Source organism: Oceanobacter sp. 3_MG-2023 (genome assembly GCF_030688925.1).
Classification (GTDB): Bacteria; Pseudomonadota; Gammaproteobacteria; order Pseudomonadales; family Oceanobacteraceae; genus Oceanobacter.
In genome coordinates, this window is the sequence record NZ_JAUYVX010000013.1 from 57,672 (window position 1) to 113,070 (window position 55,399).

Below are 55,399 nucleotides of genomic sequence, written 5' to 3' on the forward strand. Positions count from 1 at the left end.
TCGTGACCCAGACACCACCGGCAGAGGCATCCAGATAGTGATTGCCATCGATATCCCACAAATCCAGACCATCGCCCTTGACGAACACAGGCAGCCCTTTCGCGGCCGCGGCTCCGGGGGTTATATGATGCCAGACGTAAGATTGATCGAAGTGTTTGATCTCTTCGTCGGTGTATTGATCGAGTGGTGGCATAACGTATCTCCGTTGGATTCCGGTGTCAGATATCGCGTTTGATGGCAAAAGGAGACCAGCTCTGTCTTACCGGCATAATCTCAAGCGTATTGATATTCAGGTGGCTCGGCTGGTTGGCCAGCCACAGCAGAGTCGACGCAATATCGTCTGGCTGGATAGCATGGGCACCGTTATACAGATTATCGTAAGCCTGTTGGTCGCCACCGGTTCTGACCAGAGTGAACTCACTTTCAGACAGCCCGGGAGCCAGGCAACTGACCCGCACGCCAGTACCAGCCAGATCACAACGCAAGGCCAGCGAAAACTGCTCAACAAACGCCTTGGTGCCGCAATAAACATTGCCGCCCGGATAAGGCCAGCTACCCGCAATGGAACCAATATTAATGATGCTGCTGCCTTCGCCGGATTCGATCAGCCGTGGCAATAACGCATGAGTTACCGTTGTCAGCCCCTTGATATTGGTATCGATCATGGTATGCCAATCCGCCAGATCACACTCCTGTGCGCCCTGGGTACCCAGCGCCAGACCGGCGTTATTGATCAGCAGGTCAATCTTGTCGAAAGGGGCCGCGAGTTCATCAAATGCCTTGAGCACAGCAGCAGAGTCACAGACATCCATGACCAGTGTGGCAACCTGGGTTTTATCCGCCAGCTCTTTGCCTATCTCGTCGAGTCGTTGCTGGCGGCGTCCGGTGAGTACCAGATTCCAGCCCGCAGCAGCAAATTCACGGGCTGTTGCCAGACCAAACCCGGAGGTAGCACCAGTAATAACGGCGGTTTTATTCATAAGACAGACCCTTTAAACACATGTAAACAATGTTTTAACCCATACACTGAAAATAATATCGGTATGGCTGTTATTGACAGACCGATCCCGGTCGGCTGATTCAATAGCAACAAGATAGCGTTGCTATTGTTAAATAAACGGTCGGGGTGTAACCGCATGAAACAGTTTTTTAGCCTCAGGGCAATGGCTAGACATTGCATCCTGATAAACATACCGGCCATGTCTGGCTGCACCACAACGGTTTTTCAACATACTGATTAAGATGACTAAGGTATAGGGGAATCCGCTGGTAGCTGTAGATCCAGCTTGATTACGAATGTAGAGCCAGAAGTCAAACCGCGTGCCCCAGGCGTGTCAGGTTCTGGTGAGCGCTTGGGTATGAACATACGCGATAATCCCATGTGTGCGAGCACGGTCTCGGGCCGCTACTGGTATCTGTACCTGATCATGGGCCTGTTCCGCCGTAAAATGCTGGCGTCGCAGGGTTTGCAGAGACGACCATGCCGGCCATGATCAGCAGAGGTCTGTTTTTTCTGCTCGAAGGCTGTATCCAGTCAGCCTGATGAAACGAGAGATCTGGCTCAAAACGGACGTTTACCCATGGTTCTACTTTTTCTGAAACAGCTGTATTTATAAACAGTATAATAAGGTCGAATAGAAAATCCATGCTCGTATTTCCAGAGAGGTTGCGCATTTTTTCGGTTGCTGTTAGCGTAACCCCATAAAGATCAATGGTTTTGCGCTTTTGGTGTAGAAATAATACGCCCGTTAAAACAGAAAAATGCACATGCGTGCTTTTCCAGGGAGGAGAGTTCAGTGAAAACGGAAATCATCAGCCAATTCAAATGCCAGCCTTCTTCTCGCAATAAATCGTGCCACCAGAAAAACGCGCATGCGTATGAATAAGCTGTTATGTGATATGGAGCTCCAATGTCATATACGAGTAAAAAATACGAAGATCGAACGGGTATTGAAAAAATACAATCGAATTGGAAAAAGCTTTCCGGACTGTACTCACGTAGGGAATGGTCTGGTTCTGTTGTAAGGGCTGCTACCGCAGCTGAAATTGCGTCAAATTTGGTAGTTCGTGAAGAACTAGGGATGTACTGAAAAACGCCTCACTTGCTTTGAAAATCCAAGTACGGGCTACTGCTCAACAGGCTATCAATGCTGCGATTAATATTTTAAATACCGCGCTTAATGCAGCAATTAAAGCTCTCCAGGTAGCCATATAGAAGTTATATAAATGGGTGTGGGAAATATAAGCTTTTTAGAGATATTAAAAGAGGCTTCGAAACCTCCATTAGGCATTATTATATTTAGTAATTTTGGCAATGAAAGTTGTTAGGTTGATCCTCTGGAGATAGGTATAAATTTTAAGTGTTTTCTATTCTCCTCATAGGAATAGTGAATTTTTCGTATGCATTTATTTACCTGATTTCTACTGCTTTTCACCTTGGAATGCCCTGATTTATTATCCTGATGTATTGCCCTGCTGTATTGCCGCTTCTAAGGTTGAAAATAATAATGGCAAAACCCTGATTAAAATCAGCGTTAATCGACGTTACTTTACATAGACTTCGATATTTCTGCGGATCGGTTTTATATCATACGGTCGGTTTTCTGAATTTACAGGACATGGCAGAGCTAATTATGGAAATATCGCAACATTACATCATCACCAGTGCGGTACTGCTGAGTCTGGCGGGATCATTGGCTGGCTGTGCCACCAAACACGAGGGTACCAGCGGGCGCTCGGAGGCTGCCGCCAATTCCCAGAGTCGGGCTTTTGCCATTGTCGATACCGCCCAGGGCACCTGTTACAACAACAGTGTCGAGATCGAATGCCCAGCGCCCGGGGCGGCTTTTTATGGTCAGGATGCCCAATACACCGGCAATGTGCCCAGCTATCAGGACAATGGCAACAGCACCGTCACCGATCAGGTAACAGGGCTGGTGTGGGCGCAGTCATTATCTGCAGCATCCATGGCCTGGCCCGATGCCGCCGGTTATTGCGCGGCGCTGGAGCTTGGCGGTATCGACGACTGGCGTTTGCCGAATATCAAGGAACTCTGGTCTATCCGGGACTTTTCTGCCGGTTGGCCCTGGATGGATACCGACTACTTTTATCTGGTCGGGAATGGCAAGGAAGGTGCGCAACAGCACTCCTGGTCGAGCAATTATTATCAGGTTGATACCGAGCTGGCCCAGCGTGACGTTGCCTTTGTTGTGAATGACTGGACTGGCCATATCAAGGCGCTGAATGGTCGGCGGTTTGTACGTTGTGTGAGTGGCAGTCCATACGGCAGCAACGATTTTCAGGATAACGGCGATAACACCATCAGCGATCACGCCACCGGTTTGATGTGGAGTAAAAACGACAGCGGCAAAAGCCTGAACTGGCAAGAAGCATTGGCCTACGCCGAAAACGCCACCGACGCCGGTTACGATGACTGGCGCTTGCCGAATATCAAAGAGCTGCAAAGTCTGGTGGATTATTCCGGGGTTTTCCCGGCCATAGATCGCAGCGTATTTAATATCTCTACCATTACCAATGAAGCGGACAACGTCGATTATCCCTTCTTCTGGAGCAGCACCACCAACCCTTATATCGACCCCCACGATGCCCACGGTTACTGGTTTGCCTGGTACGTTGCCTTTGGTTACGCGGTGGATCATGAGGGCCATGATATGCACGGTGCCGGTGCTGTCCGTTTTGATACCAAGGCCGAAGGGGGAGCCGATGGCCCGGATGGTGAACGGTATTACAACTATGTGCGTCTGGTGCGGGGTGGCGACGTGAGCAACACGCCGGCAGGTGATCCTGCCACGGTCAAAGCCAATCGGGTGGTCTCATTTGCCGATGGCGACACTGGCAGCATCGGTCATCGCCCAGAAGGCGGCGGCCCTGGCCCGCGACCGGATGTTGCAGCAGCAGCGGCGACGCTGAATATCAGCGAAACCGCGTTGATCAAGGCATTGGGGAAACCGAATCAGGGGCCACCGGATTTTGCGGCGGCGGCAATTGCGCTGGGGGTTACAACCGATGAACTGATCAACGCCTTGGGAGTGCCGGGTCGGCCGCCACAGCGGTGATGGCAGTAAGCTAACGACTGATAGTCAAGCACTTCAGCACGGTTTAACAGCAGTGAGTGGCCTGCATGGGTATACTGAAGCCAAGGTTCAAACCGGCAGTATTCAATAGTTATCCAACCGCTGAATACCCGGTTTGACCGGCACAGAATGCAGACGACAACAGGAGCATCACCCATGTGGGATCAACGTTATAACGAAGAAGGTTTTGCCTACGGCACGGTAGCCAATGATTTTTTGCAAGCCCAGTACGGCCAAATACCGGCGGGCGGCAAGGTCTTGTGCCTGGCAGAAGGCGAAGGACGGAATGCCGTTTTTTTGGCCAAACAGGGTTATGTTGTTACCGCGGTCGACCAGTCGTCGGTTGGCCTCAACAAGGCACAGCAACTGGCCGCGGATAACGGCGTGGTTATCTCGACGGTCGTCGCCAATCTGGCGGATTACGACCTCGGCACCGAGGCGTGGGATGGCATTGTCTCGATTGCAGCCCATGTGCCATCGGCATTACGTAAACAGCTGCACGGCAATGTGCAACCGGCCCTGAAACCCGGGGGCGTGTTTATTCTGGAAGCCTATACCGAACGGCATCTGGAGATGGAAGGCGCAGGCGGGCCACCACCGTCACAAAAAGATATGTTTATGTCGCTGGAGGCGCTGGAGGCGGAACTTCAGGGGCTGGATTTTGCGGTCGCGGCAGAAGTGGAACGCCATATGGTTGAAGGCAAATACCATCGGGGCGACAGCGCCGTGGTGCAGATCGTCGCCTGCAAAACCGCCAAGGATTAAACAAGGGCTGGCCGGGTACTCCAGTAAATCAGTAACCGGCAGTTCAGAAACAGGAAACGCCGTCACCTCGGGGCAAGCCCGGCGTGACGGCGTTTTTACGCCAGTCAGGTGGTCGCAGGGCAGTAGAGCAGAGGGCAACCCGGATACAAACCTGGTCCTTTCTTTGATTATCTCAGAGGGCAAGGTAAAGCGTGGGACGACATAATTGCGAGTGCAACTAGAACTGGTGGTAAAGATCTGGGGCTGAAGCAAAAGCCAAGGCAATCGAGTCTTTCAAAGAGATGATTTGATTGGTCCAGATGGTGAGTCCATTAATCTACATCATCTAATTCAAAGGCCGGGCGGTGCTATCGCTGAAGCGACTGGAGCCATGCATTTTGATTATTATTCAACCTTTCCTATAAATCCGAATCCGATACCATCAGGTCTTGGAAGAACAGAGTTTGACGATTGGAAAATAGCATATTGAATGAGCGGGGCTAATTATTTTGATGGCTATTTTCAGGTAGGGTTATTAATAATTCGGCTATTAACGAATCGATTTCTATTCTTCAGAATAATGATGTTATGGATATTTAATATTTCTTCGGTGATTGGAATAATATGATATTAAAATCCCCTCGGATTATCGCCTTTTTTAGGGAGGTTTGGTGCAGGTAATGTCGGAAGTTAGGGAATATATGGTTCGACGAACTCCGATTTTTAAACAGTAGGTATTCCTAATATGGTGTGGTGTATATCACAAGATAGGAATATAGGTTTGGCGAGTAATTTAATACGTATTGGAGATGGATAGTTGGGTAGTCCCTATATCATGTTGTCCGATGAATTTTTTACGTTAGACCCCAACAGTGGGTGACCAGGAAAAGAACACTGCTGTTTTTATACGCAACGGGCCAAGTGTGGGTGCCCTGGCATGCTGATTGTCCAGAATTGGCATTTTAATTGGCTGCTACGATTGAGACAGATCAATTGTGGCGGTTAATTTTTGACGTCGATTTGCAGCCCGTGTGCTGTCCCGGTGCACGCTTCTGTGGTGATGCCGGGTACGGTTGGTACCGGTTGCACCAGTCTGATTTCCGCTTTTCCAAATCTGTCACTGATTTTCTTATCAATAGTCGATGGTGCACCTTATAAGCACATTAGCGGCGTATTTAATGATGACTGAAACCATTTTTATGGAATACAAGTACCACCGTCCACTTTGGCATGTAACAGATGCACTCTGTCGGTGCGCGGGCAAGATGGCATATGGATTGCCCATTAATCCGGTGATCTGTCACACAGCACTTTGTGAGCTTGGTCATGGCTGTGTCTGGGGAGATAGCCATGGCTGTCACAAGGTTGCTTTTTATCGTTATATAACAACGAGGATAAGATATGCGCAGATTGGCCGTAGTATTCACCGGTTGCCTGATCGGGTTGCCAGCCCAAGCGGAGGAATCCGTCGTTTCTACTCTGGCAGCCGATACCATTTGGGTCGTGACTGCCGCTGCATTGGTATTTTTTATGCAAGCAGGCTTCGCCTTACTCGAAGCCGGCATGTCGCGGGCAAAAAACTCCGTCAATGTGATGATGAAAAACTACATGGATGTGTGTCTGGGAACCCTGATGTTCTGGCTGGTCGGGTATGGTCTGATGTTTGGCAATAACGTCACCGGATATTTTGGCTCCAGCCATTTCATGATGTCGGATGTGGAACCCTGGGATTACACCGTTTTGCTGTTCCAGACCATGTTTGCCGCAACCGCCGTCACGATTTGTAGTGGCTCGATGGCTGAACGTACCCGCTACGATGCTTATCTGGTGGCGTCGGCTGTGATTGCGGCCTTTATTTACCCCGTGTTTGGCAGCTGGGTCTGGGGTGGCCTGTACGGTGGCGCTGGCTGGTTGGCCAATATGGGCTTTATTGATTTTGCCGGTTCGACCGTCGTGCATTCAGTCGGTGCCTGGTGCGCTCTGGCGGGCATTATTGTGTTAGGACCCCGTACCGGTCGTTTCTCCCGCGAGACTGGCGAAGTCCGCAATATTCCGGGGCATAACCTGTCGCTGGTAGCTCTGGGCGGTTTTATTCTCTGGCTCGGCTGGTTTGGCTTTAATGGCGGCAGCACTCTGGCTGCGACGGCGGATATCGGTTTGATCGCGCTGAATACCCAGCTTGCCGCCGGTGCCGGTGCGCTCGGTGCCTTGCTGTTCAGCCGCGTATTCCGGGTTCCCATTTTGCTGACGGCAACCGTCAATGGCAGTATTGCCGGGTTGGTGGGCATTACCGCTGGATGTGCCAGCATGGAACCTCAGTGGGCCATTCTGACAGGGTTGATTGCGGGTATGATCGCCGTCGCCGGATCATTGATAATGGAACGGATGAAACTGGATGACGTTGTGGGTGCGGTACCTGTGCATGGTTTTGCTGGCGTCTGGGGGACGTTGGCCGCCGGTATGTTTGTGACCGGGGATCTGTTTAACACTCATCAGGTGATGGTGCAGTTGATTGGCATTGTGGCTGCGTTCGTATGGGCTTTCCCGCTGTCACTGCTGACGTTTGGACTGATCCGGATGACGATGGGATTACGGGTTACCACCGCTGAAGAGCAGCAGGGCCTTGATGTGTCTGAACACTATGAGGTGGCCTATCCCGAGTTCCACAAAGACATGACGTACTTTCGTCAGTAAGTATGGAGCGTATGGATGAATATCGATACCAAACGTCGTGTGGTGTATACCGTACTGAGTGAAGTACTGGATGGCGACGAACTCTGGGATGTGATGTGGCGCTGGGAAGAGGGCTACGCCCAGAAATCCCAGTATGAGTTGAACGGCTTCTTTAACGACTGTCGGGATTTGCATGCCATCGCCTCCAATCGATCACAGCTTTACCGTGATCTGATTGGCTTGCTGATGAAAGGAACATCTGGTCTGAAGGCTGACCCGATCTCGCAAATGGAAGCCTATCGGCAACGTAATGGCATACTGGACAACCCGGTTACGCTCAATACGCATGAATGGATGCCCTGTTTCAGCGTGGTGGTACAAGAATTAATGCTCCAGGTGCCAGCCGCGCAAGTGCAGCAGGTACGGATGCAAACTGAAGAACAGGCGCAACACCGCGGGGTGACACCAGATCTGGTGTATGCGTTTTCCATGCTGGCCTTAGGCAAGTCGTCCACTAATTTGCTATCGCCCGATTTTGGTGAACTAAAAACACTATTGAATCTGGTTTATGTCGCCATGTGTGAGCAACTCGGGCCAGTGGCCACCGATCGCATGCTGTCACAAGCGATTGAACGTGCCAGAAAAAAGTTCAAAGGAGTGGACGCCCGTCTGCTATTGCAGCATCACACACGTTGAGCACACAGGTTATACGGCAGGGGACATCCATTTAATCCTGCACGGCTCTGCGCGAGTGTTGCCATTGTTCAGGGCAAGGCGACGAATGCAGCGAAATGACGAGTCCTTTTCAAATTCGTCAACACCGCACTGGACGGCGGCAACCCGCGCCCTTCGGGGGCTGCCGGATGATCTCGACTCGGTGTCGCCGACTTTTGACTTGACCCGTCAGGCCTGCAAGTCGGCTTCGTGATTCGAAACCATCCGGTAGCCCAGAGTGAGCACCGGATTAAATAGATGCCCCCGGCAGTTCGTGCCGTCGATTCAGGATGGGTCTACGGTGTCGCGAAACCGTTGCATATTGGGCAAAAGACAGATACTTGTGAAAGGCATATTCGAAATGCAAGTGAAAGGCTGGTCTGTGTTTCTCGTGTAACGATTGCCGTGTTTGAGACTCCGCCACAGTATAAGCCTCAGGATAACAATATGGCTTAAATGCAGCCTTATTATATTGTCGAAAAACATCACCCAGGTGGCGATGGCGTACGGCTTCGTTAATATGGGGCGTTTTGCCCGGCAGTACCGTGATTACCTTGGGGAATTACCCTCTGAAACCGTGCGTCAGAGCCGATAAATCATCCCGTTCTGAATGTATTCCGCTGCTGCTGGATCCGTCGCCCTGTGTGACGGTATTTGGGGGCTGTAGGTAATGGGCCGGTGCTGGGGTGTTAATGACGTTGCTGTAACTGCGGATTCTGGATCGAGTGGCGCTGGATATACACCGTCACGGCCTGACTGCGCAAAATTTCCTGACCACTGGCGTTATTGATAACGGCTTCCAGTGTGTGCTGGCCGCGCACCAGCTGGTTGATCGGCAAGCTGTTGTCGCGTCCGGATGTCACCGGTTTGCCATCGACCAGCACCACAAAGGTATCTGAGGCCCGTAATGCTGGCAGGGCGTCGATCACGATGTTCAGGCTGGCGGCGAGTCCGGTGGGGATATTGTCCTGATTACCAGGGCTGAGAATTTTCAGGTGAGTGTAAAACTGTCCGGCTTGGGCAGTGGTTTGGGTCTGGCTGGTGGAGGTGACCGACGGCGCAACAAAGGCGGGGACGGTGGGCAACTCTTCCACTTCGTGGGGTTCTGAGCCTTCACTGACGCGGTCACTGAACACCAGGTTGCCTTCCGCATCCCGGGATACATGCACCTGGGTGGCGGCAAAGGCATGGCTGGTGGTCAGACAGAACAGGCATAACAGCCGGGTCATCACAGAACGTCGAAGGAATATCGGGCGCATGAGGGAGTCTGTACTCTGTCATTGTGTAGGTTTGGTGACAGCTTACCCGAGTTTTTGCGGCAAGGGTGAATGATGTGCAGCGCTGGAATTCATCGTTATGCTGCAGGCGTTGAAATTGTGAACTGGTTAAACAGGAAGACAGATGATCGGATTGATTCAGCGGGTTGCTCACGCCAGTGTGGCGGTGGATGGTGAAGTGGTTGGCGAGATCGGTGCAGGGTTGTTATTGCTGCTGGGAGTGCAGCCAGACGATACCACGGCGACAGCAGACAAGTTGTTGCACAAGGTGCTGAATTATCGGGTGTTCAGTGATGATCAGGGGCGCATGAATCGCAGCCTGTTGGCAGCAGAGGGGCAATTGCTGGTGGTGTCGCAGTTTACTCTGGCAGCGGATACCGGACGCGGCTTGCGCCCGGGCTTTTCAACCGCCGCGCCTCCGGCATTGGCGGAATCCCTGTACGATTATTTTGTCGCAGAGGCGGGGCAGTGTGTTCATACTGCCAGCGGCCGGTTTGGTGCTGATATGCAAGTGGCGTTGACCAACGATGGCCCGGTCACTTTTTGGCTGAATGTTTAACCCTGTCATTTTTTGAGGACCTTATGGATTACTCTGCAATAAAACACGCTCACGCCGGTCTGGCTTATTTGTCGGCCTTGTTGTTTCTGGTTCGTTTCGGTCTGGCGTATGCCCAGTCCGGGGTGATGAAAAACAAACTGGTTAAAATCCTGCCGCATGTGATCGATACCATCTTGCTGGTGTTTGCTATCTGGCTGTGTGTGCTGATTGGCCAATACCCGATTGTGGATGGCTGGTTGACGGGCAAGGTGATCGGGCTGGTGGTGCTGATTGGTGCCGGTGTGGTGGCGATTCGCCAGCGCAATATTCCGGCGGCTGTGCTGACCCTGGCAATGTATGGCTATCTGATCGGGGTGGCAAAGAGTCATAACCTGTTGTCGTGGCTGGCCTGATATTGCTGGCTTGATATTGCCTGATTGCAAAAGACTTTTACGGCTGGGGATATGGCTTGGATTCTGACGGCGCAGGCGCTTTACTGACTCATTGATCTCACATTGTACCGTCACTGTCATCTGATCGGACACGGGCGGTTGCACGGAGCTGTCCATGAGTAAATCCGATTCTGTCTTATCTACCGCCCGTACGGCGAGCGCCCCTTCCATTGTGGGTGGCGGCCCCAAAAAAGTTTTGTATACCTTGCAGACCGTGGGTCGTATTGGCTTGCTCAATTCTGCCAAGGCACTCAAAAGCCACAATGCCTGCAAGGCTTGTGGTCTGGGGATGGGAGGGCAGCATGGCGGCATGACCAACGAAATGGATGAATTTCCGTCGGTCTGCAACAAGAGTATTCAGGCCCAGTCAACGGATATCCAGCCGCCAATACCAGAGGCTGTTTTTCAGCATACGCTGGAGGATTTCCAGCAACTGAGCCGTTATGAGCTGGAACATCTTGGCCGTTTGAATACGCCGTTGTTCAAACCCGCCGACAGTGACCAGTATCAGGTGCTGAGCTGGGAGTCGGCATTTGAGCGTATTGCCGAGCGTATGCAGGCAACCCCTGCGGAGCGCAGTTTTTTCTATTCCTCCGGGCGTTCGTCCAACGAGGCCGGTTTTGTGTTGCAGTTGCTGGCACGATTATCGGGTACCAATAATGTTTCCAACTGTTCGTATTACTGCCATCAGGCGACCGGTGTTGGTCTGCAATCCACGGTGGGTTCGTACACTGCCACCGTGGAGCTGGAGGATCTGGTGGAGTGTGATCTGGTGGTGCTGGTGGGAGCCAATCCGGCATCCAATCACCCGCGTTTGATGCATAAGCTGATGGCCCTGCGTGAACGTGGCGGTCATGTGGTGGTGATGAATCCGGCCAAGGAATCCGGGCTGGTGAAGTTTGCTGTACCCAAGAGCCCCCGTTCCATGCTGAAAGGCGGCAGTGAAATTGCCTCCGAGTATTTGCAGCCCAAAGTGGGGTCGGATATCTGGTTGTTGTACGGCATTGCCAAATCCCTGCTGCAACAGGGGCTGATGGACGATGCCTTTATTCAGGCGCATACCGAAGGCAGTGACGCCTTTCTGACGCTGGTCGCGGCTTTGGGCTGGGCTGAAATTGAAGAGACAACTGGTGTTCCCCAGGCTGATATCGACCGGATTGCGGCTTTGTACGGGCGTTCGGAAAAAGCAATTTTTGCCTGGGGCATGGGGGTAACGCACCACACCCATGGTGCCGATACGGTGGAAGCCATCGCCAATCTGGCCTTGTGCCGGGGTATGGTTGGCAAGCCGGGGGCCGGACTGTTGCCGCTCAGGGGCCACAGCAATGTCCAGGGGATCGGCACCATCGGGGTAAAACCGGTGTTGCCCGAACAGGTGTTTCAGGCACTGGAGGAAGAGTTGAACGTGCGGCTGCCAACCGAGCCGGGTCTGGATACGCTGGCCAGCCTGGAGCAAGCCCATGCCGGAGAGATGGATCTGGCGGTTATGCTGGGTGGCAATCTGCTGGATGCGACGCCAGATACACGCTGGGCCAGAGAGGCACTCGACCGGGTCAAGACCAAGGTATTCCTGACCACCACGTTAAACCGGGGGCATGTCTCCGGGATGGAAAACAGCGAAGCCTTTGTATTGCCTGTCGCGGCCCGGGATGAAGAATTTGAACCCACCACACAAGAGTCGATGTTTAACTTTGTGCGCTTGAGTGATGGCGGCATTATCCGGTTGGATAACGTTAAGTCCGAAAGCAGCATTTTGCTGGAAATGCTCAAGCGCGGTGTGCGTCAACCGGGCCTTAATCTGACCTCGATCGAGTCTCATCAAGGGGTGCGGGAATGTATTGCGCGGGTGATTCCGGGTATGGCTGGTCTGGCGGATATCAGTGACAGTCAGCGGGAGTTCCATATTCCCAACCGGCTGATCAAAACGCCGGAGTTTGCGACCAGCAGCGGCAAGGCTCACTTCCAGACCCATTCATTGCCGGATCTGGCAAGGGCGGCTGAGTTTCCGTTTGCTCTGATGAGTGTGCGCAGCGAGGGGCAATTTAACTCCATTATCTATGAAGAAGCGGACAGCTATCGTGGTACGCCTAACCGCTGGTCGGTATTGATGTCGCCACAGGATATGCTGGAAAAGGGCATCAAACCGCAGCAGAAGGTGACGTTACGTTCCCCTAATGGCTGTATGGAAGCGGTTGAGGTTTACCCGTATGGACTGAGCCGGGGGGCGGTAATGGCCTATTACCCGGAAGCCAATGTGCTGACAGGGATTGAGCGTGACCCCAGAAGTCATACCCCGGCCTTCAAGTCGGTGGCGGTGGCGATAGAGGTGTGACCCGACGACGGTTGATGCAGCAGGGCTGACTCTGCTGCTGATCCAAACCGGGTGCCGATCGGTTGACAGGGTTGAATGGATAACTGTATTCCATTAATGGAATAATCATATCCAGTCGATTGGGCGCAACCCACCTTTGGGTTGTTGCTGCTGATTATGGGTTGTCAATCGTGTAATTGAGGCGTTTTTCTCACAAAAAAGGCACTTTGGTTGCTTCTGGTTCCTTGTCTTTTTCTTTTAAGTTAAAAACCATTATTGTCATAAATAATTAACAAACTGTTGTTATAAGCAGGACTAATTCCATGGCTTTCCGGGTTGGTTTAATAACGTTTATACGTTACTGGCTGCCGGAACCGGCCGATGGAATTAAGCTTATGATGATCACTTATGTAAAACTGCCCTGGCTGGATGTCTCTCAGGCATTTGTCTGTTTCCGGTCATCACGTCGATTGCCCGAAAATGGCATCAGAACCGCAGATCAAGTGATTATCGATCATACCCCGTCCACCGTGGCCATGACGGATAATGGCTTGTCGGTGCTCAAGCTGATCAAGGCCCGTAGCTGGCATGAGTACGTCAAGACCCTTTGGGCGCACAGCCGCCTGTTCAAAGAGGTGCAGGGGAATCGTTTATTGACCCGGCTTGGGGTGCACGTCGCCGCCATTCATGAAGTCGGGATCGGGCTGTTACCTGGCAGCCGCTACCGCTATCTCGGTTATTACATTATGGAAGATCTGGCGTCTGTCGGGGCGCAGGAAGTCTTTGAGATGTTCTTGTCCGGCGGACTGACCCCGGAAGAGCGTATCCATTGGCTGGATCTGATTCTGGATGATCTGCGCACCATGCGGGATGCTGGCGTGGTGTTCTCGGATTGTCATCTGAACAACGTTTTTGCTCATCCGCTGAAACAGCATGTGATCTGGATCGATACCGGCGTCACGCGTTATTTTTGCCCCCGAAGCCGAAAATTTGCCCGCAAGTTCAACTATTCCATCCGCCGTTTGGCCGATTACCATGACCAGCACTTGATGCTGACGCTGGAAGAGAAACGCCGCATCCTCGCTCTGCTGTTGCCAGAATAGTACGACCATCGACTACTGCCATTCGGGCCATCCGGCCCTTCACCCGGTTCTATAGTAGCGCTGACCTGCGGCGCTGCTTCACGCAAGATAAGAAGTCACCGAATACAACACATCCATCGCAGGTGGCGGTATGTCTTCTTCCAGCCCTAATCCGGCCTCTTACCAAATGCTGTTGCACTGGCTCCTGTTGCTGGGGCTGATGATATTTGTCACCTGGCTGTTACTGGATCTCGGGGTGCTGAATACCTTGCTGGCCGAAGATGTCACCCGTATCAGCAGCGTGATTTTACTGATGTTTGTGGTTGGCTGTGGTCATTGCGGCTATCGTAGCTGGATTCTGACTGCAGAAGCCCTGGCATTGACGCGTCTGCAGCGTGCCTGGCAAGCAGCTCCTTCGCTGGCGTTGGCATCCGAGCCATCCTTGGGCGGTCAGTATTTACAAGGGCTTGGCCCGCTTCAGCAAGACAATGCCCTTGCCGCAGAAATCCTGGCGGAGCGTGTCCGTGGCAGTCATCAGGTCGGCTGGTTTATGACCGGTGTCCTGGTCAAGCTGGGGCTGCTGGGAACCGTGGTCGGCTTTATGCTGATGTTGGGGTCGGTGTCAGGGTTGGAGAATCTGGATACGTCTGACCTGAAAGTCCTGATGCAGCAAATGACCGCCGGTATGGGTGTGGCGATGAATACCACACTGGTCGGGCTGGTTTGCAGCATTTTATTGGGGCTGCAATACCTGCTGCTGGATCGCTCTGCCGACCGTCTGGTGGCCGATGCCGTGACGCTGGGCCAGACCGTGTTATCCAACGACCGTATGAGTGCGAGCTGATGGCGTTGTTTCGTCATAACACACATGCGGACATCGACCCCTTTACCGACTTGCTGTTTAACGCGCTGCTGACCTTTACCTTTCTGTTTCTGGTTGCATTGATCTTGCTGAACCCACCGGCCAGGACCGGCATTGTTGATCCCAAGGCGGAGTTCCTGATTACGGTCAGCTGGCCGGATGGCAATCCCAACGATGTCGATATCTGGGTCTCTGGCCCGGATGGGAAGCAGGTGAGCTACAAACAACCCCAGGCTGGATTGATGCACCTGGACCGGGATGATCGCGGCATGATTAACGATGTTCAGGTGGTGAATGGCGTAGAGGTTCGTAATCCGCTCAATCAGGAAGTGCTGACCATCCGGGGGCGTCCGGCGGGAGAGTACATCGTCAACCTGCATTATTTCAAAACCCAGCAGGGAGTGGACCCGCTGCACTCGTCAGACAGTATCGAAGTGCCTGCGACCGTGTATCTGGCCGAAGTGAATCCAAAAATGAACGTGCTGTTTTACCACACCGAAGTGCTGAGCAAGGAAGGTGATGAAGTGACCGCCTTTCGTTTCACGATTACGCCGGAAGGCAAAGTCACCAATATCAACCAGCTGCAAAAAAGCCTGGTTCGGGGAGAGGATAAATGACGGAAACCCTGTTGCTTTTGGTTTTGGCCTATACCGCGATGGTGGCCTTGCTGGTGCTGGCGTTGATCAGCAGTCACTGGTCGGTGATAGCCAAACTGATGTTGCTGGTACTGGCCTCTGGCTTGTACTGGGGCAGTTACCTGGGCTGGAAAGACAGCCAGGGCTGGCCCGCGAGTGTTGAGGTGCCAGACAAGTTTTTACTGCATTTTGCCGTTATTGAAGAACCGGATGACAGCGATGGTACTGAGGGAGCGATTTACCTCTGGTTGACTGATTTGTACAAGGATCAGCTGGCGCCCGAACCACGGGCTTATCAGCTGCCGTATGACCAGGAGCTGCACGCCCGGGTTGAAAGTGCCATGCGTCGGGCCAAGGCGGGGAATCTGCAGTTGGGGATAAAAGCGGGTGGTGACGACTTGCCCGAGGTCAAACGCTTCCGCCAGCAGCTGGGAGAGCATCCTCTGGATCTTGAGTTTGTGGCTGTACCTGACCCGTCACTACCGGAAAAATAGGAGTCACAATGCGTAGCCTGCGGTTGTTTCGGTATCTGTGTTTTTATGGATCGGCTCCTGATGTTGGGTCCGGGCGATTGCCGGTCTTGTTGCCCGGGTTGATAACTGCGCTGCTGGCGGGGTGCGGCCAGGCTCCGGCCAGTGATGACTATTTCCCGTTGCAGCCCGGCTGGCACTGGCACTATCAAGTGACCGAAGCGCGCCAGCAGCAACGCAGTGTCCATCGCTTTGAGGTGACAACCCGGCGTATCGATACCCCGGTTGAGCTGGCAGAGGTGATGGCTACTCCACAGATGGTGGTTCGTCATACCAGTGACGGTACGGATTATTATCTGTTGCGGGATCTCAGCGGAACCTATCGTGTGGGCAAGCGTACCCTGGTTGAAAAAAAACCTCGTCTTGATGCCGAGCCGGTGCTGGTGATGCCACCTCCGGATGAACTGGAGCAGGGCATCAGCTGGAATCAGACCACCCGACCGTATGTGCTGCACAGTACCCAAAGCCATGTGGCCTGGAATCAAGGCAATAATGAATTTGTTATGACTTACGAAGTGGCCGAAACCGGCCTGGTACTGAGCACTCCGGCAGGGGAGTTCCAGCATTGTATCCGGATTGAGGGGCGTGGCCGGATTGGGTTGTACGCTGACCCGCGGCTGGGTTATCAGGAGGTTGAGGTGGTGCAGTCTGAATGGTATGCCCCCGGTGTTGGCCTGATACGTCTGCAGCGTGAAGAACCAATGGACCTTGAGATGTTTCAGGGTGGCAGTCTGACGTTTGAGCTGATTGAGTTACAGAGGCCCTGACATTCCGGGGTCTTGGGTCCGGGAAGCTGGAGTTTGGGAAGCTGGAGTTTGGGAAGCTGGAGTTTGAGGTCTGGATGTTTATTTCAGCTGGGGTCTTGCCATTAATAAGACGATCGGTCTAATATTGGGCATGAACATTATCAAGACACCCGATTCCTCACCCGCTCCAGCTTCTCGCCGTCGTGGTCGACCACCCAAAGATGGCCGCAGCGTCAGCGAGACCCGCGCCTTATTGGTGCGCAGCGGCGTAGACGTACTGACCGAGCAGGGCTTTACGGCCACCGGTATCGATCAGGTATTAAAACGGGTCGGAGTGCCAAAAGGTTCTTTCTACCATTTTTTTGCCAGTAAAGAAGCCTATGTGGCGGCGGTAGTTGAGAGTTACGGGCAGTATTTTGACCGGGTGCTGGCACGCAGTTTTAACAACGATGCCCTGACGCCATTACAGCAACTGGAAGACTTTACCGATGGTGCCATGAGCTGGATGGAGCGGCATCAGTATCGTAATGGCTGTCTGGTTGGCAACTTGGGGCAGGAAGTAGGTCAGCTGCCCGACAGTCTGCGCCAACCGCTGCAGAATATTCTGGCGGGTTGGGAGCAGCAGTTACAGCAATGTCTGCAACGGGCGCAGCAAGCCCAGCTGATTGCGGCCGACGCGGATTGTGTGATGCTGGCCCATGTTTTCTGGGTTGGTTGGGAAGGTGCGGTAATGCGTGCCCGGCTGGAAGGCAGCACCCGGCCGCTGCGTTTTTTTCGAGACTGGTTTCTGTGGTCGATTCGCAGGCCAGCGGTGGATGCCTGAGGCAAACCACCACGATAACGATCGTCGCTTGCCGGTTGGCGAGGGCGATATCAACCATCCTTGCGCAGGGAGTTGCTGGGCAAGCGCTGGTATTTTTTATCACTATTAAAAGACGATCGGTCTAAATTAACCAAACACACCGGCAGCGCCGGACGGAGACTCTGATGTTCAAGGCAATCCAGATCAATAAGGACGACCAAGGCTATCGTGCCGAGCTGACACAGCTGGACGACAGTGCATTACCCGAAGGGGATGTAACGGTCAAAGTGCATTATTCCACGCTTAACTACAAAGATGGCCTGGCGCTTACGGGCAAGGCTCCGGTCGTGCGCCGTTTTCCTTTGACTCCCGGTATCGACCTGGTCGGCACGGTGGAATCCTGCAGCAGCGAGGCTTTTGCTGTTGGTGATACGGTGCTGTTAAACGGCTTTGGGGTCGGGGAAGTGCACAGTGGTGGTCTGGCGCAGCGAGCACGACTGAACAGCGACTGGCTGATTCCTCTGCCAGAGGGCTTGTCGGGTCAGCAGGCAATGTCGATTGGTACTGCGGGTTACACCGCCATGTTGTGTGTGCAGGCTTTGCAACGTAACGGCGTGACACCGGATCAAGGGGATATTCTGGTTACCGGTGCCAATGGCGGTGTAGGCAGTTTTGCCATTGGTTTGTTGTCGCGTCTGGGGTATCGGGTGATTGCTTCGACCGGCCGTCCAGAGGAAGCGGATTATCTGAAACAGTTGGGCGCTGCCGATATTATTGAGCGGCAGTTGCTCTCAGAGCCGGGCAAACCGTTGCAGAAAGAACAATGGGCCGGGGCGGTGGATTCGGTAGGCAGTCATACTCTGGCGAATGTACTGGCCGGCACTCGTTATGGCGGTACCGTGGCGGCGTGTGGCCTGGCTCAGGGTGCAGACCTGCCTGCGACGGTGATGCCCTTTATTTTGCGGGGGATCACTCTGGCTGGTGTCGACAGTGTGATGCGGCCAAAAGCCGATCGTTTGGCGGCCTGGAAGCAACTGGCGGAGCTGGTGGATGCTGAGATGCTGGCGGGTATTACACGGGAAATTGGCCTGGAACAGGTGATCGAGACAGCCTCCGATTTGCTGGCGGGTAAAGTGCGAGGCCGGATTGTGGTTGCACTGGACTGATGGTGACTGGCCCGGGTATCTCCCCGGTGCCGTTTTCTGTGCTGTCTTGAGTGTTGTATCGAGTGCTGTATCGAGTGTTGTTCCGGCGTTGGCTGGCCATTGCGCTTAGCGCGGCGGGTCGACCCGGTGACTGACACTGCTGTTTAAACGAAACCAACCGGCAATACTGTAACGGTGCCGGTTGGCTGCCAGTACTTCGTGCGGAAATTCTTCGCTTAAAAAGGTCACCAGAGTGCCAAACTGCGGCAACAGCCGAGAGCGCACGGTGTCATTTTCCTCATCGCCATAAATCAGTAATTCCCCACCTTCGTCTGCCTGCCAGTCCGGATTGAGATACAACACGGTACTGAGCACCCGGTTGGACTGGCCAATAAAGGCGTCCTTGTGCTTCTGATAAAAATCCCCGGGGCGGTAATGGGAAAAATGGCATTCATAACTGAACAGCCCTAACAGCAAGGTACGGTTGAGGTGTTGCTGCAGCTGCGCCATAAAGTCGAGCCAGGCTTTTTCTGCCGGGTTTTCCTGGGTCAGCCAACGAATCCGGTCACGGCGAATCTGGCGATTCAGCTGGTGGGCCTGTTCGCGCCCGGTGCCGGCCAATTGCAGCTTTTGTTCGTCCAGGTTCATTACCCGGGTGCGCAGTTGCTGTGACAGTTCGGCCAGCGGTGTGAGTGGCAGTTGCAAGTCAAAGGGTTGGCAGACCGCCAGGCCATTGCTCAACAGTTGCTCTTCAATATATTGGAACAAAGGGGTATTCAAAATGGAGGAGGGGACTCAGTGGTTGCTGCGGAGGAGGAATAGGTCGGGGCACCGATAGTGGCCTTGTGCCCAGGCAAACACCAGCAAATTATTCTTCTCGAGAAGATGGCAAAAATTCGCTTTTCATTGTTCGCATCTCTGGATAAACCACGCAATTGATACGGTGTCTCGCGTTATTAACCCAAGGAGGTCCCCATGCGCCCGTCTACCCATGAATCTGATATTGATCGCGATAATGATGAGGATATGCCTCCGCGGCGCTTGCGTCATCGTAGTGAAGATTACGAACGTAAAAAGCGTCGGGCTGAGGCGATTCTGGAGCACAAGATGCTGGAAGAACTGCTCGGTTTTGATATCGATTTTGCGGATTAGTCCGGGATGCCGTTCGATTCTGGACGGCATTGTTGATGATGCTTTCTGATTGATTGATTGTTTTTGCCAGGATATCCCATGATCTCACCTGCTTCCCTGACCGGCCTGTCGTCTGTCGCAGCGTCCTCAGCGTCAGTATCTCTGCCAGCGCCCCTGCTGGATATTATCAAAAGCCTGATTCGCAGCCCGTCGGTCGTGGGGGCTGAGCACTCGTTTTTCCGGGTGTTACAACGGGAGCTGGAGGACCGCGGCGCTCGTGTGACCTGGTATGAGGGCTTGTTGGTCGCCCAGGGCAATAAACCGGACTCGCTGATGTTCTCGGCTCATATTGATCGTCACGGCCTGATATGCACTGGCCCGAATGAGTTCCAGTACGCGGCTTTTGTCTGTGGCGGGCGTTCGGACCTGTTGGGCAATTCGGTATCGGAAGAACTGATGTTGCAGATAGTTGACCGCTTTGTGAACGAAGGCGTGTTCGCTTATGACCCATGGTCGGGAGCGTATCGGGGGCAGGGCACTATTCGTAATGCCTATATTTGCCCTTATCGTAATAACCTGATTTTTGAGCTGGATGGTATGTCGCATCTGGTGGCCGGGACGCCGGTTGCGTTCCAGGATAGATTACGGATAGCACAGGGCCGTTTGTATGGTCAGCTGGATAATGTGCTGACGGCGGCGATGCTGGTGTATTTGTTTGAGCTGGGATTCCGTGGCACGGCATTTTTTACTGCCCAGGAAGAAGCCGGCCGCAGCTGGCGGTATTTGCTCGAATGGTTTCGGCGCTTTGGTGGTACAACCAATCAGCTGGTGGTGGTGGATACCAGCCCTTACCCGGATATTGCTGCCGCCAGCCAGCAGCAACTGGTGTTGCGCCACAAGGATGCCAACGCCGGGTTTAATCATGAACTGACCCAGGCGCTGGTCTCGGGTTGTGAGCAGCTGGGGCTGAGCTACCGCTTCAAGGATGACTATATTGAACAGCAAAATCGCCAGCTGGCTGCGGCCGGGTTAGCAGCCAAATCGTTGGGCAGTACGGAGATGGGACGTATTGTGGCGGCGTCTGGAGGCTTGGTGGATGGCACCACTCTGCAGATTCCAACGACGGGGTATCACACCATGAATGAAAGCGCTGAGCTGGGTAGTGGCCTGGCGTTTGTGCGGTTGTTGTGCAAGCTGGCGGGTTTGTCGTTGCCTTGAGTGGCAAGGTGAATGGTGGAACGAGTGGTGGCAGACCGGCTTTCCATGACAACAAAGGAAAACCGGGTAGGCCCGTTTCAGCGTAAGCCCAGGCTAGCGGTCCGGCAGAGTGACATTAAGTTCAAGAATGGATGTCTGGCCATGGTTTTCCAGGTGCACGTTGACGTCTTTGTCGCCGATCTCGACGTATTTCCGAATCACCGCCAGTATTTCCCGTTCCAGCTGGGGCAGGTAGTCGGGGCCATTGTTACGTAAGCGGTCGTGGGCAACCAGCACCCGCAACCGTTCTTTGGCAACGGATGCGGAGCTGGTGTCGTCTTTTCGGAATCGTTTTAACAAACTCATATCAACCTCCAAAAACCCGTTTCAGGAAGCCTTTTTTCTGCTTTTCAAGAAAACGGTGTGGGCGATCTTCGCCGAGGTAGCGGGCAACGGAGTCGGCATAGGCCTGACCGGCATCGCTGTCGCTGTCGTGCACAACCGGCACGCCCTGGTTGGAAGCTTTGAGCACGGCTTCAGACTCTGGGATCACTCCCAGTAACGGGATGGCGAGGATGTCTTCGACATCGGTGACGGAGAGCATTTCTCCACGCTCAACCCGCTCCGGGTTGTAACGGGTCAGCAACAAGTGTTCCTTGACTGAGCCGCCTTGTGCGGCGACACGGGACTTGCTTTGCAGAATACCAATAATGCGATCCGAATCCCGTACCGAAGAGACTTCCGGGTTGGTGACAATAATGGCTTCTTCCGCAAAATAGAGCGCCATCTGGGCTCCGTGCTCGATTCCGGCAGGTGAGTCACAGATAATAAATTCAAAGGTTTCTGCCAGCTCATTGAGCACTCGTTCGACGCCTTCCAGGCTCAGTGCATCCTTGTCTCTGGTTTGTGAGGCGGGCAGCACGTAAAGATTGTCGAGTCGCTTGTCTTTGATCAGGGTTTGGGACAAGGTGGATTCACCCTGGATCAGGTTAACAAAGTCGTACACAACCCGGCGCTCACAGCCCATGACCAGATCGAGATTACGCAGGCCCACATCAAAATCGATCACAACGGTTTTGTGGTTCTGCATGGCCAATGCTGCTGCAAACGCAGCGCTGGTGGTTGTCTTTCCTACTCCGCCTTTTCCGGAGGTCACCACGATTATTTTTGCCACGGTATTCATCCTGCCAATTTGGTTATTTATCCGAGCCGGTGAGGGTTAAGTGGTCATCAACCAGCCGGACCAGCACGCTGCTGTTTTTTAAGGGGTGATCGTCTTCAAATAATTGGTACTGGCCAGCAATAGCGACCAGCTGGGCATCAAATTGTAAACAGCTGATCATTGCGTCCGGATTACCCTTGACGCCTGCCAGTGCCTTGCCGCGCAACCTGCCCATAATCTGTATATCACCGGTTGCCAGTACTTCTGCACCGGGGCTGATGGTACCCATTACGATCAGGTCGCCATCAAAATAAAGCTGCTGACCGGAGCGGACATTGCTGTTGTGCACTTTAATCGCTCGGGCGGGGATCGTCTGTGCTTCCAGTCCCAGGCCGCGGGTTTTCTGCTCACTGACGGCCTGTTCCGCCTCTGCTGGCACTGCCGCTGGTTTTTGCCGCACGGTTTTGACCGATGAGTGGCCAAAATCTGCCAGGCACAAGGCTTTGCAGGCCGCTTGCCAGGCTTCCGAGCTGTAGCGCACACCTACAGGAACAAGTCCATGTTGGCGCAGTAATGTGGTAAGACTGGCCAGACTGGTGTGTTCCGGGTCCAGCTCCTGTAAGGAGATCAGACAAGGAAGCCCCTGGAACAAGGCCGGAGCTTCTGATCGCCGGCGTTGCAAGTCGGCACTGATGACGTCTGGCTCGGTGCTGTGAAATGTCAGCGTGGTCAGTGGCGTCATCCCGGTTTTCATATCCAGAACAGGCGCAGTCATACTATTTTGTTCTCAACGGGAAGTGTTCAAAACGAACGGCTTCCATACCATGATGTTGTAACTGGCGGATGTTCTGGTGGCTGTCGCCGTCCGGGCTGGCCAGAACATCACGATAATGCTCACCAAAACAGCGTAATGTCTGTTCGGTGGTCAGCTTCAGCAGGCTGGCCAATGCCAGTACCCGGCATGATCCCTGGTTTTGGTCGCTGCTGTTGTCCAGCGCTCCGTTGGTAAAGGCGGAGGCGGAAAAAACATAGTGCTTGTCAATATAGTCCAGAGTTTCAGAGAACGGATGGTCATTATTCTCTATCCGGGTTAAAAATATTTCTGTTGCCTGGTTATCGTTGTTCACTTTAGGTTCCTTTTTTTAACCCTGTCAGGCTAACACCGGTTGACGCTGTTCGCCACGCTGCTGACTGGCTCGTCCCCTGATTTATGGCCTGGTTAGCGCTACGATTGAAGTATTCCCCTGATGACCTGTATTTGATACTGTATGTATGTACAGTTTAGGGGTTGTGCTATGGAAATGTCTCCACGTCAGATACTGCATATCGATTGTGATTGTTTTTTTGCCGCTATCGAAATGCGCGATCAGCCCCATCTGCGCGACCGGCCGTTGGCGGTAGGGGGCGACCCTGCCAGACGCGGTGTGATTTCAACCTGTAATTATAATGCAAGGCGCTATGGGGTTCGATCGGCCATGGCGTCTGCCCATGCGTTTCGTTTGTGTCCGGAGCTGGTGCTGTTACCGACGGATATGCCGCGTTATCGGCAGGCATCGCAGCAGATTATGGCCATTATGCGACCGTATGCGCGAGTGTTTGAGCAGGTCTCTATCGATGAGGCTTATCTTGAATTGACGGCGGCTGACGATGCGCGTGGAGTTGCTGAGGCGATCCGTTACGAAGTGGCGTGTCAGGTGGGTGTGACGGTGTCGGCAGGTATTGCGCCTAACAAGTATCTGGCCAAAATTGCCAGTGATTATAATAAGCCAGACGGTATCTGGCAGATTGCCAACACTGAGGTGGCGGCGTTTGTCGAGTCATTACCTGTGCGGAAAATTCCCGGTGTGGGGCCGAAACTGAGCGAGCGACTGGCGGCGGATGGTTTGTCTGTCTGTGCCGATTTGCAGGGGCTGTCGATGGCGCATCTGATTCATCGTTATGGTCGTATGGGGGCGGTGCTGTACGAACGTTGTCGCGGTATTGATCACCGGCCTTTGCGGGAAGTGCGAGAACGCAAGACGGTCAGTGTGGAGCAGACGTTCCATTACGATTTGACCAGTGAGGCAGAATGTTTACAGCAGTTGCCGGATTTGTGGCAGCGCTGGCAGCAACGAGTGGCAAATGCCGGTTGGCAGGCCGACGAGCTGGCACCGTTTGTGAAGGTCAAGTTTGCTGATTTTACCCAGACCACCATGGCTGATAACGATATGGCAGCCGATCTGAAAGGGTTTGCTGCGCTGATTGCCAGCGCCATGCGTCGACAGGACAAGCGGGTGCGCCTGTTGGGTATTGGTGCCCGGCATTGTGGGGGGGATCCGGCCCAGGGGCGTTTGTTCTAGGGCTGGCTGTTGCCGGTTCAGGCAGCCTGTCTGATCGGTTTTCAGTAAATAATAAAAGCAAACATTCCGGCAGGCCAAATGGCGAGCGAGCCATAACTGATCGACATGCCGAGAGAAGCACCCACCAATACGTCGGTCGGGTAGTGCATCCCCAGAATCACCCGGGACAGTGCCACCAACAAGGCAAACGGCGCGACCATCCAGAACAGTACCGGGAAGAAAAAGCAGAGTAATACCGCGAAGTTTACGGCATTCATGGTGTGACCTGAGGGAAAGCTGTACAGGTCCAGCGGGGCGGTATGGGCCTGAATGGCATCAAACGAAATAAATGGCCGCTGGCGTACCAGGCGGTTTTTCAGCTGACTGTAGACGCCAACACACAACAAGCCGGTGATGGCTATATGGCCCAGGACGGCCAGTCCTTCGATACCGAACAGCAGAGGCAATAACAGTCCGAGTGAATACCAGAATACACCGTCACCGGCGCGACTGATGCCTTTGAAAAACAGCCGTACGCTGCGGTTGTATCCCATTCTGTTCATAAGCTGACACAGGCTCAGCTCTAGATGATCGGCTTTACTGAACAGTAGCGCTGTCTTTGGCTGTAACTGTTTTGCGATTGCCATTAGGGGTTACCTTGGTATTGGCGCTGTTAAGGCGCTGGATAAACTCGTCCACAATGCTGTTCCATGAAATTGTTTCTGCACGTGAGCGAGCTTGCTGACGAATTTTTTGCAGTAAATTCGGACTGTCGGAAAGAATCTCGACTTGCTGGATATAGGTTTCATCTTCACCAAATGGCGCGAGCATGCCGGTCAGGCTGGAGGTGATATGTTCATGTCCGGCGGCATAATCAAAGCTGACCACGGCCAGACCACTGGCCATGGCTTCGGTAACAACGTTGCCAAACGTATCGGTTTTGCTCGGGAACAGAAAAATATCGCCACTGGCATAGTGTGTTGCCAGGTCATCGCCGCGACGCATGCCACAGCAGATAATTTCCGGGTACTGGGCGCGGATGCTCTGTAATTCAGGGCCATCGCCAACCAGTACCATACGTACCTGCTCATCGCTGTTGAGCAGGCGACGATAGGCCGCCAGTGCCAGGTCCATGTTTTTTTCACCGGCGATGCGGCCGACGTAAAGTAGCACCAGATCCTGTTCACCCACTCCCCAGGAGCGTCGCAGGGCAGCGCTGCGATGGCAAGGATTAAACTTCTGGCTGTCGACGCCACGAGATAATACCCGCACGTTGTGGAAGCCATGGGCGTCCAGTTCATCCCGTTGGCTACGGGTAGGAACCAGCGTGGTCGCGGTCAGATTATGAAAGTAACGCAGATAACGATAGGCCAGTTTTTCCAGTCCAGCCAGGCGGTAGTGCTCGATGTACTGATGAAAATTGGTGTGGAAGCCGCTAATGACAGCCACTCCGGTTTTATGGGCTGCTCGCACGGCGGCCCAGCCCATCGGGCCTTCGGTGGCCACATAAATCACATTAGGGGCAAAATCCTTCAGGGCGGAAGAAATACGGCCAATCAGGGGAACGCCAAACTTGAGCTCTTTATAGCCGGGTAATGGCATACCGGGCAGCAAGGTTGTGTGCAGGTCATGAGTGTTGACCGGTTGTTCATGACGGTATTGCCGAGGACGGATGATCTGCACCTGGATACCACGTGCACGCATGCCTTCAACCAGTTGCGACAGAGTATGTGCAACGCCATTGATCTCCGGAGCAAATGTTTCAGTCACAATGGTGACGCGTTGGATAGGTGCAGTCATGGTGCCATTAGTTCGCTACATATGACTCTTTACTTTGGGGGGACTGTGTGACAGTTCTTTTTCAGCTCCGTGACATTCGGGTGAAGGCGGTGCTTGCAGAAGGGGGGCGGGAAGAATTGGGTCTGGGCTGAACCATCAAGCCTTGTTTGTCGCAAAAAAATCTATCACAAAAAACGGTAACCGGCCTGGACCAGTACCAGGCGCATGACGTCCAGTTCTGCCCGGGTGAATTGGCGTTGGTTGCCACAGTGTTGGCAGGTGATCAGCGCCAGTGATCTGAGTTCGACCAGTGCGATGGGAGTGTCGGTATTACATTCATCACAGGTGACAGGAATTTCCGTCTCTGCAGGCAATATGGTACTCATCTTGTTTCCAGTAATTGTTCGACATGCTCGGCGATGGCTAATGCCGAGGTCAGCCCCGGACTCTCTATCCCCAACAGATGCCAGGCGGGTGATGTGGCGGGGCCACTTCGCTGAAAAACAAAGTCGGCCGCGGTATTGCCTGGGGCACTCAGCTTGGGGCGAATACCTGCGTATGCGGCCTGTAGCTGGTTTTCATCCAGTGCGGGCCAGTAGCGGCGTATGGCGGCGGCAAAGGGGCGACGTAAATGCTCACTGACATGGTAGCGCTCAGGACTGGAGGCTGCTTGCGGATCAAGATATTCGACATCCGGGCCAAAGCGCAGTTGTCCGGCCAGATCCAGGGTGGCATGAACACCGAGGCCGGCGAGGCCAGGCTCAGGCAAAGGATAAACCAGATGCCGGAATGGGCTTTTGCCCTGGTAGCTGAAGTAATGTCCACGGGCCGGAAACAGTACCGGCGGCGTGTTATTGCGTTCGGCAGTCTGGCTTCCGTTATGGAGACGGGCATCACTATTTGTATCTGCGGTATTGGTACCAGCATCTATCGTGGCCATCAGCGCAACCGCCTCTAATCCGGCGGCGTTAATCAGTGTCTGGCAATGAATGGTGGTCGGGCCATCGGAGGTGTTGATAGTAACGGTCCAGGCATCACCATGGTTGTGTGCGGATGTCATTTGGCTGCGGCAGACCAACAGCGCACCGGCTTGCTCAGCCTGGTGCTGCAAGGCCTGCATAAACCGGTGACTGTCGATGATCCCGGTTTCCGGTGACCAGAGCGCAGCCGCAGCGGTAACGTCCGGTTCCATTTGATGTAGCTGGTGGCGGTCCAAACGTTGTAATGGAATGGCAAGGCGCTGGGCTGTGTGTTCCAGTCGCTGCAGTTCCGGGTGGTCATTGGTTGGACTGACAATCAGCTTGCCGATTTTCTGGTGGGGAATGTCGAACTGCTGACAGAATTGATAGGTCAGGGCGCGTCCGCGCAGACACAGGGTTTCTTTCAGGGAGCCTGGCGGGTAATACAGGCCGGCATGAATCACTTCGCTGTTGCGGCTACTGGTTTCACTGCCAATCAGGTCGGCTTGCTCCAGTATCAAGACGGAGTAACGCCGGGACAATTGTCTGGCCAGTGCCAGACCGATCACACCTGCGCCAATAATGCATATATCGAAGTCTGGAGTCATTGGATCGGCAGTACCTGTACTGAGAGTCTGGCGGTTGCTAAAATGTGCCCCCCGATTTTTACCATAGCTGCGGAGAAGGTAACACTGATGAATATCAGTCACGTTGAGAATGCAGGGATGGCAATCGGCATTGCCATTTTGATTGGCTTCATGATGTTTATCATCTATGACCTGGCAAAACGCTCAAATGCGGGCAAATTTGGGATGGGTGTGCTGTTCTTTGCACTGGGGCTGGGCATGCTTGGATTTATTATCAAGACGGTGCTGGTCGAAGTGCTTAACTTCTAGGCCTGATTGCCTCTGAATATCATTTTTCCATTGTTGGCATTGCATATGCAGTAGTTCTGACTGAACTTATTGTAGCGAATCGCTGACCCGGTCAGCTGGCTGTGTTAAACGGAGGAGAAATGGAAGCTGCACAAAGGCTGGGCAAGCCAGAGGACATTATGTTTGCCCGGATTCCAGAGGAATTCATCACATCTCGAGGATGGAGTGTGAAGCTGGTTCAGGTACCTGCCCGACATAATAGCGGGGACGTATCTGACGAGGAAACGATGGCCAAAATACATCTGCTGGCAGAAAACCTGCTGCCAACGGCCGTACATATGGCAAACTTTTATCATCTGCCCAAAGGTCAGTGGCTGAACCTGGTGTATACCGATACACGTTCCAGCATGGATGAAAATTCCAATTTGTTACTTGGATTTTTATCCCGTATTGCCGGGCAACAGGAAGTGTGGGTGCCGCTTGCGGGTAGTCACAGCATGTTACTGAATGTGCTGGGACGGATTTTGCCGCAATTGCAACGGCTGGATTTGTCACGTAACCCATTGTTGTATATTGGTGATTATGCCAATTTTCCTGCTTTCAAGCGTCTCGCCCAGTCCTGTGGAATGCCCATTTTCTGCCAGGCTACTTATTGATCGGATGATCACCTTGTTGCTATACACGCCGCCTGCAGCCTGATGGTTGCTGGCGCTGTATCCTCCCAAACCTTCCCGCTATCCCGTGCTATCGCTATATAGTCAGCCATTCGGATGTTCTTCCAGCTCTCTAACAGACCTCTAATCCGGCCGGGTTTGTACAATCGTGCGCAAGATCAGCTGTTGATCAGGTATCCTGATGCACAATGCCTGTAGGGGGCATCTATTTAATCCGGTGCTCACTCTAGGCTACCGGATGGTTTCGAATCACGAAGCCGACTTGCAGGCCTGACGGGTCAAGTCAAAAGTCGGCGACATCGAGTCGAGATCATCCGGCAGCCCCCGAAGGGCGCGGGTTGCCGCCGTCCAGTGCGGTGTTGACGAATTTGAAAAGGACTCGTCATTTCGCTGCATTCGTCGCCTTGCCCTGAACAACGGCAACACTCGCGCAGAGCCGTGCAGGATTAAATGGATGTCCCCTGTAGTATCAGGCAATGTGTTTTGTCTCGCAGACTGTAGAAAAGAGAGGTGTGTATGGAAAATCAACTAAAGGAACAGCTTCAGCAATTGCATGAAGAGTTGCAGGCCAACCCGAAGCTGGATGAAGAAACCGCAGGATTGATGAGAAAAGTTGCGGAAGATATTGAAGTGATGGAGCTGACTGACAGCGGTGATGTCGTGGAAGGCTTGCAAGAGTACGCCATTCGCTTCGATCAGGATCATCCGGCACTGTCTGAGATTTTGCGACAAATCGTGGATACCCTGGGTCGCATCGGCGTTTGATTGAAGGGTGGGTGACTGTTGTTGTCAGCGCCCAGTCTTGTTGTTCAGATCGTTACCGCAATAATAATATCGGAGACTCGTTGTATGAGACACATGCCAACGCTCGCTGAAGTAATGACAGCATTCCCTCTGCATATTGGTGAAAACACACGGTTAACAGAAGCCGCAGACTTGATGGCACAACATCAGTGTCATCATCTGCCGGTGATGGATGGTGATGAGGTGATCGGGTTGTTAGGGGCTGACGATATCAAGTTGGCGCAGCAGCCTGGACACAATCTGGATGATAGCCAGGAGCTGGTGGTCGGTGATATGTGTCAACGACGCGTGGCCCGGGTTGATCTGCACACGCGTCTGGATGTCGTGCTGGCTTATATGGCAGACAATGGCAGCAGCGCTGTGATTGTCATGCGTAATGAGAGACTGGCTGGTCTGCTAACGACTCATGATGTGTGCCGCTTTACCGCCAACTGGCTGCATAAGGAATATATGCCAAGTGACGATCCTGACATTGCTTGAATAATCATCAAGGTATATCAAGGTAAAAGCTGACAGGGCATGGAACAGGATGCCCGGCTGCTGGTCTTCGATCCGTTTGACCGGCGGCCAGTCCTTATCATCAACGTTTCTCTGAATTCTGCCTTTGCACTCTTTTGCACCGACTGTGTCGTCTTTGTGATAATTCTTTGTGCATTTTTGTGAGCATTGCTGGCTTTACTTGGGCAGTTATTGATAAAAGGCAATATTTTTTTCTTCCTTGACTGTTCCAGAGTGATGACAGAACGCTGGATAAACCAGTCACAACCCCGCAGTACGGTACGTATAGTCAGCCAATAGTGCTTTTTTGACCTGTTCTGATGATTTTTTGGGCGCTGGCCATGATCCGGGCACCTGCCTGCAAAATTTATTGGTTGGTTTGGCAGAGCTGGTACGGAGTTTGCGAAAGACTATGTAAAGGAGGATCTGCCCATGTACAAAATCGCTGATATCCAAGACTATCGCCAGCCCAAACCTGCCACTGCCGCCCATTGGCTGACAGGCCTGACTGAAATCATTGAAGGTCGTTACCAGGACGAAGAAAGCATCCAGCGCCTGCTGATGTTGATTTCTGAACACACGGAACTGCGTAATGTATCCATTGCATTACCTGACTCCCCAAGCCGCTTTAAAGCCCAATATTGTTCCACTGGTGTCACTAATGGTGTGTACAGCTTTGCTGTCCAACATGCCTTGTGCCGTCAGTTTGAATCACGTGAATGGTTGGTCATCAAGGATGGCAGTGAGCGTCCGGAACGATTTGACCCCCAAGCCAGTGGCCTGACCTTGCAGGATCGTTGCTTGTTGGTCCCTCTGGTGCTGCGTCAGTCAGTACTGGCTGTGTTGGTGATGGACCTTCGTGGTGCAAGACTGGACAATGTCAGCCTTGAACTGGTGCACTGCCTTGGTGCTCAGATTGCTCAGATTCTGGCAACACAAGTGGTGCCTAATTTCAAGACTCTGTATGCACGTCCTTACCAGCGTGTGCAAGAAGATGAACTGAGTGATATTCACGCAGCCATCGATAAGTGCAACGGCAACAAGACCATGGCTGCAAAAGTGCTGGGATTGACGCCACGGCAATTACGTTATCGCTTGTCCAAACTGAGTGAAGAAACGACGTCCTCGATGAGTGCTTCAGAAGTCACTCATTAAGCATTGGTTATATCCATTCTGTATGCGGGTCTCCGGCCCGTCGTTGATACTGGGGTGACTGGTATCTGCGACGGGCAGTCTGCTCGTATTGGCTGACCAGCCTGTCTCTTTTCCCCGCATGACCCATAACCCGCCTGTCATTCGTTTGTTATCCGGCTTGTTATCCTGTTCGCTGTTTTTGGTTGCTCGATAAACTATTGCTTCTTTTGGGTAAGTTCCATTTCCATTTCCCTTTCCCGGTTGGGTCGCCCTGGTTTCAGGCTGTTGTTCAGGCGTTCTGAGCCGGAGGATGACGTGGAGGGCTGGTTTGGAGAGCTGACGTTTGGTGGAGTGATATGGGGCTTTATTGGCTTCATCAAAGTGTCACGGTGGTGCTGGCACACTGGTTGAATTTAGCCAGAGTGCCAGACCCGTATGGCTCCACTTCGTATCAGTATTGTTACCGAAACCTATGTGCCCGATGTTAACGGTGTCGCTAATTCCCTGCGCCAGTTGATTAATGCGCTGGACCCTCGTCACTTTCAGGTACAGCTGATTCGTACTCGGCCGCGCTCGACATGGCGTCCAGAAGTGGAAGAAGTCTGGTGCCGTGGTTTGACCATTCCAATGTACCCGGATTTACAGATTGGCTGGCCAGCCCGGGGAGATATTCGGGCGGCCTGGGATCGTTTTCAGCCGGAATTTGTCTTTATTGCCACCGAAGGCCCGCTGGGCAACTCGGCATTGAATTTGGCCACCGAGCGCGGCATTCCGGTGTTGAGTGCGTTTCATACCAACTTTCATCGTTACAGTAGTTATTATGGCTTGGGCTGGATTCGAACCCTGACGCTGAACTGGCTGCGCCGCTTCCATAACCGTACCGCCGGAACCCTGGTTCCTTCCGAAGAAGTCGCCGGTTTTTTATGTGAATCCAGCTTTCATAACGTTCAGGTATTGCCTCACGGGGTCAATTGTCATCTGTTCCATCCGCGGCGGCGTAGTATCAGTCTCAGGCAGTCCTGGCAGGTCAAGGACAGTGATCGGGTGATGCTGTATGTCGGACGTATTGCGGCAGAGAAAAATATCCCGCTCGCCATTGCGGCTTATGACCAGTTACGGGTGACCCGACCAGATCTGAAACTGGTGATGGTGGGGGATGGCCCGATGCGTGGTGATATTCAGGCCAGCCATCCCGATGTGATTTTTGCCGGCGTGCAAACGGGCGAGGCACTGGCCCGGCATTTTGCTTCCGCTGATCTGTTTGTCTTTCCCAGTGTCACGGAGACGTTTGGTCTGGTAACGCTGGAGGCCATGGCCAGTGGCTTGCCAGTGGCTGCATTTGATATGGCAGCTGCCCATATGCATATTCAGTCCGGTGTTAACGGTTCGTTGGCTCCGGTTGAAGAGAAGCCGGATATTGCCGAGCGGATGTTTGTCTCTGCCGCCGAGGCATTATTGGAGAGTGATCTGGTTGAGCAGGGCAAGGCGGCACGAGTGACGGCAGAACAGCTAAGCTGGGAGTGTGTGGCTGGTCAGTTTAGCCGTTATATAGATCGTGAGTTGGATCAGCCGATTGTTCAAATCGGAACAAAGTACAAAACAATGGTATGAGCGTTGCAGTAAAATCCCCAGTACCAACTTGGGGGGAACCACATGGTTGAATTCAACCGCAACAATATCGCACTACTACAAAAAATAAAGCGATTAGCGAAAGAAGAGCAGGGCTGCATAATTCACTATGATTCGCCTTCATTGGAAGATGACCTCAGAACCCTTGTAAAAAGCGGCGTGAGCCATGATTTACTTGAGATGATTGAGATGTTTTTGCCGACCCAAACACCAAAAACCAAGCCGATTATGGACAGAACGTACCGCGGTGCGACGGCCATGATTGATGATCGGGAGCGGATCGGGCCGTCTACCCGGGTCTATCGGGGGCGAATTATCTCTAATTAGTTTGTTATCAATGTGTTGTTTTTTGGTGCGATATTGAACTCGTTTTGAAAAATCTGTGAATTGCTGGTGCAGATGACCTGAATTAACCTTGCAGTGGCGTTCGGTAATCCAGAAAGATAACGATCAATAAGCATGACAGACAGCACCCTGTGCAAGGATGCCACGCAAGACCTGTCATTTTTCAGCAGCCAGCGCCTGTGGGCGCTGGTTTGCTCGACCCTAATAAGATCTTTTGGAACAACAGGGATCTTCGTCCGGATAACGTCCCTGCCCCTGTTTCTGCCGGTGATGACCTGATCATCGGAATAACCGTCTCCCTGAAATCCTGCCTTCTGTTTCAGCGCAATAAGCAAGCCAGCCAATAACTGATCTTATGTCGCTTTTGATGCATATCAAGCGTAGCAACGGTTATAAAGAGCGGCTGAAAAACGGCTTGATGTGAGTCAATTTGACACAGGTGTGGACTGTTACATTGCCCTCAACACGTCAAACGCAAGACCGACTAAGAGTGAGGAATCCCACTATGTTTATGGACGAAGTTGTTTTTGCCGGATTAGTGATTGTCGGACTGACCTGCGTATTTTTTGTAGGTGTATATGCGGCTATCCGTAAGGACATCAAAAAACACGGCTCTGGAGAATAAGAGCCGGTTTTATTATTTTCTGCGCTGAGTACCCTTGCCTCGGGCCCGACCAGTTTGGTCGTGGCCCTTTTTTTGTGGCTTGTGATCTGCTGCGCGTGACGGCAATGTGAATGGTGCTCAGTCGAGTTGATGAGCACCGAGTATGACGGGGTTGTTGATCTGCAGGTTTTCCAACCTGATCAGCAAGTCCTGCAAGGGCTCTCCTTCCGGTACCGGGCCGATACGTACCTTATGGAGTGGTTTGCCATTCAGATTGCCCTGATGTACCTCCACAGGCCACGACAGTGGCTTCAGCGCCTGACTCAGGCTTTGCTGCTGCCGCCTGGCGTTGGACTGGTCGGACAGGGCTGACACCTGTATCCAGTGTACCTTGTCGGGGTAAGGCTGGGTCAGCAGTTCGACCGTGACCGGGGCGGTGCCGGATACATCCAGGCCCACTTTGTGGGCAGCGGCATACGACAGGTCAATAATACGGCCTTCATGAAATGGCCCGCGATCATTGACCCGTACCACCACACTTTTGCCGTTGTCTTGACGGGTTACCCGCACATAGCTGGGTAACGGCAAGGTTTTGTGGGCCGCGGTAAATTGATAAACATCGTAAATTTCACCGTTGGAGGTGGCGTGGCCATGGAATTTCATGCCGTACCAGGAGGCGATGCCTGTCTGCCGGAATGACGTTGGTTGATCCAGTACTTGATAGCGTTGCCCCAGCACCTGATACGTTGGGCCGTTACCCGTCACACTGAGTGGTTCCCGTGTGGGGGTGGGCTCCTCTATGGTGGATAAATCCGGTGGTTCTGGAGGACTGAAGTCTTCCTTGTGCTGGTAACGCGAGCTGCAGGCGCTGAGTAGCAGCGCCATGATCAGCCAAAAGCCGGTCTTCACTGTTTCAGCGCCTCACTCAACTGATAAACCGCCATGGCATACAGACGGCTATGGTTATAGCGGGTAATCACGTAATAGTTATAGTGGGCCAGCCAGAACTCGGCTCCTTGCTTGCCAATCAGTTTGACCAGGCTGGCAGGGTCTTCGGCATTTGCTGGCTCGATGGTGGAAACTCCCATGGCTGCCAGTTTTGCGACAGTCCATTTGGGCTTCAGGTTGTCATTAACGGCTTGCTGGTACTGGTTGCCGCTGACGCGGGCGCGTTGTACCACCGGCTCGTGTGCTCGCCAGCCATGGACGTTGAAATAGTTGGCGACGCTGTTAATGGCATCCGCTGGGTTAGCCCATAAATCACGCTGGCCATCACCATCGCCATCAACGGCATACGCGAGAAAACTGGTCGGAATAAACTGACCGTAGCCCATGGCGCCGGCGTAAGAGCCCTTGACGGTTGCGGGATCAAGATTTTCTTCTTTGGCCAGTGAGAAAAAGGCTTTTAATTCGCGCCAGAAGATCGGCCGTTTAGGGTAGTCGAATGCCAGTGTGGCCAGTGAATCCAGTACCCGGTAGCTACCCTGACGACTGCCGTAGAACGTTTCCACACCGATGATGGCAGTGATGATTTCTTTGGGAATGCCGTACTTCTGTTCTGCCGCCGCCAACAGTCCGGCATGTTTTGCCATAAAGGCCTTGCCGCCTTCAATGCGCTTGCTGGTGAGGAAAATATCCTGATAGCTATCCCATTCGAGGGTTTTTTCTGCCGGACGAGCGATGGCTTCCAGTACCGAGTCGAGTTTTTTCGATTCTGCCAGCCAACGCCTGGTTTCTGCAGGAGGGATTTGATATTCCTTTTCCAGCTCGGCCGCAAACTCATTAAAGCGAGGGTGCTGGTCGTAACCGGCATATGCCAGCGCTGAGCCACTAAGACTGATAACCAGGCAAGTCTTTGCCAGTTGACGTGTAAGTCTGGTCATACTGATTCCCTGTTAAGTATTTTGATTAACGTTTTTGATGTATTGCCATGGACATGATCAGGCCAAAGGCTGTCATCAGGCTGACGACTGACGTTCCACCATAGCTGACCAGTGGTAGTGGAACACCCACCACGGGTAAAATTCCGCTAACCATACCGATGTTCACAAATACATAGATAAAAAAGGTAACGGACAAGCTGCCCGCTAGCAGGCGGCCAAACAAGGTCTCGCTACGGCTGCTAAGCACCAGACAGCGGAATATGATCAGGAAGTACAGCACCAGTAGCAGCAATACGCCAATCAGACCCAGTTCTTCTGCCAGTACGGCAATAATAAAATCGGTATGACTCTCTGGCAGAAATTCCAGTTGTGACTGGGTACCCTGCATAAAGCCTTTGCCTTCAATGCCGCCGGAGCCAATGGCGGTTTTTGACTGAATGATATTCCAGCCAGACCCCAGTGGGTCACTTTCCGGGTTCAGGAAGGTCAGCACCCGTTGTTTTTGATAGTCGTGCATAACAAAAAACCACATCAGTGGGGCACAGGCTGAGACGATAGCAATCAGGGAACCAATCAGCTTCCAGGCCATACCGGCAAAAAACAGCACCAGTAGACCAGACGCTGAGATCAACAGTGAAGTACCCAGGTCGGGCTGTTTCAGGATCAGTATCGTCGGGATAACAATTAGCCCGCTGGCCTTGAGCAAGTCGGTGATATGCGGCGGCACCGGTCGCCGGGCCATATACCAGGCCACGGTGAGTGGCAGAATCAGCTTGACCAGTTCCGATGGCTGGAAGCGGGGCAGCCCGGGCAGGGCCAGCCAGCGTTGCGCGCCCTTGGCCCCTACACCGGCAATCAGCACGCTGATCAAGGCAACCAGAGCCAACAGATAAGCCCAGGGCGCAATCATTTGATAAAAGCGAGGGGGTAGCTGTGCTGCCAGCCCCATGCCAAGCAAACCAATGCCCATATGCACGGCCTGGCGTACCAGCATATGCGTATCTCGGCCACTGCCGGTATACAGTATCAGTAAGCCGGCCAGGCACAGCACCAGTAGCAGTATCACCAGTAGCAAATCCAGATGAATGCGGGTGAATAATGCTTTACCACGATCAAATCCCGGGTGTATGCCGCTACCCAGTGTGCGGGTGAAGTCGGAATTGCTCATTCGCCAGTGCTTCCGCTGAGGTAAAGATTAATAACTGATTGAGCAATGGGTGCTGCGGTACGACCCGCTGATTCGCCGTTTTCGACCACCACGGCAATCGCAATCTGCGGATCTTCAACCGGTGCAAAGGCGATAAACAGAGCGTGATCACGCAAGCGCTCGCGCAGGGCGTCGGAGTCGTATTCTTCATCTTGCTTGATGCCGACAACCTGGGCAGTACCGGTTTTGCCTGCGATGGAAAACTCCAGGTGTTTTTGCAGCACGCGAGCAGTGCCATGAGGGCTGGAGATCACTTTGCGCATGGCTTCAAACATATGATCCCAGTTGTCTTCGTTGTTCAGTTTGATGTCCTGGGCCTCACTTTCATCAATCGCTTCATGCTGACCGCTGTGGGCAGAGAGCAGACGGGGAGCGACCCACTTGCCGCGATTGGCCATTAACGCTGTGGCAGTGGCCAGTTGCAAGGGGGTGACCTGCATATAGCCCTGGCCAATGCCCAGGTTGACGGTATCACCGGCGTACCAGCTGGCTTTGTAGTGTTTGCGTTTCCATTCACGGCCGGGCAGCAGCCCGGAGAAGGCGTTATCAACATCTATCGCCAGGTTCTGGCCAAAGCCGAACTGCGCCAAAAAAGGGTCAAGCTTGTCAATTCCCGCGCGGACGGCGGCATCATAAAAATAGACATCGCAGGATTCGACGATAGCGCGTTCCAGATTGACTTCGCCATGACCCTGGCGTTTCCAGTCCCGGTAGACCCGGGAGCTGTTTTCCAGCATAAAGCTGCCGGTATCAAAAATAGTACGGCTCCAGCTGGTCACACCGAGGTCGGTGACGCCGATACCAATAAAGGGTTTCAGGGTGGATGCCGGTGGATAGCGGCCCCGTATGGCCCGGTCGAACAGGGGTAAATCCGGATTGTCACGCAAGGCATTATAGTCGGTATGGGATATACCGGTAACAAACAGGTTGGGGTCAAAGCCCGGGTTACTGTAGAGGCTGAGAATCCCCCCGGTTTTGACTTCAATAGCCACCAGAGCGCCCCGGTGATTGGCCAGTTGTTGCTGGGCCAGCCGTTGCAGGCGGCTGTCGAGGTGCAGGGTCAGGTCTTGTCCGGGGGTCGGGTCTGACTGCTCCAATACCCGTAAAATACGGCCGCGGGCGTTGGTTTCCACTTTTTGATAGCCGGGTTCGCCATGCAGGTCACTTTCATAACGCTTTTCAATACCTTGTTTGCCAATGTATTGGGTGGCGCTGTAGCGGCGTTTGGTATCGATATCGGTATCCAGGTGATTTTGTTCCCGCTGGTTGATACGTCCGACGTAACCCAGTACATGGGCAAAGGTTTCCCCTTGTGGATAATGACGCACCAGCTGGGCTTCGACATCGACACCGGGCAGGTAAACCCGGTTGACCATGACCTTGGCAATTTCAACTTCGGTCAGTTGATGGCGTAAAACAACGGGTTCGTAGGGTCGACGACGCAGTTCCAGACGTCGTTCGAGCTGTTCCCGGTCCCGTTCTGAAATACCGATCATATCGTCGATAAAATTCAGAGTATCTTCCATATTACGAACGCGTTCAGGCACCAGCGTCAGGCTGTATGAGGGTACGTTTTCTGCCAGCAATTCCCCATTGCGGTCATAAATCAGACCACGCTTGGGAGGCAGCGGCTGGATCTTGATACGGTTGTTTTCGGATAGATTCTGGTATTTTTCGTAGAGGGTGATTTGCAAATAGGCCATACGCCAGACGAGCACGCCCAGCAAGGCAAAGATAATCAGGCCCAGAATCGCGGCACGAGAACGAAACAGCTTTACTTCAGCTGATTTATCCCGGAAGGAGTGCTCCCACATGCAGGCCTCATTTGTGGTAAGGATGGCCCTGCAACAGGGTCCAGGCTCGATATATCTGCTCAGCCACCACCACGCGTACCAGAGGGTGCGGCAAGGTCAGGCTGGATAGTGACCAGCGTTGTTTTGCCTGCGCCAGCAGCGTTGGGGCTATGCCATCAGGGCCACCAATCACCAGAGCCACATCGTGACCGTCCATGCGCCATTGCGACAGATGACCGGAGAGCTGTTCTGTTGACCAGGGTTTACCAAGGACATCCAGTACGACCAGATGTTCCTGTGGCCGTATTGCCTTTAGCAAGGCAGCAGCTTCCTGCTGCATGGCTTTTTCCTTGCTGCTGCTTTTACTGCGGTGACCCGGGCTGATTTCCACCAGTTCCAGGGCGCAGTCGGCAGGTAGCCGTTTGGCGTATTCCTGATAGCCGTCTGTCACCCAGGCGGGCATTTTCTGACCGACCGCCAGCAGCCGGATTTTCATTCCGCTGCATGACCCTTGCTGGATGAGTCGGCAGGTTCACCCCAGAGTCGCTCGAGGTCATAGAAGTGGCGCGACTGGTCGGTCATGACATGCACGACGACGTCGATCAGGTCGATCAGTACCCAGTCAGCGACGGCACGACCTTCGGTGCCATTGGGGCGCAGGCCGGCATGCTTGGCTTTTTCTTCAACATGGCCTGCGACGGCGGTAACGTGGCGATTGGATGTCCCGGTGGCAATGACCATCCAGTCGGTGACAGAAGTACGGCCACGTACGTCCAGAATAGTGATGTCTCTGGCTTTCATATCGTCCAGGGAATCGACGACCAGGTTTTTGATTTGCTCAGTTTGCATTCGCTACTTATCGGTAAAGTTGGTGTTGAGTGAGATAGTCCAGTACAGGGTCTGGAGTAAGGAACCGGACATTCTCGCCTTCGGCAATGCCTCGACGCAAGCCCGATGCTGAAATATCCAGCCCGGGCCAGGCCTGTTGGCAGATACGACCTGCAGGACTGGCTAACAGGTCAGTAATGGAAGCCTGTCGTGCCAGCCACTGTTGTTGTTGCCATGGGGCAACGGGCTGGCGTTCTCCGGGACGACTGATGACCATCAGATTGGCGAGATCAAGGATGTCGTCACAGCGGTGCCAGCGGTCAAAACTGAGCCAGGCATCGGTGCCCATTGCCCAGGTAAAACTGATGGCCGGGTAAAGGGTACGCAGCCATTCCAGGGTAATGACACTGTAGCTGCATTCCGGGCGTTGTAATTCAATATCGCTGACTTCGACACCATCCAGGTCGCTGGTAGCGAGATTCAGCATGGCCAGGCGCTGGCTTGATGACGCCCGGGGGGACGGCCGGTGTGGCGGAATACGGTTAGGCATCAGCAGCACCCGCTCAAAACCGGCGTCGCGTAATTGCAAGGCGATACGCAAGTGCCCGATATGAACCGGGTCAAAGGTACCGCCCAGAATGGCCCAGGGAGCAGCCCGTGCGGCTGCCACGGTTGAGCTCATTATTTGCGTACTTCGCCGTTACCAAACACAACGTATTTCTGTGAGGTCAGACCATCCAGTCCGACCGGGCCACGGGCATGAATTTTATCGGTAGAGATACCGATTTCTGCTCCCAGGCCGTATTCAAAGCCGTCGGCAAAACGGGTTGAGGCATTGATCATCACCGAGCTGGAATCGACTTCGGTGAGGAACTGGCGCGCCAGGGTGTAGTTCTCGGTGACAATACTGTCGGTATGGTGCGAACCGTGGCGATTGATATGTTCAATGGCAGCCTCAATGCTGTCGACTACCTTGATCGACAGAATCGGTGCCAGGTACTCGGTATCCCAGTCTGCAGCGGTGGCGGCTGTTATGCCATGAAGAATATCGCGGCTGCGGTCGCAGCCACGTAATTCAACGTCCAGGGCAGCATAGGCTTCTCCCAGCGCTGGCAGTAACTCATTGGCGACATCCTGATGCACCAACAGGGTTTCCATGGTGTTGCAGGTGCCGTAACGGTGGGTTTTGGCATTAACGGCGATATTCAGTGCCTTGGTCTGGTCGGCAAAGCGATCCAGATACACATGGCAGATGCCGTCGAGGTGTTTGATAACCGGGACCCTGGCGTCCTTGCTGACGCGTTCAATCAGCCCTTTGCCACCACGAGGTACAATAACGTCGACAAATTCTGGCAGGGTGATCAAGTGGCCAACAGCGGCACGGTCGGTGGTTTCCACTACCTGCACGGCGGTTTCAGGTAATCCGGCAGCGGCCAAACCGGTGCGAATACAGGTTGCCAGCATCTGGTTGCTGGCAATGGACTCCGAGCCACCCCGTAAAATGGTGGCATTGCCGGACTTGAGACACAGGCTGGCGGCTTCGATGGTTACGTTCGGGCGGCTTTCGTAAATAATGCCGATGACACCCAGAGGCACACGCATCTTGCCAACCTGAATGCCGCTGGGGCGGTATTTCATATCGGTGATCTCACCCACCGGGTCTGGCAGGGTGGCGACCTGATGCAGGCCTTCAATCATGGTGTCAATACGGGCGTCGGTCAGTTCCAGGCGATCGAGCAGGGCAGCATCCAGGCCTTTGGCCCGACCGTTTTCAAGGTCGGTGGCATTGGCTTGATAGAGGTCGCTACGTTGCTGGCTGATGGCATCGGCGATGGCCAGCAAGGCTTTGTTTTTGTCCTGGGTTGAGGCTCTGGCCATGGCTGTTGCAGCAGCACGTGCCTGTTGGCCCAGCGTTATCATGTATTGGTTTACATCCATCGATTACACCCGATCGGTCGGAAACAGATAAAGTTGGCTAGTATACACTACCCACCTGCGGATTAACCCGGTAATTACGTTCGGGGGCAGGGTATTGCGGTTACCTGGCACCGGGGTGATGCGGCGTTTTCCTGTCAAGGTACTGGCCGACGAATCCCAATGACAAAGGCTTTCTGATGCTCACAGGCAAGAACAATACGTATTTTTTACGACAGCAAGAGTTACGGCTGACGGCTTTCTATTGTCTGCTGATGGCCGTATGCCTGGCGGCGCTGTCCTGGATTGATTGGCGACACCAGCATGTTGGAGAGACGATTGCCACTTTATTGCTCGGTTGCCTGCTGAGTATTTATGCCCGTTATCTGCTGTTGCACGACAAACCCTATCGACGTCGCTGGCCTGAATGGTTGGTCGTGACACTACTGGTGCTGATGGCCTTGCGGGAGATGACCATTGGCCTGGACACCGTACATATTGGTTTCTGGGTGCCGTTCTATCTGGTGTTTGCGTTTCGATGGCAGTATGCCATTTGGATGATGCTGGCTTTTTCGGTGTTATTTCTGTGTCTGGCCGCCTGTTTGGATATCCTGTTGCGAGCACAGGTTATGACAACCTATACCGTGAGTGTGGCGGTCGCCGCTGCAATTGGCTGGATGAATGAATCCGGTACTATCCGGTTGCGCGAAGAAGTCGGGGCGGATCCACGTACCGGTGCCTATCGGGAGGATCAACTGCTGATCGATCTGGCCCGTGAAATCCCCCGCGCGGATCGTCATTCATCCCGGCTGCTGTTGACCCTGGTGCTGGTGCCGGGTACTTGGCGTCAACTGGGGAACGAGGCGTTTGAAGATCGTATCCAACAACTGGGAACGCATTTGCAACAGGGGGTACAGCCTTTTCATATGTTGTATCGATTGGAATCGGATGATTTTCTGGTGTTGATGCCTTATGGCACTACGGATGACTTCCGCTTGATCGAACAGCAACTGGACCCTGTTGCCAGGGCGGGTGAGCAGCCTCTGGATATTGTCGCTATTCATTATCAGCCAGACGACGATGTGGACAGCTTGGTCGTACGGATCAGGGAGGCTTGTCATGATGATCATGCTTGATAATCACCATCGTGGCCCGGTGTTGCGGTCGGGCTTGTTTGTCTTGACGGCACTGCTGATGAGCTGGGTGGTATGGGAGCAGTTCCAGCTGGGTCTGTACGATACCGTGCTGATGAGTTTCTGTGTGATTCCGATGCTCTTGCTGGCGGCGGCGATTATCTGGCTGCAGCGGGATTGCAGCCATCATGATTGGCTGGCGCTGCCGGTACTGGTGCTGGTAGTGGCACCCGGTTTTATCCAGATCGAACCCAGCATGGCGTTATCTCTGAACTATCTGTTGATGATGCCGTTTCTCAGCTATTTTTGCCTGCGTCGTACCCTCAGCCATATTTATAACATTGGTATGATTATCGCCCTCTGGTGGACTGTCATGATGGCTGCGGATGTGCTGGTGGCAACCCGGGCAGCACTGGTTTACACCATGGTGGCGGCCTCGGTTGCCTGTTATGGCTTGTTGATCCAGCACCGCTTGCTGATGGTGGCTTCACTGACATTAAATGATGGTGAATCCGGGGCTTATAATGCCGGTCATTTTTCGCTGGTAGCGGAGCGGGAAGTGGCTCGCAGCGAGCGTGCCAAGCGGCCATTGGCGCTGATTGGTTTCAGTATTGAAGATTTTTCCCAGTTGTGTGACTTGCATGGACAGCACGCCGTCAGTCAGTTTTTGCCGCAGTTTGTTGAAGGGATTCGTAATGAAGTGCGGGCCGGGGATGAGATTTTCCGTATCCGGGATGAGCTGTTTATCTTGCTACTGCCAGACTGTGCGGAAGATGGTGCTATCGTCCTGATGGAACGTATGCGTCGACAGATGGAGCGGCAGCCGTGGCCAATACTGGGTGAGGTATCCTTGCTGACCACCACCGTGGCATTGGTGGCCGGGGATACGTGCCAGGACGTTGAGCGGCGCTTGCTCGCCCGCCTGGCCAAGCAGAAGCGCGCCAGCCTGCAGGCGGCCGCTTTCTGAACCCCGCCAAGCGGCTGGCAGGGTTGGCCTGGGGTCAGAGCTGATTATTTACCCGGGCGGTTTTCCAGATAGCGGATGGTTTTGTTGGCTTCGTTGAGCTGATAGCTGAGATCTGCCGCCTGTTGCCGTAATGTCTTGGCTGCTTCCTGTTCTTGCTGATGCTGACTGAGCAGTTCCGTCAGACTGGTTTCAGCGTCTTTTACCTGTTGCTGCCAGCGACGACTGAGCCAAAAACCTACTCCTCCGCCACCAATGATAAATCCGGCCAGCAGCGCCAATACGATCAGCATACCTTGTCTCCTGTGAGTGCCTGTGCAATGGCTGGCTATCATACCTGCTTGTTGTGAGTGTCGCAGAAGGATCTGCTGCCAGCACGGCAAGATCCTGCCATTTGCCTCACCATGACAACCGGCCATTCGGCAGAATCTGCTACACTGGCGACCGCTTTTGCATTTTTTAGAGGACAACGAGTGACCATTACTGATCTGGTAAGCCAGCGCGGCGCTAGCCTGCGTGTATTTGACATGGGCCGCCGTATTCAACCACTGGACACTGCGCTGTTTGAAGAAATTGAGCAGCAGAGGCGCAGTTATCCGGTGCCGTATCTCAAGCATGCCTGGCTGGCATTATTAAGCTGGCACCCTGAGCAACCGGGGCAGCATGCTATCTGGTTCCTGAAGCTGCCGCTGGATGAACAAAACCTGCTGGATGCGCCGGCCCGTGATGGCTTTGTCCGTTATATCGCCCAGCGTCTGGCCGCCGGGGACAGCAGCAATGATAAAGGTGAAGCACCGTTCAGCTTCAAGCCGGATGCCCATCGAATGGCGTATTTTCATGCGCTGGCCGCGCGCGAGCTGGGGGCACCGGACAGTCGCTTTTACGCCACTACCCGGGGTTATCTGGCCGGTGATATGGGCTGGGAAAACTGGCAACAACTGGGCTTGCAGGGGCTGGCTGAAGTCGTTGCCGGTTATCAGCAAGACAATAACCAGGCGTTGCTGACGCGGGCCCTGCCATACCTGCCCAAGGTGCCGTTGAATGTGATACTCGGGTTTATGGAAAATATTTCGCCAGGGCAGGTGTTGACCAGTGCGGTCAATGACCGGCTTGCCAGTGTGATTGCCGCAGAACCGGATGCCAATGATCTCGCCGCGTTTGCCCGGGCGCTGTCTCACAGCGAAAATATTGAACAACGCCGACTGTTGCTACACGCGCTGCTGGCGCATCCCGCTGCCCGTTCTGTCGAGGTGCTGGCGGCGGTTTCCAGCCGTTGCTGGGCAGATCTGGAAGGAGAGTTGCTGCTGGCGTTTCTGGAAACCCTGGCCGTTAATGAACAAGGGCAGGACACGTTTAACGCGCTGGTGGGGGATATGATGACCCTGCCCGGTATGCGACAACGGATGATGGCGGCTTTTTCATCGGATCAACACAGTCCGTCACTGGATCAGGGGATTACCCGTCTGTTAGGGATGGTCAGAGGACAAGCTCAATGACGCCGGATTCTCCCTGCCCTTGTGGCCGCATGTTGGCAGCATCTTCGGTGGTGAATTATGGCGACTGCTGTCAGCCATTACATCTGGGGCAGCCAGCCGCCAGCGCAGAAGCGTTGATGCGATCGCGTTACAGTGCGTTTGTGCTGGAGCTGGAAGATTATCTGCAGGCCAGCTGGCATCCAGACACCCGGCCAGACGGCCCGGTATGTGAAGCCTCCATGCGCTGGTACGGGCTGGACATTGAGAGCGCCGATGAGCTGGGTGATCCGGCGACGGTGTGTTTTACCGCGACCTTTCGCGCGTATGGCCGCTGGCAAACGCTGCATGAATGCTCACGCTTTGTTAAACAGGGTGAGCACTGGCGTTATTACGATGGCGAGGCCGAGTGGCAGCAATTGCAGCCGGGCCGTAATGACCCTTGCCCTTGTGGATCAGGGAAAAAATTCAAAAAATGTTGTGCCTGAAGCGAAGCACCTTGACCTCGGCGGGAGCTTGGCAACTCAGTCCTTTTGCCTGCCCTGGCTGGGGCCTTTCAGCACCATGCCGACGGTCATGGCCAATGCCCCTGCGGTCGCAATCAGCAGGCTGATATTGATGATCAGGGTATGGCGTGCGTAATACGTCGTGATGGGTTCGGCGCTGGCAATACAGCTGCCAAGCTCGGGTGAATAAGTCAGCCCTTGCTGCTGGCACTCGGTAATGGCGGACAAGTCCAGTCCATAGACAATCAGCAGTGCAACGGCAGGCAGCACACAGAGCAGAGTGCCATAGCGAAGCAGTCCGGTTGGGTTAAACATAAAGGCGTATTTCCTCGAATGAGTGTTCAGTATCAGGGATGGCCGCCCGGATTCTCTGGCGGTATATGGGTTCTTTGTTTGTCAGTCGCAGTGTTATGGGGATTGACCGGCGGCAGTCCGTCAGTACAGGCCAAGCCGGTGGGCTCTGCGGCTGTTTCCACCGAACAGAATGAGGAAACGGCTGCCAGCGCGGCATTGGCGGCGATCCGACAGGATCTGGCTGCCGGGCGATTATCCCAGCCTGCGGTCTGGAACGCCATGGTACGTATCGATGAATTTCGTCGCCTCTGGCCCACCAATATGGCGGTGGTGCCACTGGCCTATCAATGGGCTGCCGCCTATCAGCAACAGGTTGAGGATTGGTTGGCTCAGGGAGAGCTGGCGGCGGCGGCGATGGCACTTGAGCAGCTATGGACGCTGGTGCCACTCAGTAACGGCCTGGACCGGTTACAGCACCGGCTGGACCGGGCACTGTTACTGCAAGGACAAACCCCTCCGGCGTTTATGGCCCCCGGTTATCCGCTGTCAACGGCTGGCGAAGAGGAAACCCCGGTGGTGGTACGTCTGGATTATCGTCCGTTGGGTATGGCAGTGCATGATGAATTTCGCAGCCATTATGAAGACAATTCCCCGCCATTGGCCGAGTTTCTGCTGGATGCGAATCTGGTTGAACTGCGTGACCAGTCGATCCAGACGTTAATGGCTCCGCTGTGTCAGGCGATTGTTGATAATCAGGCATCGGTGATCGTGCATGCTGAAGATCGGGTCGATTATCGTTGGCTGACGGTCAGAATAACCCTGTGTGTTCGCCGCATTAACGAGCATTTTCGTTTACGGCACAGTTATCAACAACAGGATGGCGCTCCCATGATTTCCTTGCACCCTGCGCGGGCAGCCTCTCTGTTACCCGCTCCGGAGTGAGTTGTGACTTGACCAACCGAATTGGCCAACAGCAGACGCGACGGCGAGTCGGCGACACCCAAGCCGTCGGCGACCCGTGTACGATCACCGACGTATCCCTATCCCTATTGTTATCCCAGTCGCTATCGTCCTGTTGCGGTATCGACGGTCAGGGCATGACGCATCAAGTGAAACAGCCAGTGTTGTTCCATGGTGCCACCCAGCAGGTGGGACCAGGGGCCAGCCCCGTAGACGGCGACGTCTTCGCCGCCATGGGTTTCTGAGTACATGGGTATCAACGCTTGCTGACGATAGTCTGGTGATTCAGCTTCGTCGGCGCTGATGGCCGGACGCGGCATGGCGACAGCGCCGGGGCCATTACGATAATTCATCGATGTGTAGTGTTCGCCATCCGCCAGACGATCAGGCTCTGGTGCCGGGTGGCCGTGATCATCATTGCCCGTTACCAGTGCTGTCATCGGGTTGCCGCGGGTCGGATAGCCTGCCAGAGTCAGTGTATGGCTATGGTCGGCGGTGACCAGCAGCAGGGTATTTTCGAGATCAACAGACTGCAGCAGCCAGTCAACCGTTTGGTGTAATTCCTCGGTTTCTTTCAGGGCGCGATAGCCATTGCCTTCATGGTGGGCGTGGTCGATGCGGCCTGCTTCAATCACCAGTACGTAACCTTCCTCGTTGTGTGACAGGCGTTGCACGGCGGCCTGGGTCATATCCAGCAAACCGGGAGTTTGGGTATCGCGATCGTCAACGTATGGCAGGTGTGAGGGAGAAAACAGCCCCAGCCACTGGCCGTGACTCAAATCGGCGGTTTGCAAGGCGTCCCGGTTGGTGAGCAAGTGATGATCCGGGCGCTGCTGCCAATCGTCAGTGAGGTTGCCGGACTGACGAGCACCGCCAGTGGCAGTGGTGTTAAATTGCGCCAGACCACCACCAAGAGCAATATCGAGATCGCTGTTGACCAGTTGGGTGGCAATGTCCTGACAGCCGGAGGTGCGGGCTTCGTCAGTCAGCTGGCTGTCGTTTTCCCAGTTGCGATCGACACTGTGGGCATACGTTGCCGCCGGGGTGGCGTGGGTCAGGCGGGTGGTGGAGACCACACCGGTACCCTTGCCTTGCGCTTGTGCCAGATCCATCAGTGTGTCGAGCGTCTGGCCTGCACCGCTGGCACAGTCTCCTCGGGTGACGCCAGGGCCGACGGACAGTACTCCGGCGCGGGTTTTTGTGCCCGTGAGCAGGGCTGTAATGGTGCCTGCCGAGTCCGGTGTTTGCAGGTCGGTGTTGTAGGTTTTGACCAGGGCTGAATAGGGCAGGGTTTCGAAGCTCATGGCAAAGTCTTCGCCGTTAAGACCAAGTTGCTGGCCGCTGAAGATGCGCCCGGCCGTTAACGTGGTGATTCCCATGCCGTCACCAATGACCAGTACCAGGTTTTTGGCTCGGTGTTGATTGTCTGGCTGTTGTTGGCGCTGGTCGGCTTGTTGTTGCCCTAGGGCATACCAGTCACTGCTGCTGACCGGGCCGGGGATCAATACCTCGGTGGTGTGTTGTGGCTGGCTGTCGCTGACCGGATCGGTACTGCTGTCATGGGTCGCGCAGCTGGCCAGTGCCATGGCACTCAGGGTGATGGTGAGCTGTGCGGCACGTTTGAGCGGGGTCATAACGGTCATATCAGTTGTCCTCCGTGACGGCCGGGGCCTGGGTGGTTAGGTGCAGTGCCCGGCTGGCGAGGTGAAACAGGCTGTTTTGTTCCAGCAGGCCGCGGAACCATTGTGACCCCGGGCCTTTGGCGTGAATCGCGACATCGTCGCTGCCATGGGTTTCGCTTTCCCGGTGGCCCAGTGCAGCCTGATGGAAGTCCGGGTGACTGGTGTCTTCATCCTCATGCCAGTGGACTCGGCCATTCTGGCGGCCGGATTCTGCAGCGCTGACCGGATCAATATCATTGGCACCCAGGCCATTGGCGTAGCCCAGCGTGGTGTAAGGGGCACCATCGCTGGCATGGGTAAGCTGGTCGTTGTGTTGCACCAGACCAAGAATATCGTTGCCACGTTGCGGGTAACCGGAGAAGGACAGCGTATGGCTGTGATCTGCGGTCACCATGATCAGGGTGTCGTTGTCATTGGTCATGCGGTCGGCAAAGGCGACAGCATCGGCCATGGCGACGGTATCAGTGAGGGCGCGATAGGCATTGCCGGCATGATGGGCATGGTCGATACGGGCACCTTCAATAATCAGGACATAGCCCCGGTCGCTGTTTTGGGTTTGCTGATGCAGGATCTGCAAGGCGGCAAAGGTCATTTCGGTGAGAGAGGGTTCGGCGCTGGTGCGGTCATGGGCGTAGGCCATATGGCTGTCGGCGAACAGGCCAAGCACCGGGGTACGAGCCTGCATGCCCATAAGGTCATTTCGGCTCAGTAGAAGTTGGCCGTCGGGATAGCGTGTGCTGAATTGCTGGGTCAGGTCGGTATCGAGACGTACGCCTTCCCGGGCTGTTGTCATAAAGTTCTTGCGGCCGCCGCCCATCGCAAGATCAAGCCCGTTGGCAAAGCCGCGGTGGATCAATTGGGCGGCAATGTCTTCGCAGCCTTGCTGGCGCGCTTCTTCAGACAGATCGCTGTCGGCTTCCCAGTCCCGTTCGGGGGTGTGGGCGTAGGTTGCTGCCGGGGTCGCGTGAGTCAGGCGGGCGGTGGTGACCACACCGGTGGCCAATCCTTGCTGGCTGGCGTATTCCAGTAATGTTGTCAGCTGGTGGGCCTGGCTGCCCTGGCAGACAGCGCGATCCTGTTCGGGGCCAATACTGAGCACCCCGGCGCGGGTTTTGACGCCGGTCATGATGGCGCTCATGGTGCCGGCGGAATCCGGGGTTTGCTGGTTGGTGTTGTAGGTCTTGACCAATCCGGAATAGGGGAAGCGCTCGAATGACAGGAAGTTTTCTTCACCACTGAAACCTTGTTGCTGGCCCTGAAAGATGCGTGCAGCGGTCAGCGTGGTGACACTCATGCCGTCGCCAAGAAACAGGATCAGGTTACGTGCACGGGTGCCGGGTGTCTCGTTGGCAAGGCGGTATTCCAGCCAGGCCTGACCCTGTTGGTAGTTGGGCTGATAGGCTGATGGGGAGGCTGCCAGCAGCGGCGGCGACGTCAATAAAGCTGCGGTAGCGAGCGTTGTGATGGCCAGCAGGCCGGAGCAGGCAAGGCGTTGCATGGGAACTTCCTGTCAGATAAAGGTTCTTGTGAACGTTGGTTTGTATTGGTCAGTGTAAATCGGGGTGCGAACTGCGCCTATAGTCTTTACTGCCTGATTGCGGCCAGCGGGGGTCTGACTGGCTCAATTATCCTGACTCAGTGACCCTGTATATCGCAGCTCTTTATGACGGCAATATGTCGTTCTCGTCTGGACTGCAAATTCTGGTGGCCGTGTTACAATGCCCGGCTCAACTCTCCTACTGTTAGTCAAGAGTCATGCGCTATCTACTAAGCCTGTTTTTATACTTGAGTGCGGCCTGTGCTTCGGCTGCCATTATTGTTCCCAAAGCTCCTGATCTGGATGCGCGGGCCTTTATTCTGATTGATGCTGAGAGTGGCAATGTCCTGGTCGAGCACAATGCCGACGAGACCTTGCCGCCTGCCAGTCTGACCAAGATGCTGACCAGCTATATTGCTGTGCACGAACTGGTGACGGGTAATGTTACGGATGACACCATGGTGCCAATCAGTGTTAACGCCTGGAAAAAGGGCGGTTCCAAAATGTTTGTGCGCGAAGGTACGGAGGTCTCACTGATCGACTTGCTGCGCGGCATTATTGTGCAATCCGGCAACGACGCTTCGGTGGCGGTGGCAGAATACTTTGCCGGTTCTGAGGATGCATTTGCCGACTGGATGAACCAGTACGCCATCAAGCTGGGAATGACCAACAGTCATTTCATGAACGCAACGGGCTGGCCTGCGGAAGAGCATCATTCAACCGCACGGGATATCGCCACATTGGCGTGGCATATCATCAAGGATCACCCGGCCTATTACGGTCTGTATTCTGAAAAATACTTTGAATACAACGATATTCGTCAACCTAACCGCAATAAGCTGTTGTGGCGTGATGACTCTGTCGATGGCCTGAAAACCGGCCATACCGAAGCTGCCGGATTCTGTCTGGCTGCATCCGCGGTGCGGGATGATATGCGCCTGATCGCCGTGGTGATGGGTACCCGCAGTGACGATGCCCGTGCCAGGGAAACCCAGAAGCTGCTGGCCTATGGCTTCCGTTATTTTCAGACCCACAAACTGTACAGCGCCAACGATGTGCTGGAACAGCGCAAAGTCTGGCTCGGCCAGCAAGATCAGATCGACCTGGGGGTGAAGGATGACCTTTATCTGACCGTACCCCGTGGTACTGAAGGCGATCTGGATGTTGAGCTGAACACCGATGAATACATCAAGGCGCCTATTGCCGCAGGTGATGTGGTGGGCACTCTGGTGGTCCGCAAAGACGGTGAAGTTATCGAGGAGCGTCCATTGATTGCCATCAGTGCGGTAGAAGAATCCGGTCTGGTTGGTCAGCTGATGGGTGAAATCGAGATGTTCTTTACACGACTGTTGAGGTAATCGACATGGCTTTGATCAAGGCGGACGGCCAGCCTGCAACCACCCAGGAAGCGCCGAAAATCGAATTTCCCTGCGCCAATTACCCCGTCAAGGTTGTTGGCAAGGGCACGGATAATTATCGCCAGGTCGTGCTGGATATTTTCCATCTCCACGCTCCGGGGTTCGATCTTGAGAAAATCCAGGTGCGTGACAGCAGCAAGGGTAATTTCCAGTCGCTGACAATTTATATTACTGCGACGGGTATCGAGCAGCTGGAAGCGCTACATAAAGAGCTGAGTGCTCACGAACTGGTGCATATGGTGATCTGATGCCAGAGGTGGTGGTTCGTCAGCTGGGGCTGGTTGATTATCAGCCCTGCTATGAGGAAATGGTGTCTTTTACGGCCCGGCGTCAACCCGAGACCACGGATGAAATCTGGTTTTTACAGCATCCTGGCGTCTTTACCCAGGGTCAGGCTGGCAAGGCCGAGCATGTGCTGGTGCCTGGGGATATTCCCGTGGTACAGACAGATCGCGGCGGTCAGGTGACCTATCATGGCCCAGGCCAGCTGGTGGTTTATCTGTTACTGGATATCAAGCGTCTTGGCCTTGGTCCGCGGGCCTTGGTGACCGCCATGGAAGAATCGATCGCTGCGACGCTGGCCCAATGGGGTATTGATGCGGCTGCCAAAGCTGATGCGCCAGGGGTTTATGTCGACGGTCGCAAGATTGCCTCGCTGGGACTGCGCATTCGTAATGGCCGTACCTTTCATGGTCTGGCGCTGAATGTGGATATGGATATGACGCCTTTCTTGCGTATCAACCCCTGTGGTTACGCCGGGCTGGAAATGACACAGGTGGTTCGGGAAGCACCAAACGCCGGATTAAACATCGATCAGGTGGCTGGGCAGCTGGAACAACAGCTGATCCGTCACCTGGGTTTCACAACGATCACGCGCCCGGCATAATCTGCCGCGCCAGATCCAAATTATACATCCTGGTTGCGGTGATCCCGCTGACCGGGCAGGCTGGGGTAAACAGATGACTGAACGAGTAAAAGCGGTACAAGGGCAAAAATTACGTGGTGCTGACAAGGTTGCCCGTATCCCGATTAAAGTGATTCCTACCGAAGAAATGCCACGCAAACCCGATTGGATTCGGGTGCGTATTCCGGCTACCCCGGCAATCAGTGATATCAAGGCCAAGCTGCGCAAACACAAATTGCACACCGTATGCGAAGAAGCCAGCTGCCCGAACCTGGGTGAGTGTTTTGGTGGCGGTACGGCAACGTTTATGATTATGGGTGATATCTGTACCCGTCGTTGCCCGTTTTGTGATGTTGGCCATGGTCGCCCGAATCCGCTGGATGTTGATGAGCCGAAAAACCTGGCACTGGCAATTGCGGATATGGGGCTGAAATACGTTGTAGTGACCTCGGTCGACCGTGACGATTTGCGCGATGGCGGTGCCCAGCATTTTGCTGATTGTATCTCCCTGACCCGTGAACACAGCCCGAGTATCAAGATTGAAGTACTGGTGCCGGACTTCCGTGGTCGTATGGATGTTGCACTGGATACGCTGGAGCAAACGCCACCGGATGTGTTTAACCACAACCTGGAAACCGTGCCTCGCCTGTACAAAAAAAGCCGTCCAGGTTCCGATTACCAGTGGTCACTGGACTTGCTGAAAAACTACAAGCAACGTCGCCCCGATGTACCCACCAAGTCTGGCTTGATGCTGGGCCTGGGTGAAACCAACGAAGAAGTGATCGAAGTGATGAAGGATATGCGCGCTCATCTGGTCGACCACATCACCATGGGACAGTATTTGCAGCCAAGCCGTGAACACTTGCCTGTTGAGCGTTTTGTGACACCGGAAGAATTTGATGAGCTGGGTAATATTGCCAAGGAAATGGGCTTTAGCCGGGTAACCAGCGGGCCAATGGTACGTTCTTCGTATCACGCTGATGCCCAGGCGGCTGGTGAAGATGTCAGCGGTGTCTGGAGTGGTCATAAAAAATCATCGTAACCGCTGATCGCCAATCTCACTGATTGAGCAGCATAAAAAAACCGCAGCCAGACAAGGGCTGCGGTTTTTTTATGGCTGTTGTCCGGCGGTTTTTGCCAGGCAGGCTGCTTCCGTTATTCAGAGCAGTGGCGGTACCACAGTCATGGAAGAGGACAAGTGCAGGTTGTCGTTGTCTGTTGATGCAATCTGCAGAGCCTGTTCGTCATTCCAGACCAGTACGTCGTAGTAGCGGCGGATGTTCTGGACATAATCAACGGCTTCACTGCCACGGGCGTAACCGTAACGGGTGTTTTTGTGGTAACGCTTCTGGCTCAGCAGTGGCAAAGCTTCTTTCACATCGCGCCACAGGTTCGGATTGCCACCCATTTCGTAGGCCAGACGGCGAGCGTCCTGCAAGTGGCCATAACCAATATTGTAGGAAGCCAGCGTCATCCAGGTACGATCCGGTTCGGCTACCTGGGTACCCAGGCGGTTACGTAAACTGTTCAGATAGCGTCCGCCACCAAGAATGCTTTGCTCTGGGTCGAGACGATCACTGACACCAAGGTCACCTGCGGTCGCATTGGTCAGCATCATCAAGCCCCGTACGCCGGTGTAGCTGGTTGCCAGCGGGTTCCAGTGGCTTTCCTGATAACCCACTGCTGCCAGCAGACGCCAGTCAAACTGGTTGTCGTTGGCGGATCGTTCAAAATACGGCTTGTAACGATCGAGCTTGCGTACAGTCTGGCGCAAGAAACGCTTGGCACCGACATAGTTCAGCTCATCGAGATGGCCGTAGTAGCGCTCGTTCAGCGTTGCCAGTTGTTGGCGAGTCTGGCGTGACTGAAAAAATTCTCGTGAAGCATTGAGCAAGGAGTTGTCACGATTGTGCTGGAATGCCCAGGCCAGTGAGCGTTCATTATCAATGGTGAAGCCGATACCGATATTGGGGATATAGGCTTGCAGCATATTGAATTCGTTGGAGTTGACCAGGGTGTAGTCGATATCACCATTAGCAACCATATGCATCAAATCGGTAATATCCAGCTCGCCGGTTTCGCTCCAGCTCAGCTCTGGACGTTCATCCACCTGGGCACGACGCAATGTCTGGGCATGGCTGGATGACGCCGGGACTACAATCATACCGCTGAGCATGTCGTCGAGCTTGCGTGGGCGCTGGGTGCCACGGCGATAGATCACGTGTTCACGGACTTGCTGGTAGGGTTCGCTGAAACGGAACCAGCGTTGACGTTCTGGTGTAACAGCCAGGCCAGCGGCAGCAAACTGTGCCTGGTCGGCATTTAATGCTGTGAATATGCCAGTCAGGTTGTCGGCCACCTGTACATTCAGTCGCACACCAAGATAGTCGGCAAATGCCTGAGCCAGTTCCAGTTCATAGCCTGACGGGCCTGTACGGTCTTCGTAGTAGGTCACTGGGCTGTTACGGGTAATCATGGTGATTTCACCGTGCATCCGTATTTGCTCTAACTGTGTCGGGCGTACACTACCTGTGATCGCGGTAAGGCAGACCAGCAGAGTCATCAGACCCGTTAGCAGTTTGACTGATTTCATCAGCATGTAAGGTTGGCTCCATTATTAACTATCGTGCTCTCCTGCACTAATCTGGTGCGTGGCAGCAATTATTGTTCCATTTTACACCATAAGTTGGTTAAAAAACAATCGTTGAGCCAAGAGCTTCTCTGAATGGTGGCAATAGGTGTTGTCAATGGCAGGTGGTTTAATCGTGATCTGATCGTGGTTATCAAGACAATAAGGATGGTTTTGCTGGTTGTTTATTCGCCATAAAGCCCGGTTTCATCGCATTTGGGCGTGCCATGGCCACGAATCAGACAAGCGCAGCAAGCCGCTTGCTGACAGCCGGAGTGGTGCGCTTGTGTCGGACTGTTTTGTCCTGTTTTTGGCTGCTTTCAGCACGGAGTAGCTGCTTTTCTTATCAGTTTATCCGGTAATCAGAACAGAAAAACTCTGTTGCCGCAGTCGCTCAGACGATGCCATCTGGTAGCAGAGTTGATTGCTATCCAGTATCATTTGGCCTCATTTTTTCCCGTATTTTCGGCCCCACCCCTGGAGTCAAGGCACAATGCTTGAGCTGCGTGGCGCACCAGCGCTTTCGGAATTTCGTCAATCCAGAATTCTCAGCAAACTGCA

Annotated in this window: 63 protein-coding genes (2 of these 63 only partly in view); 36 read left to right on the forward strand and 27 right to left on the reverse strand. The window is 53.9% G+C overall.

All coding sequences use genetic code 11. The features are described from left to right. The 3 genes from Q8W32_RS12525 to Q8W32_RS12535 all read right to left on the reverse strand — a co-directional run. Positions 1–193, reverse strand: partial view of an aspartate aminotransferase family protein gene (locus Q8W32_RS12525; RefSeq protein WP_303434241.1) — the 5' portion only. Its footprint begins 1,181 nt before the window's first position; the window shows 193 of its 1,374 coding nt (coding positions 1–193); it begins with the start codon at positions 191–193; its stop codon lies beyond the left edge, outside the window. A gap of 25 nt (positions 194–218) precedes the next feature. Next, positions 219–980, reverse strand: a complete 762-nt coding sequence (locus tag Q8W32_RS12530; protein WP_303434242.1) for an SDR family NAD(P)-dependent oxidoreductase — start codon at positions 978–980, stop codon at positions 219–221. Between the two features lie 445 nt (positions 981–1,425). Then, a complete protein-coding gene (locus Q8W32_RS12535; protein ID WP_305415186.1) occupies positions 1,426–1,767 on the reverse strand; it encodes a hypothetical protein in 342 nt (113 codons plus the stop codon). An 866-nt stretch (positions 1,768–2,633) separates the two neighbouring features. Here Q8W32_RS12535 and Q8W32_RS12540 point away from each other — a divergent pair. From Q8W32_RS12540 to Q8W32_RS12555, 5 genes are all read left to right on the forward strand, one after another. Beyond that, on the forward strand, positions 2,634–4,076 hold the full coding sequence (locus Q8W32_RS12540) for a DUF1566 domain-containing protein (protein ID WP_305415187.1): 1,443 nt from the start codon (positions 2,634–2,636) through the stop codon (positions 4,074–4,076). A gap of 174 nt (positions 4,077–4,250) precedes the next feature. Then, on the forward strand, positions 4,251–4,859 hold the full coding sequence (locus tag Q8W32_RS12545) for a bifunctional 2-polyprenyl-6-hydroxyphenol methylase/3-demethylubiquinol 3-O-methyltransferase UbiG (protein ID WP_303434250.1): 609 nt from the start codon (positions 4,251–4,253) through the stop codon (positions 4,857–4,859). A 286-nt stretch (positions 4,860–5,145) separates the two neighbouring features. Beyond that, positions 5,146–5,328, forward strand: coding sequence for an HNH/ENDO VII family nuclease (locus Q8W32_RS16645; protein WP_370693687.1), 183 nt, complete (start codon positions 5,146–5,148; stop codon positions 5,326–5,328). Between the two features lie 911 nt (positions 5,329–6,239). After that, a complete protein-coding gene (locus tag Q8W32_RS12550; RefSeq protein ID WP_303434251.1) occupies positions 6,240–7,532 on the forward strand; it encodes an ammonium transporter in 1,293 nt (430 codons plus the stop codon). Between the two features lie 15 nt (positions 7,533–7,547). Next, on the forward strand, positions 7,548–8,207 hold the full coding sequence (locus Q8W32_RS12555) for a hypothetical protein (RefSeq protein WP_303434252.1): 660 nt from the start codon (positions 7,548–7,550) through the stop codon (positions 8,205–8,207). A gap of 707 nt (positions 8,208–8,914) precedes the next feature. Here the strand turns inward: Q8W32_RS12555 and Q8W32_RS12560 are convergent. Next, positions 8,915–9,484, reverse strand: coding sequence for a hypothetical protein (locus Q8W32_RS12560; protein WP_305415189.1), 570 nt, complete (start codon positions 9,482–9,484; stop codon positions 8,915–8,917). A 142-nt stretch (positions 9,485–9,626) separates the two neighbouring features. Between Q8W32_RS12560 and dtd the strand changes: the two genes are divergently transcribed. The 10 genes from dtd to Q8W32_RS12610 all read left to right on the forward strand — a co-directional run bounded on the left by dtd (position 9,627) and on the right by Q8W32_RS12610 (position 18,626). Continuing rightward, positions 9,627–10,061, forward strand: coding sequence for a D-aminoacyl-tRNA deacylase (dtd, locus tag Q8W32_RS12565; RefSeq protein WP_305415191.1), 435 nt, complete (start codon positions 9,627–9,629; stop codon positions 10,059–10,061). Positions 10,062–10,084: 23 nt separating this feature from the next. Beyond that, positions 10,085–10,453, forward strand: coding sequence for a SirB2 family protein (locus tag Q8W32_RS12570; protein ID WP_303432523.1), 369 nt, complete (start codon positions 10,085–10,087; stop codon positions 10,451–10,453). Between the two features lie 154 nt (positions 10,454–10,607). Beyond that, positions 10,608–12,824 (forward strand): FdhF/YdeP family oxidoreductase, encoded by a 2,217-nt coding sequence (locus Q8W32_RS12575; RefSeq protein ID WP_305415192.1) that lies wholly within the window; start codon positions 10,608–10,610, stop codon positions 12,822–12,824. Between the two features lie 374 nt (positions 12,825–13,198). Beyond that, complete coding sequence (locus Q8W32_RS12580) at positions 13,199–13,906, forward strand: hypothetical protein (protein WP_303432520.1); 708 nt, start codon at positions 13,199–13,201, stop codon at positions 13,904–13,906. Positions 13,907–14,036: 130 nt separating this feature from the next. Next, positions 14,037–14,729, forward strand: coding sequence for a MotA/TolQ/ExbB proton channel family protein (locus tag Q8W32_RS12585; protein WP_305415194.1), 693 nt, complete (start codon positions 14,037–14,039; stop codon positions 14,727–14,729). After that, positions 14,729–15,364 (forward strand): hypothetical protein, encoded by a 636-nt coding sequence (locus Q8W32_RS12590; RefSeq protein ID WP_305415196.1) that lies wholly within the window; start codon positions 14,729–14,731, stop codon positions 15,362–15,364. The genes Q8W32_RS12585 and Q8W32_RS12590 overlap by 1 nt, the downstream gene beginning before the upstream one ends. After that, positions 15,361–15,876: a hypothetical protein gene (locus Q8W32_RS12595; RefSeq protein WP_303432517.1), complete on the forward strand. Its 516-nt coding sequence runs from the start codon at positions 15,361–15,363 to the stop codon at positions 15,874–15,876. Before Q8W32_RS12590 ends, Q8W32_RS12595 begins: the two co-directional genes overlap by 4 nt. An 8-nt stretch (positions 15,877–15,884) precedes the next feature. Beyond that, on the forward strand, positions 15,885–16,679 hold the full coding sequence (locus tag Q8W32_RS12600) for a hypothetical protein (RefSeq protein WP_305415198.1): 795 nt from the start codon (positions 15,885–15,887) through the stop codon (positions 16,677–16,679). A gap of 130 nt (positions 16,680–16,809) precedes the next feature. Further along, positions 16,810–17,481, forward strand: coding sequence for a TetR/AcrR family transcriptional regulator (locus Q8W32_RS12605; protein WP_305415199.1), 672 nt, complete (start codon positions 16,810–16,812; stop codon positions 17,479–17,481). Between the two features lie 164 nt (positions 17,482–17,645). Next, complete coding sequence (locus tag Q8W32_RS12610) at positions 17,646–18,626, forward strand: MDR family oxidoreductase (RefSeq protein WP_305415201.1); 981 nt, start codon at positions 17,646–17,648, stop codon at positions 18,624–18,626. Positions 18,627–18,731: 105 nt separating this feature from the next. Here the strand turns inward: Q8W32_RS12610 and Q8W32_RS12615 are convergent, their stop codons facing one another. Next, positions 18,732–19,346, reverse strand: coding sequence for a 2OG-Fe(II) oxygenase (locus tag Q8W32_RS12615; RefSeq protein ID WP_305415202.1), 615 nt, complete (start codon positions 19,344–19,346; stop codon positions 18,732–18,734). A gap of 234 nt (positions 19,347–19,580) precedes the next feature. On the opposite strand from Q8W32_RS12615, the gene Q8W32_RS12620 reads away from it, so the two are divergent. Both Q8W32_RS12620 and Q8W32_RS12625 read left to right on the forward strand, forming a co-directional pair. Then, positions 19,581–19,757: a hypothetical protein gene (locus tag Q8W32_RS12620; protein WP_303432510.1), complete on the forward strand. Its 177-nt coding sequence runs from the start codon at positions 19,581–19,583 to the stop codon at positions 19,755–19,757. 78 nt (positions 19,758–19,835) lie between these two features. Next, complete coding sequence (locus Q8W32_RS12625) at positions 19,836–20,954, forward strand: peptidase M42 (RefSeq protein WP_305415204.1); 1,119 nt, start codon at positions 19,836–19,838, stop codon at positions 20,952–20,954. 93 nt (positions 20,955–21,047) lie between these two features. On the opposite strand, the gene minE is transcribed toward Q8W32_RS12625, so the two are convergent. From minE to Q8W32_RS12645, 4 genes are read right to left on the reverse strand one after another with little or no spacing between them, the layout of a single operon-like run. Next, on the reverse strand, positions 21,048–21,299 hold the full coding sequence (gene minE / locus Q8W32_RS12630; protein WP_303432508.1) for a cell division topological specificity factor MinE: 252 nt from the start codon (positions 21,297–21,299) through the stop codon (positions 21,048–21,050). Position 21,300: 1 nt separating this feature from the next. After that, positions 21,301–22,107: a septum site-determining protein MinD gene (gene minD / locus Q8W32_RS12635; RefSeq protein WP_303432507.1), complete on the reverse strand. Its 807-nt coding sequence runs from the start codon at positions 22,105–22,107 to the stop codon at positions 21,301–21,303. A 22-nt stretch (positions 22,108–22,129) separates the two neighbouring features. Continuing rightward, a complete protein-coding gene (gene minC / locus Q8W32_RS12640) occupies positions 22,130–22,870 on the reverse strand; it encodes a septum site-determining protein MinC (protein WP_305415205.1) in 741 nt (246 codons plus the stop codon). Between the two features lies 1 nt (position 22,871). Then, entirely contained in the window at positions 22,872–23,222 is a 351-nt protein-coding gene (locus tag Q8W32_RS12645) for a HopJ type III effector protein (protein ID WP_305415206.1), read from the reverse strand. 168 nt (positions 23,223–23,390) lie between these two features. Here Q8W32_RS12645 and dinB point away from each other — a divergent pair, with 168 nt between their 5' ends. Further along, a complete protein-coding gene (gene dinB / locus Q8W32_RS12650; protein ID WP_305415207.1) occupies positions 23,391–24,434 on the forward strand; it encodes a DNA polymerase IV in 1,044 nt (347 codons plus the stop codon). Between the two features lie 41 nt (positions 24,435–24,475). Here the strand turns inward: dinB and Q8W32_RS12655 are convergent, their stop codons facing one another. The 4 genes from Q8W32_RS12655 to Q8W32_RS12670 all read right to left on the reverse strand — a co-directional run bounded on the left by Q8W32_RS12655 (position 24,476) and on the right by Q8W32_RS12670 (position 27,759). After that, on the reverse strand, positions 24,476–24,976 hold the full coding sequence (locus Q8W32_RS12655; RefSeq protein ID WP_303432502.1) for a phosphatase PAP2 family protein: 501 nt from the start codon (positions 24,974–24,976) through the stop codon (positions 24,476–24,478). 34 nt (positions 24,977–25,010) lie between these two features. Beyond that, on the reverse strand, positions 25,011–26,213 hold the full coding sequence (locus tag Q8W32_RS12660; protein ID WP_303432501.1) for a glycosyltransferase family 1 protein: 1,203 nt from the start codon (positions 26,211–26,213) through the stop codon (positions 25,011–25,013). 164 nt (positions 26,214–26,377) lie between these two features. Beyond that, the gene (locus Q8W32_RS12665) at positions 26,378–26,578 is read right to left on the reverse strand and encodes a hypothetical protein (RefSeq protein WP_305415208.1); all 201 of its coding nucleotides are present in this window, start codon (positions 26,576–26,578) and stop codon (positions 26,378–26,380) included. Next, positions 26,575–27,759, reverse strand: coding sequence for an NAD(P)/FAD-dependent oxidoreductase (locus tag Q8W32_RS12670; RefSeq protein ID WP_305415210.1), 1,185 nt, complete (start codon positions 27,757–27,759; stop codon positions 26,575–26,577). Before Q8W32_RS12670 ends, Q8W32_RS12665 begins: the two co-directional genes overlap by 4 nt. Before the next feature lie 87 nt (positions 27,760–27,846). Between Q8W32_RS12670 and Q8W32_RS12675 the strand changes: the two genes are divergently transcribed. The 7 genes from Q8W32_RS12675 to Q8W32_RS12705 all read left to right on the forward strand — a co-directional run bounded on the left by Q8W32_RS12675 (position 27,847) and on the right by Q8W32_RS12705 (position 33,092). After that, positions 27,847–28,047, forward strand: a complete 201-nt coding sequence (locus Q8W32_RS12675; protein ID WP_303432497.1) for a DUF2788 domain-containing protein — start codon at positions 27,847–27,849, stop codon at positions 28,045–28,047. Between the two features lie 266 nt (positions 28,048–28,313). Further along, entirely contained in the window at positions 28,314–28,682 is a 369-nt protein-coding gene (locus Q8W32_RS12680) for a hypothetical protein (RefSeq protein ID WP_303432496.1), read from the forward strand. 534 nt (positions 28,683–29,216) lie between these two features. Continuing rightward, positions 29,217–29,465 carry a DUF4404 family protein gene (locus Q8W32_RS12685; RefSeq protein WP_303432495.1) on the forward strand — a complete coding sequence of 83 codons (249 nt, stop codon included), beginning with the start codon at positions 29,217–29,219 and terminating at the stop codon, positions 29,463–29,465. Between the two features lie 84 nt (positions 29,466–29,549). Beyond that, a complete protein-coding gene (locus tag Q8W32_RS12690) occupies positions 29,550–29,984 on the forward strand; it encodes a CBS domain-containing protein (protein ID WP_303432494.1) in 435 nt (144 codons plus the stop codon). A gap of 450 nt (positions 29,985–30,434) precedes the next feature. Then, positions 30,435–31,157: a helix-turn-helix domain-containing protein gene (locus tag Q8W32_RS12695; RefSeq protein ID WP_303432493.1), complete on the forward strand. Its 723-nt coding sequence runs from the start codon at positions 30,435–30,437 to the stop codon at positions 31,155–31,157. Positions 31,158–31,571: 414 nt separating this feature from the next. After that, on the forward strand, positions 31,572–32,747 hold the full coding sequence (locus Q8W32_RS12700; RefSeq protein WP_305415211.1) for a glycosyltransferase family 1 protein: 1,176 nt from the start codon (positions 31,572–31,574) through the stop codon (positions 32,745–32,747). Between the two features lie 42 nt (positions 32,748–32,789). Next, positions 32,790–33,092, forward strand: a complete 303-nt coding sequence (locus Q8W32_RS12705) for a hypothetical protein (protein ID WP_305415212.1) — start codon at positions 32,790–32,792, stop codon at positions 33,090–33,092. On the opposite strand, the gene Q8W32_RS12710 is transcribed toward Q8W32_RS12705, so the two are convergent. Continuing rightward, positions 33,089–33,454, reverse strand: a complete 366-nt coding sequence (locus Q8W32_RS12710) for a hypothetical protein (RefSeq protein WP_305415214.1) — start codon at positions 33,452–33,454, stop codon at positions 33,089–33,091. The genes Q8W32_RS12705 and Q8W32_RS12710 overlap by 4 nt on opposite strands. A 161-nt stretch (positions 33,455–33,615) precedes the next feature. Here Q8W32_RS12710 and ccoM point away from each other — a divergent pair, with 161 nt between their 5' ends. Further along, positions 33,616–33,735, forward strand: coding sequence for a cytochrome c oxidase subunit CcoM (ccoM, locus tag Q8W32_RS12715; protein ID WP_303432489.1), 120 nt, complete (start codon positions 33,616–33,618; stop codon positions 33,733–33,735). A gap of 117 nt (positions 33,736–33,852) precedes the next feature. Here ccoM and Q8W32_RS12720 read toward each other — a convergent pair whose 3' ends face one another. Genes Q8W32_RS12720 through Q8W32_RS12755 form a run of 8 tightly spaced genes read right to left on the reverse strand, consistent with a single transcriptional unit; the run spans position 33,853 to position 41,363 of the window. After that, complete coding sequence (locus tag Q8W32_RS12720; RefSeq protein WP_303432488.1) at positions 33,853–34,623, reverse strand: septal ring lytic transglycosylase RlpA family protein; 771 nt, start codon at positions 34,621–34,623, stop codon at positions 33,853–33,855. Then, positions 34,620–35,597, reverse strand: coding sequence for a lytic murein transglycosylase B (mltB, locus tag Q8W32_RS12725; RefSeq protein ID WP_305415215.1), 978 nt, complete (start codon positions 35,595–35,597; stop codon positions 34,620–34,622). Before mltB ends, Q8W32_RS12720 begins: the two co-directional genes overlap by 4 nt. A 25-nt stretch (positions 35,598–35,622) precedes the next feature. Then, the gene (gene rodA / locus Q8W32_RS12730; RefSeq protein ID WP_303432486.1) at positions 35,623–36,765 is read right to left on the reverse strand and encodes a rod shape-determining protein RodA; all 1,143 of its coding nucleotides are present in this window, start codon (positions 36,763–36,765) and stop codon (positions 35,623–35,625) included. Beyond that, a complete protein-coding gene (gene mrdA / locus Q8W32_RS12735) occupies positions 36,762–38,618 on the reverse strand; it encodes a penicillin-binding protein 2 (protein ID WP_303432484.1) in 1,857 nt (618 codons plus the stop codon). Before mrdA ends, rodA begins: the two co-directional genes overlap by 4 nt. A gap of 7 nt (positions 38,619–38,625) precedes the next feature. Further along, complete coding sequence (gene rlmH, locus Q8W32_RS12740) at positions 38,626–39,093, reverse strand: 23S rRNA (pseudouridine(1915)-N(3))-methyltransferase RlmH (RefSeq protein ID WP_305415217.1); 468 nt, start codon at positions 39,091–39,093, stop codon at positions 38,626–38,628. After that, complete coding sequence (gene rsfS / locus Q8W32_RS12745; RefSeq protein WP_303432480.1) at positions 39,090–39,446, reverse strand: ribosome silencing factor; 357 nt, start codon at positions 39,444–39,446, stop codon at positions 39,090–39,092. Before rsfS ends, rlmH begins: the two co-directional genes overlap by 4 nt. Before the next feature lie 7 nt (positions 39,447–39,453). Then, entirely contained in the window at positions 39,454–40,095 is a 642-nt protein-coding gene (gene nadD / locus Q8W32_RS12750) for a nicotinate-nucleotide adenylyltransferase (RefSeq protein ID WP_303432477.1), read from the reverse strand. Between the two features lie 11 nt (positions 40,096–40,106). Beyond that, positions 40,107–41,363: a glutamate-5-semialdehyde dehydrogenase gene (locus Q8W32_RS12755; protein WP_303432475.1), complete on the reverse strand. Its 1,257-nt coding sequence runs from the start codon at positions 41,361–41,363 to the stop codon at positions 40,107–40,109. Between the two features lie 176 nt (positions 41,364–41,539). On the opposite strand from Q8W32_RS12755, the gene Q8W32_RS12760 reads away from it, so the two are divergent. Next, positions 41,540–42,475, forward strand: coding sequence for a hypothetical protein (locus tag Q8W32_RS12760; RefSeq protein ID WP_305415219.1), 936 nt, complete (start codon positions 41,540–41,542; stop codon positions 42,473–42,475). Continuing rightward, a complete protein-coding gene (locus Q8W32_RS12765) occupies positions 42,459–43,439 on the forward strand; it encodes a diguanylate cyclase domain-containing protein (RefSeq protein WP_305415220.1) in 981 nt (326 codons plus the stop codon). Before Q8W32_RS12760 ends, Q8W32_RS12765 begins: the two co-directional genes overlap by 17 nt. Before the next feature lie 44 nt (positions 43,440–43,483). Here the strand turns inward: Q8W32_RS12765 and Q8W32_RS12770 are convergent, their stop codons facing one another. Then, positions 43,484–43,729: a hypothetical protein gene (locus tag Q8W32_RS12770; protein WP_303432469.1), complete on the reverse strand. Its 246-nt coding sequence runs from the start codon at positions 43,727–43,729 to the stop codon at positions 43,484–43,486. A 180-nt stretch (positions 43,730–43,909) separates the two neighbouring features. Between Q8W32_RS12770 and Q8W32_RS12775 the strand changes: the two genes are divergently transcribed. Together Q8W32_RS12775 and Q8W32_RS12780 are read left to right on the forward strand one after the other, a co-directional pair. Beyond that, a complete protein-coding gene (locus tag Q8W32_RS12775; RefSeq protein ID WP_303432467.1) occupies positions 43,910–44,932 on the forward strand; it encodes a DUF3549 family protein in 1,023 nt (340 codons plus the stop codon). Next, complete coding sequence (locus Q8W32_RS12780) at positions 44,929–45,396, forward strand: YchJ family protein (RefSeq protein WP_303432465.1); 468 nt, start codon at positions 44,929–44,931, stop codon at positions 45,394–45,396. The genes Q8W32_RS12775 and Q8W32_RS12780 overlap by 4 nt, the downstream gene beginning before the upstream one ends. A 36-nt stretch (positions 45,397–45,432) precedes the next feature. Here Q8W32_RS12780 and Q8W32_RS12785 read toward each other — a convergent pair whose 3' ends face one another. After that, on the reverse strand, positions 45,433–45,729 hold the full coding sequence (locus tag Q8W32_RS12785; protein WP_305415221.1) for a hypothetical protein: 297 nt from the start codon (positions 45,727–45,729) through the stop codon (positions 45,433–45,435). A gap of 78 nt (positions 45,730–45,807) precedes the next feature. Here Q8W32_RS12785 and Q8W32_RS12790 point away from each other — a divergent pair, with 78 nt between their 5' ends. Further along, complete coding sequence (locus Q8W32_RS12790; RefSeq protein ID WP_305415222.1) at positions 45,808–46,650, forward strand: hypothetical protein; 843 nt, start codon at positions 45,808–45,810, stop codon at positions 46,648–46,650. A gap of 122 nt (positions 46,651–46,772) precedes the next feature. On the opposite strand, the gene Q8W32_RS12795 is transcribed toward Q8W32_RS12790, so the two are convergent. Continuing rightward, complete coding sequence (locus tag Q8W32_RS12795) at positions 46,773–48,311, reverse strand: alkaline phosphatase (RefSeq protein WP_305415223.1); 1,539 nt, start codon at positions 48,309–48,311, stop codon at positions 46,773–46,775. A gap of 1 nt (position 48,312) precedes the next feature. Further along, on the reverse strand, positions 48,313–49,848 hold the full coding sequence (locus Q8W32_RS12800; RefSeq protein WP_305415224.1) for an alkaline phosphatase: 1,536 nt from the start codon (positions 49,846–49,848) through the stop codon (positions 48,313–48,315). Positions 49,849–50,105: 257 nt separating this feature from the next. Here Q8W32_RS12800 and Q8W32_RS12805 point away from each other — a divergent pair, with 257 nt between their 5' ends. From Q8W32_RS12805 to lipA, 4 genes are all read left to right on the forward strand, one after another. Further along, positions 50,106–51,245 carry a D-alanyl-D-alanine carboxypeptidase family protein gene (locus tag Q8W32_RS12805; RefSeq protein ID WP_305415225.1) on the forward strand — a complete coding sequence of 380 codons (1,140 nt, stop codon included), beginning with the start codon at positions 50,106–50,108 and terminating at the stop codon, positions 51,243–51,245. A gap of 5 nt (positions 51,246–51,250) precedes the next feature. Beyond that, a complete protein-coding gene (locus Q8W32_RS12810; protein ID WP_303432451.1) occupies positions 51,251–51,553 on the forward strand; it encodes a YbeD family protein in 303 nt (100 codons plus the stop codon). Further along, positions 51,553–52,191 (forward strand): lipoyl(octanoyl) transferase LipB, encoded by a 639-nt coding sequence (gene lipB, locus Q8W32_RS12815; protein ID WP_305415226.1) that lies wholly within the window; start codon positions 51,553–51,555, stop codon positions 52,189–52,191. Before Q8W32_RS12810 ends, lipB begins: the two co-directional genes overlap by 1 nt. Positions 52,192–52,264: 73 nt before the next feature. Next, entirely contained in the window at positions 52,265–53,251 is a 987-nt protein-coding gene (lipA, locus tag Q8W32_RS12820) for a lipoyl synthase (protein WP_303432445.1), read from the forward strand. A gap of 117 nt (positions 53,252–53,368) precedes the next feature. Here the strand turns inward: lipA and mltF are convergent, their stop codons facing one another. Then, positions 53,369–54,808, reverse strand: a complete 1,440-nt coding sequence (gene mltF / locus Q8W32_RS12825; protein ID WP_305415227.1) for a membrane-bound lytic murein transglycosylase MltF — start codon at positions 54,806–54,808, stop codon at positions 53,369–53,371. Between the two features lie 523 nt (positions 54,809–55,331). On the opposite strand from mltF, the gene purL reads away from it, so the two are divergent. Next, positions 55,332–55,399, forward strand: the 5' end (the start) of a protein-coding gene (gene purL, locus Q8W32_RS12830; protein WP_305415228.1) for a phosphoribosylformylglycinamidine synthase. 3,871 nt of this gene lie beyond the right edge of the window; the window shows 68 of its 3,939 coding nt (coding positions 1–68); the start codon lies at positions 55,332–55,334; its stop codon lies beyond the right edge, outside the window.

What these genes read in the sequence shown, in the direction of transcription:
- Q8W32_RS12760 (WP_305415219.1), top strand. Translation starts at nt 41,540, where the DNA reads ATGCTCACAGGCAAGAACAATACGTATTTTTTACGACAGCAAGAGTTA.
- Q8W32_RS12540 (WP_305415187.1), top strand. Translation starts at nt 2,634, where the DNA reads ATGGAAATATCGCAACATTACATCATCACCAGTGCGGTACTGCTGAGT.
- Q8W32_RS12675 (WP_303432497.1), top strand. Translation starts at nt 27,847, where the DNA reads ATGAATATCAGTCACGTTGAGAATGCAGGGATGGCAATCGGCATTGCC.
- ccoM (WP_303432489.1), top strand. Translation starts at nt 33,616, where the DNA reads ATGTTTATGGACGAAGTTGTTTTTGCCGGATTAGTGATTGTCGGACTG.
- Q8W32_RS12700 (WP_305415211.1), top strand. Translation starts at nt 31,572, where the DNA reads ATGGCTCCACTTCGTATCAGTATTGTTACCGAAACCTATGTGCCCGAT.
- dinB (WP_305415207.1), top strand. Translation starts at nt 23,391, where the DNA reads ATGGAAATGTCTCCACGTCAGATACTGCATATCGATTGTGATTGTTTT.
- minC (WP_305415205.1), bottom strand. Translation starts at nt 22,870, where the DNA reads ATGACTGCGCCTGTTCTGGATATGAAAACCGGGATGACGCCACTGACC.
- Q8W32_RS12575 (WP_305415192.1), top strand. Translation starts at nt 10,608, where the DNA reads ATGAGTAAATCCGATTCTGTCTTATCTACCGCCCGTACGGCGAGCGCC.
- Q8W32_RS12765 (WP_305415220.1), top strand. Translation starts at nt 42,459, where the DNA reads ATGATGATCATGCTTGATAATCACCATCGTGGCCCGGTGTTGCGGTCG.
- Q8W32_RS12595 (WP_303432517.1), top strand. Translation starts at nt 15,361, where the DNA reads ATGACGGAAACCCTGTTGCTTTTGGTTTTGGCCTATACCGCGATGGTG.
- Q8W32_RS12585 (WP_305415194.1), top strand. Translation starts at nt 14,037, where the DNA reads ATGTCTTCTTCCAGCCCTAATCCGGCCTCTTACCAAATGCTGTTGCAC.
- Q8W32_RS12545 (WP_303434250.1), top strand. Translation starts at nt 4,251, where the DNA reads ATGTGGGATCAACGTTATAACGAAGAAGGTTTTGCCTACGGCACGGTA.
- dtd (WP_305415191.1), top strand. Translation starts at nt 9,627, where the DNA reads ATGATCGGATTGATTCAGCGGGTTGCTCACGCCAGTGTGGCGGTGGAT.
- Q8W32_RS12685 (WP_303432495.1), top strand. Translation starts at nt 29,217, where the DNA reads ATGGAAAATCAACTAAAGGAACAGCTTCAGCAATTGCATGAAGAGTTG.
- lipA (WP_303432445.1), top strand. Translation starts at nt 52,265, where the DNA reads ATGACTGAACGAGTAAAAGCGGTACAAGGGCAAAAATTACGTGGTGCT.
- rodA (WP_303432486.1), bottom strand. Translation starts at nt 36,765, where the DNA reads ATGAGCAATTCCGACTTCACCCGCACACTGGGTAGCGGCATACACCCG.
- Q8W32_RS12620 (WP_303432510.1), top strand. Translation starts at nt 19,581, where the DNA reads ATGCGCCCGTCTACCCATGAATCTGATATTGATCGCGATAATGATGAG.
- Q8W32_RS12670 (WP_305415210.1), bottom strand. Translation starts at nt 27,759, where the DNA reads ATGACTCCAGACTTCGATATATGCATTATTGGCGCAGGTGTGATCGGT.
- Q8W32_RS12705 (WP_305415212.1), top strand. Translation starts at nt 32,790, where the DNA reads ATGGTTGAATTCAACCGCAACAATATCGCACTACTACAAAAAATAAAG.
- Q8W32_RS12605 (WP_305415199.1), top strand. Translation starts at nt 16,810, where the DNA reads ATGAACATTATCAAGACACCCGATTCCTCACCCGCTCCAGCTTCTCGC.
- Q8W32_RS12610 (WP_305415201.1), top strand. Translation starts at nt 17,646, where the DNA reads ATGTTCAAGGCAATCCAGATCAATAAGGACGACCAAGGCTATCGTGCC.
- Q8W32_RS12755 (WP_303432475.1), bottom strand. Translation starts at nt 41,363, where the DNA reads ATGGATGTAAACCAATACATGATAACGCTGGGCCAACAGGCACGTGCT.
- rlmH (WP_305415217.1), bottom strand. Translation starts at nt 39,093, where the DNA reads ATGAAAATCCGGCTGCTGGCGGTCGGTCAGAAAATGCCCGCCTGGGTG.
- Q8W32_RS12810 (WP_303432451.1), top strand. Translation starts at nt 51,251, where the DNA reads ATGGCTTTGATCAAGGCGGACGGCCAGCCTGCAACCACCCAGGAAGCG.
- Q8W32_RS12805 (WP_305415225.1), top strand. Translation starts at nt 50,106, where the DNA reads ATGCGCTATCTACTAAGCCTGTTTTTATACTTGAGTGCGGCCTGTGCT.
- Q8W32_RS12655 (WP_303432502.1), bottom strand. Translation starts at nt 24,976, where the DNA reads ATGAACAGAATGGGATACAACCGCAGCGTACGGCTGTTTTTCAAAGGC.
- Q8W32_RS12580 (WP_303432520.1), top strand. Translation starts at nt 13,199, where the DNA reads ATGATGATCACTTATGTAAAACTGCCCTGGCTGGATGTCTCTCAGGCA.
- minE (WP_303432508.1), bottom strand. Translation starts at nt 21,299, where the DNA reads ATGAGTTTGTTAAAACGATTCCGAAAAGACGACACCAGCTCCGCATCC.
- Q8W32_RS12625 (WP_305415204.1), top strand. Translation starts at nt 19,836, where the DNA reads ATGATCTCACCTGCTTCCCTGACCGGCCTGTCGTCTGTCGCAGCGTCC.
- Q8W32_RS12680 (WP_303432496.1), top strand. Translation starts at nt 28,314, where the DNA reads ATGGCCAAAATACATCTGCTGGCAGAAAACCTGCTGCCAACGGCCGTA.
- Q8W32_RS12590 (WP_305415196.1), top strand. Translation starts at nt 14,729, where the DNA reads ATGGCGTTGTTTCGTCATAACACACATGCGGACATCGACCCCTTTACC.
- mrdA (WP_303432484.1), bottom strand. Translation starts at nt 38,618, where the DNA reads ATGTGGGAGCACTCCTTCCGGGATAAATCAGCTGAAGTAAAGCTGTTT.
- Q8W32_RS12785 (WP_305415221.1), bottom strand. Translation starts at nt 45,729, where the DNA reads ATGTTTAACCCAACCGGACTGCTTCGCTATGGCACTCTGCTCTGTGTG.
- Q8W32_RS12550 (WP_303434251.1), top strand. Translation starts at nt 6,240, where the DNA reads ATGCGCAGATTGGCCGTAGTATTCACCGGTTGCCTGATCGGGTTGCCA.
- lipB (WP_305415226.1), top strand. Translation starts at nt 51,553, where the DNA reads ATGCCAGAGGTGGTGGTTCGTCAGCTGGGGCTGGTTGATTATCAGCCC.
- Q8W32_RS12560 (WP_305415189.1), bottom strand. Translation starts at nt 9,484, where the DNA reads ATGCGCCCGATATTCCTTCGACGTTCTGTGATGACCCGGCTGTTATGC.
- Q8W32_RS12660 (WP_303432501.1), bottom strand. Translation starts at nt 26,213, where the DNA reads ATGACTGCACCTATCCAACGCGTCACCATTGTGACTGAAACATTTGCT.
- Q8W32_RS12770 (WP_303432469.1), bottom strand. Translation starts at nt 43,729, where the DNA reads ATGCTGATCGTATTGGCGCTGCTGGCCGGATTTATCATTGGTGGCGGA.
- mltF (WP_305415227.1), bottom strand. Translation starts at nt 54,808, where the DNA reads ATGCTGATGAAATCAGTCAAACTGCTAACGGGTCTGATGACTCTGCTG.
- mltB (WP_305415215.1), bottom strand. Translation starts at nt 35,597, where the DNA reads ATGACCAGACTTACACGTCAACTGGCAAAGACTTGCCTGGTTATCAGT.
- Q8W32_RS12530 (WP_303434242.1), bottom strand. Translation starts at nt 980, where the DNA reads ATGAATAAAACCGCCGTTATTACTGGTGCTACCTCCGGGTTTGGTCTG.
- Q8W32_RS12570 (WP_303432523.1), top strand. Translation starts at nt 10,085, where the DNA reads ATGGATTACTCTGCAATAAAACACGCTCACGCCGGTCTGGCTTATTTG.
- Q8W32_RS12800 (WP_305415224.1), bottom strand. Translation starts at nt 49,848, where the DNA reads ATGCAACGCCTTGCCTGCTCCGGCCTGCTGGCCATCACAACGCTCGCT.
- Q8W32_RS12600 (WP_305415198.1), top strand. Translation starts at nt 15,885, where the DNA reads ATGCGTAGCCTGCGGTTGTTTCGGTATCTGTGTTTTTATGGATCGGCT.
- Q8W32_RS12555 (WP_303434252.1), top strand. Translation starts at nt 7,548, where the DNA reads ATGAATATCGATACCAAACGTCGTGTGGTGTATACCGTACTGAGTGAA.
- Q8W32_RS12795 (WP_305415223.1), bottom strand. Translation starts at nt 48,311, where the DNA reads ATGACCGTTATGACCCCGCTCAAACGTGCCGCACAGCTCACCATCACC.
- Q8W32_RS12665 (WP_305415208.1), bottom strand. Translation starts at nt 26,578, where the DNA reads ATGAGTACCATATTGCCTGCAGAGACGGAAATTCCTGTCACCTGTGAT.
- Q8W32_RS12690 (WP_303432494.1), top strand. Translation starts at nt 29,550, where the DNA reads ATGAGACACATGCCAACGCTCGCTGAAGTAATGACAGCATTCCCTCTG.
- rsfS (WP_303432480.1), bottom strand. Translation starts at nt 39,446, where the DNA reads ATGCAAACTGAGCAAATCAAAAACCTGGTCGTCGATTCCCTGGACGAT.
- Q8W32_RS12695 (WP_303432493.1), top strand. Translation starts at nt 30,435, where the DNA reads ATGTACAAAATCGCTGATATCCAAGACTATCGCCAGCCCAAACCTGCC.
- Q8W32_RS12780 (WP_303432465.1), top strand. Translation starts at nt 44,929, where the DNA reads ATGACGCCGGATTCTCCCTGCCCTTGTGGCCGCATGTTGGCAGCATCT.